General features: G+C 56.0%; 57 protein-coding genes (1 of these 57 cut by a window edge). 29 read left to right on the top strand and 28 right to left on the bottom strand.

Features of this window, described 5'->3' with window-relative positions:
• A protein-coding gene (locus K3729_15185) for a tyrosine-protein phosphatase (protein ID UWQ98747.1) crosses the window boundary here: on the bottom strand, nucleotides 1-102 show its beginning. 555 nt of this gene lie to the left of the window's left edge; only the first 102 of its 657 coding nucleotides appear in the window; its start codon is at nucleotides 100-102; its stop codon lies off the left edge, out of view.
• Nucleotides 103-277: 175 nt separating this feature from the next.
• Here K3729_15185 and K3729_15190 point away from each other — a divergent pair, with 175 nt between their 5' ends.
• From K3729_15190 to K3729_15215, 6 genes are read left to right on the top strand one after another with little or no spacing between them, the layout of a single operon-like run.
• Complete coding sequence (locus tag K3729_15190) at nucleotides 278-1306, top strand: N-acetylneuraminate synthase family protein (protein UWQ98748.1); 1029 nt, start codon at nucleotides 278-280, stop codon at nucleotides 1304-1306.
• 59 nt (nucleotides 1307-1365) lie between these two features.
• The gene (locus tag K3729_15195; GenBank protein ID UWR01084.1) at nucleotides 1366-2073 is read left to right on the top strand and encodes a glycosyltransferase family 25 protein; all 708 of its coding nucleotides are present in this window, start codon (nucleotides 1366-1368) and stop codon (nucleotides 2071-2073) included.
• Nucleotides 2070-2828 carry a hypothetical protein gene (locus tag K3729_15200; protein ID UWQ98749.1) on the top strand — a complete coding sequence of 253 codons (759 nt, stop codon included), beginning with the start codon at nucleotides 2070-2072 and terminating at the stop codon, nucleotides 2826-2828. The genes K3729_15195 and K3729_15200 overlap by 4 nt, the downstream gene beginning before the upstream one ends.
• Complete coding sequence (gene neuC, locus K3729_15205; protein ID UWQ98750.1) at nucleotides 2821-3948, top strand: UDP-N-acetylglucosamine 2-epimerase (hydrolyzing); 1128 nt, start codon at nucleotides 2821-2823, stop codon at nucleotides 3946-3948. Before K3729_15200 ends, neuC begins: the two co-directional genes overlap by 8 nt.
• Nucleotides 3935-5173, top strand: a complete 1239-nt coding sequence (locus K3729_15210) for a 3-deoxy-D-manno-octulosonic acid transferase (GenBank protein ID UWQ98751.1) — start codon at nucleotides 3935-3937, stop codon at nucleotides 5171-5173. Before neuC ends, K3729_15210 begins: the two co-directional genes overlap by 14 nt.
• Complete coding sequence (locus K3729_15215; protein UWQ98752.1) at nucleotides 5166-6452, top strand: 3-deoxy-D-manno-octulosonic acid transferase; 1287 nt, start codon at nucleotides 5166-5168, stop codon at nucleotides 6450-6452. The genes K3729_15210 and K3729_15215 overlap by 8 nt, the downstream gene beginning before the upstream one ends.
• On the opposite strand, the gene rpe is transcribed toward K3729_15215, so the two are convergent.
• Complete coding sequence (rpe, locus tag K3729_15220) at nucleotides 6424-7107, bottom strand: ribulose-phosphate 3-epimerase (protein UWQ98753.1); 684 nt, start codon at nucleotides 7105-7107, stop codon at nucleotides 6424-6426. The genes K3729_15215 and rpe overlap by 29 nt on opposite strands.
• Nucleotides 7108-7230: 123 nt before the next feature.
• Here rpe and K3729_15225 point away from each other — a divergent pair, with 123 nt between their 5' ends.
• The 3 genes from K3729_15225 to K3729_15235 all read left to right on the top strand — a co-directional run bounded on the left by K3729_15225 (nucleotide 7231) and on the right by K3729_15235 (nucleotide 11429).
• A complete protein-coding gene (locus K3729_15225) occupies nucleotides 7231-8058 on the top strand; it encodes an AraC family transcriptional regulator (GenBank protein ID UWQ98754.1) in 828 nt (275 codons plus the stop codon).
• 73 nt (nucleotides 8059-8131) lie between these two features.
• On the top strand, nucleotides 8132-9127 hold the full coding sequence (gene deoC / locus K3729_15230) for a deoxyribose-phosphate aldolase (GenBank protein UWQ98755.1): 996 nt from the start codon (nucleotides 8132-8134) through the stop codon (nucleotides 9125-9127).
• A gap of 4 nt (nucleotides 9128-9131) precedes the next feature.
• Entirely contained in the window at nucleotides 9132-11429 is a 2298-nt protein-coding gene (locus K3729_15235) for an aldehyde dehydrogenase family protein (protein UWQ98756.1), read from the top strand.
• Nucleotides 11430-11521: 92 nt separating this feature from the next.
• Here K3729_15235 and K3729_15240 read toward each other — a convergent pair whose 3' ends face one another.
• From K3729_15240 to K3729_15280, 9 genes are all read right to left on the bottom strand, one after another.
• Nucleotides 11522-12220, bottom strand: a complete 699-nt coding sequence (locus K3729_15240) for a DUF1523 family protein (GenBank protein UWQ98757.1) — start codon at nucleotides 12218-12220, stop codon at nucleotides 11522-11524.
• Between the two features lie 8 nt (nucleotides 12221-12228).
• On the bottom strand, nucleotides 12229-12495 hold the full coding sequence (locus tag K3729_15245) for a hypothetical protein (protein ID UWQ98758.1): 267 nt from the start codon (nucleotides 12493-12495) through the stop codon (nucleotides 12229-12231).
• A 3-nt stretch (nucleotides 12496-12498) separates the two neighbouring features.
• The gene (locus K3729_15250) at nucleotides 12499-13890 is read right to left on the bottom strand and encodes a hypothetical protein (protein ID UWQ98759.1); all 1392 of its coding nucleotides are present in this window, start codon (nucleotides 13888-13890) and stop codon (nucleotides 12499-12501) included.
• Nucleotides 13891-13913: 23 nt separating this feature from the next.
• Nucleotides 13914-14258 (bottom strand): hypothetical protein, encoded by a 345-nt coding sequence (locus tag K3729_15255; protein ID UWQ98760.1) that lies wholly within the window; start codon nucleotides 14256-14258, stop codon nucleotides 13914-13916.
• Nucleotides 14258-16192 (bottom strand): ATP-binding protein, encoded by a 1935-nt coding sequence (locus K3729_15260; GenBank protein ID UWQ98761.1) that lies wholly within the window; start codon nucleotides 16190-16192, stop codon nucleotides 14258-14260. Before K3729_15260 ends, K3729_15255 begins: the two co-directional genes overlap by 1 nt.
• Nucleotides 16193-16219: 27 nt before the next feature.
• Nucleotides 16220-17335: a hypothetical protein gene (locus K3729_15265; protein UWQ98762.1), complete on the bottom strand. Its 1116-nt coding sequence runs from the start codon at nucleotides 17333-17335 to the stop codon at nucleotides 16220-16222.
• A gap of 310 nt (nucleotides 17336-17645) precedes the next feature.
• Nucleotides 17646-18725 (bottom strand): hypothetical protein, encoded by a 1080-nt coding sequence (locus tag K3729_15270; GenBank protein UWQ98763.1) that lies wholly within the window; start codon nucleotides 18723-18725, stop codon nucleotides 17646-17648.
• 119 nt (nucleotides 18726-18844) lie between these two features.
• Nucleotides 18845-19600, bottom strand: a complete 756-nt coding sequence (locus tag K3729_15275; GenBank protein UWR01085.1) for a L,D-transpeptidase — start codon at nucleotides 19598-19600, stop codon at nucleotides 18845-18847.
• Between the two features lie 214 nt (nucleotides 19601-19814).
• A complete protein-coding gene (locus K3729_15280) occupies nucleotides 19815-21035 on the bottom strand; it encodes an aminopeptidase P family protein (GenBank protein ID UWQ98764.1) in 1221 nt (406 codons plus the stop codon).
• A gap of 149 nt (nucleotides 21036-21184) precedes the next feature.
• Between K3729_15280 and K3729_15285 the strand changes: the two genes are divergently transcribed.
• The 5 genes from K3729_15285 to K3729_15305 all read left to right on the top strand — a co-directional run bounded on the left by K3729_15285 (nucleotide 21185) and on the right by K3729_15305 (nucleotide 26436).
• Nucleotides 21185-21640, top strand: coding sequence for a hypothetical protein (locus tag K3729_15285; GenBank protein UWQ98765.1), 456 nt, complete (start codon nucleotides 21185-21187; stop codon nucleotides 21638-21640).
• Nucleotides 21641-21728: 88 nt separating this feature from the next.
• Entirely contained in the window at nucleotides 21729-23207 is a 1479-nt protein-coding gene (locus tag K3729_15290) for an NAD-dependent succinate-semialdehyde dehydrogenase (GenBank protein ID UWQ98766.1), read from the top strand.
• Between the two features lie 113 nt (nucleotides 23208-23320).
• A complete protein-coding gene (locus K3729_15295; protein ID UWQ98767.1) occupies nucleotides 23321-23806 on the top strand; it encodes a hypothetical protein in 486 nt (161 codons plus the stop codon).
• Between the two features lie 60 nt (nucleotides 23807-23866).
• Nucleotides 23867-24403 carry an RNA polymerase sigma factor gene (locus K3729_15300; GenBank protein ID UWQ98768.1) on the top strand — a complete coding sequence of 179 codons (537 nt, stop codon included), beginning with the start codon at nucleotides 23867-23869 and terminating at the stop codon, nucleotides 24401-24403.
• Entirely contained in the window at nucleotides 24400-26436 is a 2037-nt protein-coding gene (locus K3729_15305; protein ID UWQ98769.1) for a VWA domain-containing protein, read from the top strand. The genes K3729_15300 and K3729_15305 overlap by 4 nt, the downstream gene beginning before the upstream one ends.
• A gap of 24 nt (nucleotides 26437-26460) precedes the next feature.
• Here the strand turns inward: K3729_15305 and K3729_15310 are convergent, their stop codons facing one another.
• Both K3729_15310 and K3729_15315 read right to left on the bottom strand, forming a co-directional pair.
• Nucleotides 26461-27213 carry a TIM barrel protein gene (locus K3729_15310; protein UWQ98770.1) on the bottom strand — a complete coding sequence of 251 codons (753 nt, stop codon included), beginning with the start codon at nucleotides 27211-27213 and terminating at the stop codon, nucleotides 26461-26463.
• Nucleotides 27214-27297: 84 nt separating this feature from the next.
• The gene (locus K3729_15315; protein ID UWQ98771.1) at nucleotides 27298-27894 is read right to left on the bottom strand and encodes a DUF1285 domain-containing protein; all 597 of its coding nucleotides are present in this window, start codon (nucleotides 27892-27894) and stop codon (nucleotides 27298-27300) included.
• A gap of 60 nt (nucleotides 27895-27954) precedes the next feature.
• Between K3729_15315 and K3729_15320 the strand changes: the two genes are divergently transcribed.
• From K3729_15320 to K3729_15335, 4 genes are all read left to right on the top strand, one after another.
• Nucleotides 27955-28959 (top strand): MoxR family ATPase, encoded by a 1005-nt coding sequence (locus tag K3729_15320; protein UWQ98772.1) that lies wholly within the window; start codon nucleotides 27955-27957, stop codon nucleotides 28957-28959.
• Nucleotides 28956-29828, top strand: a complete 873-nt coding sequence (locus tag K3729_15325) for a DUF58 domain-containing protein (protein UWQ98773.1) — start codon at nucleotides 28956-28958, stop codon at nucleotides 29826-29828. The genes K3729_15320 and K3729_15325 overlap by 4 nt, the downstream gene beginning before the upstream one ends.
• Nucleotides 29829-29910: 82 nt before the next feature.
• Nucleotides 29911-32673: a DUF4159 domain-containing protein gene (locus K3729_15330; GenBank protein UWQ98774.1), complete on the top strand. Its 2763-nt coding sequence runs from the start codon at nucleotides 29911-29913 to the stop codon at nucleotides 32671-32673.
• Between the two features lie 79 nt (nucleotides 32674-32752).
• Complete coding sequence (locus tag K3729_15335) at nucleotides 32753-34831, top strand: hypothetical protein (GenBank protein ID UWQ98775.1); 2079 nt, start codon at nucleotides 32753-32755, stop codon at nucleotides 34829-34831.
• Between the two features lie 10 nt (nucleotides 34832-34841).
• Here the strand turns inward: K3729_15335 and K3729_15340 are convergent, their stop codons facing one another.
• Nucleotides 34842-35204, bottom strand: a complete 363-nt coding sequence (locus K3729_15340; protein UWQ98776.1) for a hypothetical protein — start codon at nucleotides 35202-35204, stop codon at nucleotides 34842-34844.
• Nucleotides 35201-35899, bottom strand: a complete 699-nt coding sequence (locus tag K3729_15345) for a DUF599 domain-containing protein (GenBank protein ID UWQ98777.1) — start codon at nucleotides 35897-35899, stop codon at nucleotides 35201-35203. Before K3729_15345 ends, K3729_15340 begins: the two co-directional genes overlap by 4 nt.
• Before the next feature lie 105 nt (nucleotides 35900-36004).
• Here K3729_15345 and K3729_15350 point away from each other — a divergent pair, with 105 nt between their 5' ends.
• The 5 genes from K3729_15350 to K3729_15370 all read left to right on the top strand — a co-directional run bounded on the left by K3729_15350 (nucleotide 36005) and on the right by K3729_15370 (nucleotide 41421).
• Nucleotides 36005-37438, top strand: a complete 1434-nt coding sequence (locus tag K3729_15350; protein UWQ98778.1) for an FAD-binding protein — start codon at nucleotides 36005-36007, stop codon at nucleotides 37436-37438.
• 69 nt (nucleotides 37439-37507) lie between these two features.
• On the top strand, nucleotides 37508-38617 hold the full coding sequence (locus K3729_15355; GenBank protein UWQ98779.1) for an FAD-binding protein: 1110 nt from the start codon (nucleotides 37508-37510) through the stop codon (nucleotides 38615-38617).
• On the top strand, nucleotides 38617-39936 hold the full coding sequence (glcF, locus tag K3729_15360; protein UWQ98780.1) for a glycolate oxidase subunit GlcF: 1320 nt from the start codon (nucleotides 38617-38619) through the stop codon (nucleotides 39934-39936). The genes K3729_15355 and glcF overlap by 1 nt, the downstream gene beginning before the upstream one ends.
• A 61-nt stretch (nucleotides 39937-39997) precedes the next feature.
• Nucleotides 39998-40813 (top strand): trypsin-like serine protease, encoded by an 816-nt coding sequence (locus tag K3729_15365; protein UWQ98781.1) that lies wholly within the window; start codon nucleotides 39998-40000, stop codon nucleotides 40811-40813.
• A 140-nt stretch (nucleotides 40814-40953) separates the two neighbouring features.
• Nucleotides 40954-41421 carry an Hsp20 family protein gene (locus tag K3729_15370; GenBank protein UWQ98782.1) on the top strand — a complete coding sequence of 156 codons (468 nt, stop codon included), beginning with the start codon at nucleotides 40954-40956 and terminating at the stop codon, nucleotides 41419-41421.
• Between the two features lie 98 nt (nucleotides 41422-41519).
• On the opposite strand, the gene polA is transcribed toward K3729_15370, so the two are convergent.
• The 3 genes from polA to K3729_15385 form a co-directional block, all read right to left on the bottom strand.
• Nucleotides 41520-44330: a DNA polymerase I gene (gene polA, locus K3729_15375; GenBank protein ID UWQ98783.1), complete on the bottom strand. Its 2811-nt coding sequence runs from the start codon at nucleotides 44328-44330 to the stop codon at nucleotides 41520-41522.
• Between the two features lie 70 nt (nucleotides 44331-44400).
• Nucleotides 44401-45060, bottom strand: coding sequence for a DUF2459 domain-containing protein (locus K3729_15380; protein UWQ98784.1), 660 nt, complete (start codon nucleotides 45058-45060; stop codon nucleotides 44401-44403).
• Nucleotides 45057-45239 (bottom strand): zinc-finger domain-containing protein, encoded by a 183-nt coding sequence (locus K3729_15385; protein ID UWQ98785.1) that lies wholly within the window; start codon nucleotides 45237-45239, stop codon nucleotides 45057-45059. Before K3729_15385 ends, K3729_15380 begins: the two co-directional genes overlap by 4 nt.
• Before the next feature lie 104 nt (nucleotides 45240-45343).
• Between K3729_15385 and K3729_15390 the strand changes: the two genes are divergently transcribed.
• Complete coding sequence (locus K3729_15390; GenBank protein UWQ98786.1) at nucleotides 45344-46273, top strand: ABC transporter ATP-binding protein; 930 nt, start codon at nucleotides 45344-45346, stop codon at nucleotides 46271-46273.
• A 99-nt stretch (nucleotides 46274-46372) separates the two neighbouring features.
• Here K3729_15390 and K3729_15395 read toward each other — a convergent pair whose 3' ends face one another.
• Entirely contained in the window at nucleotides 46373-46735 is a 363-nt protein-coding gene (locus K3729_15395) for an HIT domain-containing protein (GenBank protein ID UWQ98787.1), read from the bottom strand.
• A 9-nt stretch (nucleotides 46736-46744) separates the two neighbouring features.
• Nucleotides 46745-48322, bottom strand: a complete 1578-nt coding sequence (locus tag K3729_15400) for a beta-1,6-N-acetylglucosaminyltransferase (protein UWQ98788.1) — start codon at nucleotides 48320-48322, stop codon at nucleotides 46745-46747.
• 153 nt (nucleotides 48323-48475) lie between these two features.
• Here K3729_15400 and K3729_15405 point away from each other — a divergent pair, with 153 nt between their 5' ends.
• Nucleotides 48476-49294: a sulfotransferase family protein gene (locus K3729_15405; GenBank protein ID UWQ98789.1), complete on the top strand. Its 819-nt coding sequence runs from the start codon at nucleotides 48476-48478 to the stop codon at nucleotides 49292-49294.
• A gap of 158 nt (nucleotides 49295-49452) precedes the next feature.
• Nucleotides 49453-50163 (top strand): hypothetical protein, encoded by a 711-nt coding sequence (locus K3729_15410; protein ID UWQ98790.1) that lies wholly within the window; start codon nucleotides 49453-49455, stop codon nucleotides 50161-50163.
• On the opposite strand, the gene K3729_15415 is transcribed toward K3729_15410, so the two are convergent.
• Both K3729_15415 and nth read right to left on the bottom strand, forming a co-directional pair.
• The gene (locus K3729_15415) at nucleotides 50135-51124 is read right to left on the bottom strand and encodes an adenosine kinase (GenBank protein UWQ98791.1); all 990 of its coding nucleotides are present in this window, start codon (nucleotides 51122-51124) and stop codon (nucleotides 50135-50137) included. The two genes, K3729_15410 and K3729_15415, sit on opposite strands and share 29 nt — an antisense overlap.
• Entirely contained in the window at nucleotides 51121-51765 is a 645-nt protein-coding gene (gene nth, locus K3729_15420; protein ID UWQ98792.1) for an endonuclease III, read from the bottom strand. Before nth ends, K3729_15415 begins: the two co-directional genes overlap by 4 nt.
• Before the next feature lie 79 nt (nucleotides 51766-51844).
• Here nth and K3729_15425 point away from each other — a divergent pair, with 79 nt between their 5' ends.
• The 3 genes from K3729_15425 (at nucleotide 51845) to K3729_15435 (ending at nucleotide 54328) form a co-directional block, all read left to right on the top strand.
• Nucleotides 51845-52687, top strand: coding sequence for a bifunctional helix-turn-helix domain-containing protein/methylated-DNA--[protein]-cysteine S-methyltransferase (locus tag K3729_15425; GenBank protein ID UWR01086.1), 843 nt, complete (start codon nucleotides 51845-51847; stop codon nucleotides 52685-52687).
• Nucleotides 52688-52798: 111 nt separating this feature from the next.
• Complete coding sequence (locus K3729_15430; GenBank protein UWQ98793.1) at nucleotides 52799-53452, top strand: OmpA family protein; 654 nt, start codon at nucleotides 52799-52801, stop codon at nucleotides 53450-53452.
• Nucleotides 53453-53560: 108 nt separating this feature from the next.
• Nucleotides 53561-54328: an FCD domain-containing protein gene (locus tag K3729_15435; protein UWQ98794.1), complete on the top strand. Its 768-nt coding sequence runs from the start codon at nucleotides 53561-53563 to the stop codon at nucleotides 54326-54328.
• A gap of 79 nt (nucleotides 54329-54407) precedes the next feature.
• Here the strand turns inward: K3729_15435 and K3729_15440 are convergent, their stop codons facing one another.
• The 6 genes from K3729_15440 to K3729_15465 all read right to left on the bottom strand — a co-directional run bounded on the left by K3729_15440 (nucleotide 54408) and on the right by K3729_15465 (nucleotide 57499).
• Nucleotides 54408-54785, bottom strand: a complete 378-nt coding sequence (locus K3729_15440; GenBank protein ID UWQ98795.1) for a hypothetical protein — start codon at nucleotides 54783-54785, stop codon at nucleotides 54408-54410.
• A gap of 155 nt (nucleotides 54786-54940) precedes the next feature.
• Entirely contained in the window at nucleotides 54941-55498 is a 558-nt protein-coding gene (locus K3729_15445; protein UWQ98796.1) for a F0F1 ATP synthase subunit B, read from the bottom strand.
• 3 nt (nucleotides 55499-55501) lie between these two features.
• Nucleotides 55502-56050, bottom strand: a complete 549-nt coding sequence (locus K3729_15450) for a F0F1 ATP synthase subunit B' (GenBank protein UWQ98797.1) — start codon at nucleotides 56048-56050, stop codon at nucleotides 55502-55504.
• A gap of 79 nt (nucleotides 56051-56129) precedes the next feature.
• Nucleotides 56130-56354, bottom strand: coding sequence for a F0F1 ATP synthase subunit C (locus tag K3729_15455; protein ID UWQ98798.1), 225 nt, complete (start codon nucleotides 56352-56354; stop codon nucleotides 56130-56132).
• 64 nt (nucleotides 56355-56418) lie between these two features.
• On the bottom strand, nucleotides 56419-57180 hold the full coding sequence (locus K3729_15460; GenBank protein ID UWR01087.1) for a F0F1 ATP synthase subunit A: 762 nt from the start codon (nucleotides 57178-57180) through the stop codon (nucleotides 56419-56421).
• Nucleotides 57161-57499 (bottom strand): AtpZ/AtpI family protein, encoded by a 339-nt coding sequence (locus tag K3729_15465; GenBank protein ID UWQ98799.1) that lies wholly within the window; start codon nucleotides 57497-57499, stop codon nucleotides 57161-57163. The genes K3729_15460 and K3729_15465 overlap by 20 nt, the downstream gene beginning before the upstream one ends.
• Nucleotides 57500-57671: the final 172 nt, after the last annotated feature.

Raw genomic sequence — 57671 nt, forward strand, 5'->3', positions numbered from 1 at the left:
GTGCCACTTCCGACGCAGGACGTCGTGGTCCTGCCAATCGAACTGGCGCAGCGCACGCGCGCGACCTTCTGGGGTATCGATTTCGTGGGGCCGCTTCGCCATGGTACCGTCCTTCGTTCAAGGTCTCGCTGATGCAATATTCCGCGCTCTTTGACAATAAACGCCCTGCTCCTTCTTTTGGTCCCAAATACCTCGGGGGTTTGGGGGCTGGCCCCCAATTGCTCTACCCGCGCAAAACTCGTAGACCAAAGCAAAGCAGGATAAGTGAGAAACACACATGGATATCGCAGGCCGCAAAATCGGACCATCGCACCCACCGCTGGTGATCGCAGAAATCGGGATCAACCACGGTGGCGATCTGGATGTCGCAAAAGAAATGGTGCGCCTTGCTGCGGGTAGCGGATGCGAAATGATCAAGCATCAGACCCACATCGTCAGTGACGAGATGACAGAAGAAGCCAAGCAAATCTTCCCGCCCAATGCGGATGTGTCGATCTGGGACGTGATGGAGCGTTGCGCATTGTCTTTAGAAGACGAAGCAGAGCTAAAGCGCTACACCGAAGAACTGGGTATGATCTGGATTTCGACGCCGTTCTCACGCGCTGCTGCTGACTTTCTCGAGACGCTTGATGTTCCTGCATATAAGATCGGGTCGGGCGAAGCGGACAATCTGCCGCTGATCCGCCACATCGCCGCCAAGGGCAAACCAGTGATCATGTCCACCGGCATGCAAACCATCGAAACAATCCGCGCATCGGTTCAAATTCTTGAAGATGCCGGCATTGAATACGCGCTTCTGGAGTGCACGAACCTTTACCCGTCGCCGCCAGAAATTGTGTCGCTACAAGGTGTCACTGATCTCAAGGACGCATTCCCCGACGCGATTGTCGGCTTTTCGGACCATTCAATCGGGCCGGAAATGGCGCTTGCCTCTGTCGCCCTTGGTGCGTGTATCTTGGAACGCCATTATACAGACAGCCGTTACCGCGCAGGTCCTGACATTATCAATTCCATGGACCCGTCAGAGCTGCGGCACATCATTGACCGGTCTCGCGAAATTCACACGGCCCTCCATAACCCCAAACAACGCACCGATGCCGAAGGTCCGGTTTATGCCTTTGCCCGTGCGTCTGTCGTTGCCGACCGCGATCTGGACGCCGGCCACGTGATCCGCGAATCCGATATCTGGGCACGCCGGCCTGGGTCAGGTGAAATCGCAGGCTATGAATTCGATAAGGTCGTCGGCAAAACCCTGACACGCGCAGTCACCCGCAACACCCAACTTAAGTGGAGCGATCTTTCTTGACCCATACCCGCGCAGATATCGGGGTTTGGGTCATCAATCTGGATCAGGACAGCGACCGCATGTCAGCGATGGCCACCCAGCTTGATGCGATGGGCCTGCCTTTCCAGCGCTTTGCGGCCGTTTACGGGAAAGACCATTACGACACATTGATCCAAAACGCCGATGAAGCCGCTTACCAACGCAATATGGGGTCCAACCTATTGCCCGGAAAGCTGGGCGTTTTTGCAAGCCATACAAAGGTGTGGGAAGATTTCATCGCGTCCGACCACGAGATCGCGCTGATCTTGGAAGACGATGTCGTGTTTCACGATGATTTTCGCGACAGTCTTGATCTGGCTTTAGCGCAATCTGGCAAATGGGACACCCTGCGCTTCAACTGTATCCGTGCAAAAATGCCCGTCGCGCAGGGCAAGATCGGGCCGTACACGCTGAACGCTTATGTCGGCCCATTTACGGGCAACGCGGCTTATCTGATCCACAAATCGGTCGCAGAACGAGTATTGCCGGGCCTTTGGCCGCAAACCCGTGCGTTGGACCATGAACTGAACCGGTTCTTCAAACACAACTTCCGTCAATTCGGGTTAGAGCCCTTCAGCAGTCACGTTGATGATGGCGGCACCAGTTCCATCACCGGCACAGCACATGGGTTGCGCCGGAAACTTCCGCCATTGCAGCGGCTTCCCCATTACAGGTTGAAGGCCGCGAACTATTTCCGCCGTTTCTTTTGGCTTGCGAAGAATGGCTACATCTTGGGACGCAAGTCATGAAGCTGCATTTTCAACACTTGCGCGAGACCGTCAATATCGGGGATCGGTCCTGTTCCCCTTTTGATTATTTCGATTGGGGCGATGCGACTGTTTCAGATGTGCGCAACGACGACACGCCTGCCTACGATGTAGGGATCTATGGTGGCGGTAAAATCTTTGGCGGTCTGTCAAAATACGCTGGTGTCCGGCGCGACAAGGGGTCAGTGAATATCGCGTGGGGCGTGGGCACCGTGCAATCGTTCCCGCTGTCTTGGCGGTACATGAAATCGCGTCGATCCATGGATCTAATCGGGAGCCGCGACTTCGGTGACAAACGGTACACCTATGCGCCCTGCCCCAGCTGTATGGCCCATCAATTTGACGCTCCCGACGCACCAGTACACGACGTCGTCTTCTACGCGCACGGCGGTAAGACCGCGAAGATGGGGTTGGACATTCCGGAACACATCCCTGTGATGACGAACGAATGCAAAGACTTGGACTCCGCCCTGCGTTTTATAAGCAGTGGCGCGACAGTTATCTCGAATTCGTATCACGGAGTTTATTGGGGGCTATTGATGGGCCGCAAGACGCTGTGCGTCCCGTTTTCGAACAAGTTCGGCGGATATCGGCAATCACCGCATTACGCCACGCCAGCGAACTGGCAAAGCGAGATTAAAAACGCCATCGCCCGCCCCGAGATGCGTGATATCGTGCGTGACGCGACACATGCCTTTAAAGCAAAAGTAGATGCACGGATTGCTGAACATGTCTGACCCTAAATCAATCCTGTTTGTCACCGGAACCCGCGCTGATTTTGGTAAGCTCGAACCGCTCGCCATTGCTGCGCGGGATGCAGGTCTGTCCGTTTCTTTGTTTGCCACGGGGATGCACATGCTGTCCCGCTACGGTTTGACCAAGCTGGAAGTGCAACGCGTACCGGGCGTGACGGTGCACGAATACCTCAATCAAAGGGAAGGCGATCCGCAGGACATTATTCTTGCGAAAACCGTCACGGGCTTTTCCGACTTCGTCCGCGAGGCGAAACCCGATCTTGTGGTCATTCATGGCGATAGGGTCGAAGCTTTGGCCTGTGCGTTGGTTTGCGCCACAAATTACATCCGGTCTGCCCATATTGAGGGCGGCGAAGTCTCTGGCACGATTGACGAAATTTACCGCCATTGTAATTCGAAACTGGCCAGCCACCACTTCGTCAGTTCCGAGGACGCCGCGCGACGCGTGAAAGCACTGGGCGAAGATACAGGTGCGATTCATGTGATCGGATCACCAGAGCTTGATTTTCACGCGGGGCCTTCGGGTGTGTCGTTGGACGAGGTCAAAGATCGCTACGCCATCCCGTTCGATGAATTTGGTATCTGCGTGTTCCACCCCGTCACATCCGAAGCGGATACAATGGCCGCCCAAGCCCGCGACATGTTCGGCGCATTGGACGCGTCGGGGCGTAATTTCGTCGTGATTGCACCGAACAACGACCCTGGCAGCACGGGCATTTTCGACGCAATCGCGGCACTGCCAACTGACCGTTTCCGCGTTCTGCCATCCATGCGGTTCGCCTATTTTTCGGAACTGATGAAGCACGCGGCATGTATGGTCGGCAATTCGTCAGCGGGGGTGCGTGAAGCGCCATTCCTGGGGCTGCCGTCGCTCGACATCGGCACCCGCCAAACCGACCGGGCCAAGGCCGCATCGGTGCATTTTGCCAATGCGAACGAGACGCAAAAGATCGCGGATTTCTTGCAAGATCATTGGGGCGAACGCCACCCGCGTGATGAAGGGTTCGGCGCAGGATCAGCCGCTGCGCGGTTCGCCGATATTCTGCAATCAGACGCGTTCTGGTCTGGCGATCTGCAAAAGCGGTTCCATGACGGCGACTAAAATGCCCCTAAGTCTGCGGGCCTATCTGGGCGCGGCGCGGGTTGTGCCCTTGATCGCGAAACGGCACCTTAAACGACGGGTCGCGCGCGGTAAAGAACACCCGACCCGATGGACCGAAAAACGCGGGGAACCCAGCATCGCGCGACCACGTGGCACCCTGATTTGGCTGCATGCTGTGGGTTTGGGCGAAGTCCTATCGCTGCGCGGATTGATCACCGAAATGGCACAAAACTGCGATGCACATTTCCTTGTGACGTCCAGTACGCGGGCAGGCGCGCAAGCATTTGCCGACAATGCCCCCCCCCGCACGATCCACCAATTCCTGCCGTTGGATGCGCCCACTTACCGACGTCGTTTTTTGGACCATTGGCAACCTGATCTCTGCATCTGGGCGGAACAGGACATCTGGCCCGGTTTTGTCGTTGATCTAGCGCAGCGCGGCATCCCGCAATGTCTGATTGCGGCACGGATGGACGCCAAAAGCTATGCAAAACACGCGCGATCACAAACGACATTTACGTTTATTTACAATCAGATGCGGAAGATCACGGCGCAAGATGCCCAAACGGCCGATCATTTGGCGAAACTAGGTGCGAAAGCTGTGACGGTCACGGGATCATTGAAATCAAGCGCACCGCCACTGCAATGCGATACGGCAGAATTTGAACAGCTTCGCGAGATCACGGCAGGTCGTTTCATTTGGGCGACCGCGCCTGCACATCCCGCGGATGTGGCGCTCGCGCTGGCCGCACACACTGACCTGATGCAGACAAGGCCCGACGCGTTACTGATTATCGCGCCGCGCTTTCCAAATGAACCCATCGACATCGCATTGCCGCACACCAATCGCGCGGCAGGTGAAGGGCCAACCGCTGCCGTTTGGGTAATGGATACCTTTGGGGAATTGGGATTGGTGTACCGCTTTGCCCAAGCGGCCCTGATCGGTGGCACACATGACGACACCGAAGGGCACAATCCATGGGAAGCCGTAGCGCTAGACACCGCGATCTTGCATGGCCCGCGCACCGCGAATTTCGCGTCCGATTTCAACGCGCTGGACGCGAATGGCGCGATCGGCGTTAGCTCCGCCCGTGAAATTGTCGATGCGTTGAATAGTGACCTTCCCGCACTGGCCGCCGCATCGAATGATCTGCGCAAAACACTAGCAGACCAGACAAAAACCTTGTCGTATGCGCTTACGGAAATGGTGCCTGATCATGTCTGATTTCCGAACACCTGCGCTACGCCGCTTCTTCGTCCTCTACAAATTGCTTTGGATTGTTGGGCTACCGTTCGCGATTGCCTATCTGTTTTGGCGCGGTCGCCGCGATCCGGACTACCGACGGCATATTGCGGAACGCTTCGGTTTCTACCGCAAGAGCCTTGATAGCCCTGTTTGGGTGCATGCCGTTTCATTGGGCGAATTGCGGTCCGCCGTCCCGCTGATTCAACGGTTGCTGGATAAAGGCAACACAATCGTCACGACGCATTTCACGCCCGCAGGCAGACGCGAAGCCGAACGGGTTTTCGCAACCGAAATTGCGGAGGGACGCGTGCAGGTGATCTGGGTTCCGCTTGAGTTCAAATGGACCTTTCGCCGTTTCTTTTCCGCCTTCCGCCCCCGTTACGGGTTGGTCATGGAAATCGAAATCTGGCCAGAAATGATCCGTAGTGCTGCAGAAAACAACATCGCCCTTTTCGCATGCAATGCACAATATCCGCTTAAATCCTTCACCAGAGATCGTGAAAAATCAAAATGGCGTTTCGACCTACACAGCGGTTTTGCTGGTGCTTTCGTGAAATCCGATCTGCAAGCTGACCGCTTTGCGCAGGCGGGTTGCCCGCACATTCATATCACCGGAGAGCTGCGTTTTGATCAACCGATCCCTGCGGATCACGTTTCAAAAGGTGTAACGATCAAAGCGGACATCAATCGCCCCACCGTGACCATTACGAGTGTCGTGAAAGGCGAAGACGACACTTACATCCGGGCCATCAAAGCAAACAAAGACCGCTTGTATATCTATGTTCCCCGCGCGCCCGAGCGCTTTGACGAAACCTACGACATGCTGACCGAAGCGGGCCTGAAAGTCGCGCGCCGCTCTGACCTATTTGATGATAATCTAACGCTTATCGGCGATCCGAATGTCGATGTCATTCTGGGCGACAGCATGGGAGAGATGTATTTCTACCTTGCCCTGTGTGACGCCGCGATCATCGGCGGCAGCTTTGTGACGAAGGGTGCGCACAACATTTCGGAACCCTTGGCGCTTGGCAAACCCGTCATTGTCGGGCCGCACACATGGACGATTGAATTCCCGATTGTCGAAGCGCTTGCCGCGGATGTCGCAGTTCAGGTTACCGATTCAGAGGCTTTGATTGCACTGTTGCGGTCAGACGCCATTCCCACGTCGCAGGCCGCAACCGCCTTTTTTGCCAGCCAAAAGGGTGCAGTCGCCCGCACCCTTGCCGCGATCAAGACTGAGACGCAGCAGCCCGAATAGCGCGAATATTTTCGCCGTATGGGGCCGGATCAGCGACTGATCCACCACGGAACACCGCAGACCCTGCAACCAAAACATCGGCCCCAGCTGCGGCCACCAAAGGTGCAGTTGTCGGGTCAACGCCGCCGTCAATTTCGATGTGAATCGGACGGTCGCCAATCATCGCCCGTAGTTTTGCGATTTTTGTGGTCATATCGATGAACTTTTGCCCGCCAAAACCGGGGTTTACGGTCATCACGCAGACCAAATCGACCATGTCTAACAAATCGGCGACAGCTTCTGCCGGGGTGCCGGGGTTCAGGGCGACGCCCGCTTTGCAGCCCAAGGCCCGAATGTTCTGCAATGTGCGGTGGATATGAGGCCCCGCTTCGACATGGGCAGTGATCACATCGGCCCCCGCTTGCGCAAATCCTTCGAGGTAGGCGTCAACAGGTGAAATCATCAGATGCACGTCCATCACGGTTTTAATGTGCGGGCGCAATGCCTTACAGGTCTGCGCGCCAAAGGTGATCGCAGGGACGAAATGCCCGTCCATCACATCAACGTGGATCCAATCCGCGCCTTGTGCCTCGACCGCTTCGCATTCCGCACCGAAGTTGGCGAAATCGGCGGCAAGGATCGAAGGGGCAATCTTGATGGAGCGATCAAAAGTCATGGCAATGTCCGGTCTGTGTCAGGTTCGCCCTGCCATAAACTGCGGCGTTTGAAATGTCATCGGTTCCGTTTGCGCAAACATCAATGGGCTTTGCGTTTTACAGTGATCTGCTAGGTTTACCTTATGACACATACCATGCGCCAAAAATCGATTCTCGCAGATGGACAAGCCGTTCATTTGACACGTGCAACTGTCCTACCACGCCGCCCGAAATCTTTGCATACACACGATTATGTCGAAATGTTTTGGGTGCAAAACGGGATCATCCGGCATCATGCGGAAGACGGCGTCGACACGCTTTCCGAAGGCACGCTTGTCGTCGTGCCAAAAGGGCAAACGCATGCACTGCAAGGCAAAGGTGAACATGCCATGGTCGTCATGCTATGTTTGTCGACGAAGCTGACCAACGGCATCGTGAAACGCCATGCCCCCTGCGCGAACATTTTACAGGTCCCGACGATCCGCACATTTTCGCGCGATACCCGCCAGTTGGCGGCGCTCAATCAAGCAGCCATGCGCCTTGAACGCAGTCCTTGCGATGCGTTTGCTGCAGAGGCATTTTTGCTACCTTTGCTCGTTGATCTGTTGGATGCGCCAGAATTCACGGATGCACCAGCGTGGCTAACGAAAGCCTACACCGATGCCCAAGATCCCGACGTTTTCCGGCAAGGGGCAGCGGGGTTTGTCGCACTGACAGGAAAGGCGCATCCGCACGTCAGCCGGACGATGAAGCACTTCAGCGGTTTGACACCAGTGCAATATATCAACGACTTACGTATGAAGCACGCGGCACGGTCTTTGACGGGGTCAAGCGATCCACTGTCAGAAATTGCATCAGAAATTGGTTTGCCGAACCTGTCGCATTTCCACAAATTGTTCCGCGCAAAATACGGTGTAACGCCCGCCCAATATCGGGCAGACAAGCAACGTCACGTCGTCCAACCAGAATAGCATTTGACCAAAAGGTCAAAACTTGCCAAGACAGGACCTTCATGCAACGCTCGCATGACGTATCGGAGGCACTATGCAAACGCTTAGCCAAACACACACGACGCCCGATCAGCTCCCTCAGGTTCACGAACCCCGTAACGACGGTATTCCGTTGGATTTGGAATGGGTGAAATCTGTTCAGGCAAACACGTCCGCCATTGAACGCCGCGCAGCAACGTTGCCGGGTCGGCGGTCCGTCAAAAAAGATTATCAGGCCGCGTGGCTGTGCAAAGCGATCAGCGTCATGGACCTGACCACGTTGTCCGGTGACGACACCGAGAACCGCGTGAAGCGCTTATGCGCGAAGGCCAAACAGCCCGTGTCCCCTGCCCTGCTGGAAAAGCTGGGAATGGAAGGCCTGACGACGGGTGCCGTTTGCGTTTACCACGATATGGTTGAAACCGCTGTGAAAGCGCTCGATGGCACGTCCATTCCTGTGGCTGCTGTGTCGACGGGTTTCCCTGCCGGTCTGTCCCCATTCCACCTACGTATTCAAGAAATCCGCGAAAGCGTTGCTGCCGGTGCCGAAGAAATCGACATCGTGATCAGCCGCCGTCATGTTCTGAACGGAAACTGGCAGGCGTTATACGATGAAATGGCCGAAATGCGCGAAGCCTGCGGAGAAGCACATGTAAAGGCGATCCTTGCAACGGGCGAGCTTGGCACGCTGCGCAATGTCGCCCGTGCCAGCCACGTTTGCATGATGGCCGGAGCCGATTTCATCAAAACATCAACGGGTAAAGAACCCGTCAACGCGACCTTGCCAGTGACATTAACTATGATCCGCGCGATCCGCGCTTACCAAGAACGGACGGGCATCAAGGTCGGCTACAAACCCGCGGGCGGTATTTCCAAGGCGAAAGATGCTTTGGTCTACCTTGCGATGATCAAGGACGAACTTGGTGATCTTTGGCTCCAGCCTGATCTGTTCCGCTTTGGCGCGTCGTCCCTGCTGGGCGATATCGAACGCCAACTCGAACACCACGTGACCGGCGCATATTCCGCCCAATACCGCCACCCGATTGGATAAGCCGATGACCATCAAAGAAATTTTCGACACCATGGACTACGGCCCAGCCCCTGAATCCTCAGCCGAGGCTTTGCAATGGCTGTCCGACAAAGGCGGCATCGCTGGACACTACATCAACGGGAAATGGGGCGCGTTGCGTGATGATTTCGCGTCGACGAACCCCGCGACGGGTGAACGTCTTGCTGGTGTGACCAAAGGCACCGCCGACGAAGTCGCCGAAGCCGTCAAAGCGGCGCGCAAAGCCCAGCCCGCATGGGCGAAGGACGGCCACAAACGTGCGCGCGTTCTATACGCCATCGCCCGTTTGATGCAGAAACATTCCCGTCTTTTGGCGGTGATGGAAGTGCTCGACAACGGCAAACCGATCCGCGAAGCCCGCGACATCGACGTGCCGCAAGCGATCCGCCATTTCTACCACCACGCAGGATTCGCCCAGTTGATGGACGACGAATTGCCCGACCGCGAAGCGCTCGGTGTTTGCGGCCAGATCATCCCATGGAATTTCCCGCTGCTGATGCTCGCGTGGAAAATCGCGCCTGCGCTGGCGATGGGCAACACGGTTGTGTTGAAACCTGCCGAATATACGTCGCTATCGGCGATGGTTTTCGCCGACATCTGCACCCAAGCGGGTGTGCCGGCGGGCGTCGTGAACATCGTGACTGGTGACGGCGACACGGGTGCCGCATTGGTGAACGCCGACGTTGATAAGATCGCATTCACAGGCTCCACCGCCGTGGGCCGGATCATTCGCGAACAAACGGCTGGCAGCGGCAAAGCACTGTCACTCGAACTGGGGGGCAAATCGCCCTATATCGTCTTTGACGACGCGGATATCGATTCTGCCGTCGAAGGATTGGTTGACGCGATCTGGTTTAACCAAGGTCAGGTTTGCTGTGCAGGCTCACGGCTTTTGGTGCAAGAAACTATCGCCGACGCGTTCTACGCCAAGCTGAAAGCCCGCATGCAAGGCCTGCGCATTGGCGACCCGTTGGACAAATGCATCGACGTGGGCGCAATTGTGGACCCGATCCAGTTGCAGCAGATCACCAAAATGGTCAGTGACAACACCGACGGCGAAACGTTCCAGATTGGGGCACCTGAGGGCTGTTTCTACCCACCAACCCTGATCACAGGTCTGTCGCCCGCGTCCACCTTGATGCAGGAAGAAATCTTTGGTCCGGTCCTCGCGGCAACAACATTCCGCACGCCATCCGAAGCGATCGAAATTGCGAACAACACCCGCTACGGGCTGGCCGCGTCGGTCTGGTCTGAAAACATCAATCTGGCGCTTGACATGGCCCCCAAACTGGCCGCAGGCATCGTCTGGATCAACGGCACCAACATGATGGACGCCGCAGCAGGTTTTGGCGGCGTGCGCGAAAGCGGCTTTGGCCGTGAAGGAGGTTGGGAAGGCCTGAGCGGCTACACAAAGCCGAAAACAATCGCGAAGCCGGTCAAAGCGATTGCTGCGTTTACTGGCGACGATGCACCTGCTGATCCGCTCGACCGGACTGCAAAACTGTACATCGGTGGCAAACAAGCACGTCCCGATGGCGGCTACAGCCAAGCGGTCTTTGCACCAAAAGGGGCGCGTCTGGGTGATGTGTCGCTTGCGAACCGCAAAGACTTGCGCAACGCGGTTGAAGCCATGAATGCGGCCAAAGGCTGGTCCAAGACGACGGGCCATCTGCGGGCGCAAATCCTTTACTACATCGCCGAAAACCTGTCCGCGCGGGCCGACGAATTTGCAAACCGGATCAAAGCCATGACAGGCAAATCCGGCACGGCAGAGGTCGAAGCATCCATTCAAACGCTGTTCACAGCTGCGGCTTGGGCGGACAAATACGACGGTCAGGTGCACGGAGTGCCTGTGCGTGGCGTGGCCATCGCCATGAAAGAACCGGTCGGCAAAATCGCAGCACTTTGCGACGACACTCCGCTATTGGGCCTGATCCAAGCGATGGCACCTGCAATCGCGATGGGCAACCGGATCACGCTTGTGGCCAGCGGCCCATTCCCGCTCGCGGCAACGGATTTCTACCAGATCCTGGAGACGTCCGATGTGCCAGCTGGTGTGGTAAATATCATCACGGGCGACCATGCCGAACTGGCACCGCATATGGGTAAACATATGGACATCGACGCGGTTTGGTCGTTCTCACCGCAGGACCTTGCGGCGACGATCGAAGCGGGCAGTGCGACCAACCTGAAACGGACATGGATCACGCAGGCACCAACGACCAAAGAGGCGCTGATGCAGGCGACAGAGGTCAAAAACGTCTGGGTGCCTTACGGCGAATAAAGCACGCAGACTTCGCGAGACAAAAAAGGGTGGGAGGCTGTAAAGCCCCCCACCCTTTTTCAATTATGTCGTAGGCGCAGCCTACATTTGGATCAACGCTGGTTGTCTTTGGACCGCCATGTGTTCATCCAGCGTTTCACCCCGCTTTGACGCTTGGCAACACCAGCTTGGACCTCGTCCAACCGATGACCCGCGCTATCCAGCAGCGGATCGACTGACCGTTCGCGCAATTGCATCCACATCGCCCGCACAAAGAAAAAGCCGATGATCAACGCGATGAAGAAGAAGATGTTAAACCACGGGATGACCTGATGATCCGGCCCTGTCGCGGGCTTTACACTGACTGCGTTCGGGAAAATCGACAGGAACGGAATACGCCAGCCATAATGCGTGACAACCGACCAATTCCCGTTCTCTGAAGATGCATCCCTACGCGCAAGGCTCGCCGCCTCAGCCTGCAGGTTAGAGCTGTCGAACTTGAAATACGGCGGCCAAATCCAGCCCGTATCTTCGTTCCGGTAGACGCTTACCCCGATGGAATCACGTTGGACGAGACCAAAGAGAAACGTCTTCTTGCGATCTGCGTAAATGTAGAAAATATCGCGGTTTTCCAGCACGGCACTGCCGATGTCGGCTTGCGAATAGAACCATTTGTTAAAGCCACCAAAGTCGGTCCGCTTGGTTTCCACTTGCGTGATTTGCACCACGTCATGTTGCGGCAGCACGTAGTGGAAAAATGATCCAAGGAACACGAATAGAAGGACACGAAAGATGATACGGAAACGGCGCATATTGGACCTCAATTCGCGTTTGTTAAGTAAATGATTGTCGCCACGACAAGCGGCGGGATCACAAAGACCAGAGCAATCAGTTTTGGCCGAAAGCTGTTGTTGTAGGCTTGAACGCCTTTATCGACAAATTCCTTGCGCGTCATATCCGCAATCGGGTTTTCGTCATATTCATTTTCGAGCTTTTCGCGGCGTACTGACCGTGAATAGACTGAAATAGAAAGATAAATAACGCCAAGCGCGATAAATCCAAAAACGACTAGCCTGACCAATCCCATTGTCTATTTCCTTCCCACACGGCCCCACGGGCCTACGCGTTCTATCACGTCGTGGCGGATTTCATACCCACCCTTGTTTGTCCATGGTCCCGCAGGTCGTGCGGGTGCAGCCTTCGGTTCTTCCATCGGTGCCTCGTGTCCGAATAGTGCTTCGCGCGTTCCGGCCTTATCGACCTGATATTCACGAACCAGAAAGTCGACGACGTAGGCCCGTTTTTTGTCCGACCACGTAGCATAGGTTTGATAGAACGCCTCTTTGTGGCAGATGAATAATTGCCGGATATCCAGTGGCGATAGTTCGGCAAGCAGCATGTTCACCAGATCGGCGTCTGCATGATCTTTGGCCCGCAGCGTGTAGAAATAGGCCGGATGATCCGCCGTTATCTTAGGCCAAGGGCCGTCTTCTTCGGCCCAACGCGCAAGTGCGGCAAGCCCCTGCCACGCCTCCGGCAACAGTTTCGCATAGCGTCGGCCTAAATTGCGCAAATCGCGGCGGGTCGCACCTGTCAGGTCTTCCTCCATGGTCGCTGCAACTTCGGCTACCATGAAATCCATCTTCTGGTGGAGGATCGCAGCCGCATCCACGCCGCGTGCTTTCACGATGGGTTCCACCAGATCATTCAGTTCTAGAAACTTCGCGATCCCGCGCCGTTCGTCGAAATCAAATTCAAACGCGATGGGGAGATCTTTTAGCGCCGTCTTGTCACCGTGAATGATCGCGGCTGGATGTTCGACGCCGCGGAAAATGTACATCCCGCCGAAATGCGCTGTCCAAAAGTTGTCCTGCCCAAATTCAGCAGAGGCCAGCGTGACCGGATTCCGCGTCACATCGCCTGTTTCCTTGGCCAAGCTGATCATCCGACCAATCAGAACATCATCAAACCAAGCGTCTTGTTTGGTCTTAAAGTCGTCGATCATCTCGCGCAGCTTATGCGCCGTTGCCACTGTCCCTTGGGTCGTATCCGCTTCGACAGTGACTTTGCGAATATCGAACAAGCGCGCAGGTTGTTCGACGTGGTAAACTGAATTCACCAACTCGCCTGCGACCGCGTCCCGTGTCGTCAGGGCAAACAACTGGCTTTCGTTATCCAAAATGAATTGCTTGAGAATACCGCGCGACGTCGAAAACTTCGCATTCAGCAACGGCGCCGTTTTCTGTTCAGTGGTCAGCAATATGAACTGACGGTTCACACCTGCGTGGTTCAGATATTGGTCATCACCCAATTCATCCCCGATCTCGGGCGAATAGCCGGATATGTCGATGTGAAAGTCGGTCAACGTCGTCTCGAACCGTGTCAGATGCTTCAGCGCACGATTATACCGTTCTACCAAAATCGGGCTATCCACCCGGATCAGGTTGCCAAACATCAGGCCATTTTCGATAAGTCTATGCATTGCTTAGTAATTCTCGTTGCACGTTACCATTCCACCGATGTCCATGTTCGCGGCAGTCCCGCAATCGACAGCACCATGATCGGTGCCCAGATGATGCCCGCCGAGACGGATAGACGGACAAAAAACAACAGTGTTTGCCCGATGCCGCCCACTGTCAGCGCAGCCAGTGATGCCCCTTGGATCATGTAGAGCAGCAGGAATAGCCCGCTTGTCAGCGCCAGCATGATGACGAACGACAGCAAGGATAAGATGACCAAGGGCTTCACCCCTTCGGCCATAACCGTCGATAGCAATTTCGGCACGAGCCATCCCATCAACGCCAAGAATAGCGCGGGGAATAGAAGACTGGAGCCGAATGCCTCTGCCATTATCCTTTGTCTTTCAGGTAACGCCGCTTGGCTTCTTCTTGGCGACCAAAGTCGCGCACCATGTTCTCAATCGCCACTTCGTCCGATTTGTCCGCGTAGCGGAATTCACTGTCGGCGTACCGGTTGATTTCTTGCAGCACCATATCCGTCGTAATGGGCTGACGTAGGTCCGCGATCATCGCCTTTTTGGCATCGTAATCTTTGAACAGGAACAGTTCTGGATTTTCCATCCATTCGTCCGGCAGTTCAAAGTCCATCGCGCGGACTTTCACAGCGTCGGTGATGTTCTTGATCGCACGACCGGTAAAGCGTTCGTCCGCTTCTTGAATACCCTTCAGATAGGTCCCCATCTTGGCAATCGTATCAAGTTCACCGACCTGATCGCGCACACGGTCGAACACCCGCATCAGGCCTTCTTCGTGCGGCTTTGCGTGGCCTTCGAATGACGCCGCAACCGCTTTTTTGATCTCTTGTGCGCTGAACACGTCGTGGTCGCCCACAGGAATGTCGTGGTTCTTGCCCATCAGCAGATAAAGAATATCGATGTAGTCGTCCCGCGTCTGCGGTCCGTCCACAAGGAAACGTGCCCCTGCCCGCTGGCGCAGCGCGTCATCGACGTTTTCAGGATAGTTCGAAAACATCCCGAACGTACAATTCCCGCGCACGACGGTATTGGCCCCCGCGAAGCTTTCCATCAGGACAGCTGTAATTTCGAGCTGACCCGCAGATGACTGCCGATCCCCGCGTTTACCGGCAAGCTGGTCGATATCGTCAATTGTGCCAAAGCCGATCGCATTCGGATCCAGCACGTTGTTGATAAACGCCTTCGCGTTCTGCCCCGATTTACCTTGATAGCTGTCGATATTATCAGTGCTCAGGTTCTGGTAACGGAACGGATAACCCGCGACCTGACAGTAGTCATTGATCAAACCGGCCATCATTTGGATCAGCGTTGTTTTACCCGTCCCCGGCTTACCGTCGCCCATAAAGGTAAAGATGAAACCGCCCAATTCGGCAAACGGGTTCAGTTTGCGTTCGAAATCATAGGCCATCACCATCTTGGCCAGCTTCATCGCCTGATATTTAGCGATGTGGTTACCAACGACTTCGTTCGGTTTTTTGAACTGCATCGTCAGTTTGGTGCCCTTCGCCTTTGTGGCGGGGCTGAAACCGTCGACGGTGAAATCATCGGCTTCGACATGCCAGGACGCCGCGATGAACGGCTCTAATCGCGTGGCGGTGCTGGCGCGTGCAGCGACCTTGTCCATCAGCGCCTCTGCGAAGGCGAGGATCGTGGCGACGAGTTTCGGTTCGGACGTCGCGTGGATCGCGATGTCTTGGTCTAACTCCCAAAGGACACCATGCAGCGCAAGCTGGCCGTTGTCGGTGAGAACTTCATCGACTTCGCCGACCTCTACGGTGTCTTCGGTCGCGCGAGATGCCAGAAGGAACGCGGTTGCGGAGCCGAAGACATAGAGCGTGACCAAGGCTTCCGCCGTCAGCAATTCGGAAAATTCAGCGCGGTTCGCGTCAGACAAACCACCTTCCAAATTCGCGCGCTTCAGGTCCTTTAACGCAGTGCGTTCTGCGAACTGATCAGCGACGCCCAGCGCAATCGCGATCGCGCGGCGCAGGCTCTGTAAGACGGTGGCCTGCAGCGGAGATGTCAGGCCATCGCCCCCTTCAACCGCTTCAATGCGTGTGGTCAGTTGGATACCTTCGGCGCGCACGGTGCGGCGTGTGGCCAGCCCCGGTGTGGTGGAACGGAAACGCCTGCGCGTGCCAACGCCGGAAGACCGTTCAACAGGTGCGTCAGCCGTTGCCGTCGCGATACGCGGCGCATGATCGAACCCGTCAATCAGGTCGAGTGCGGCGGCATAATGGCTGCGAATATCATCTTCGCGTAATTCCATCTGATCACTGGTTTGGCTCATCGGTCAAATACTCACTTTATCAAAATCTTAGCGGTGGCTCAGCACGCGACCGCGGTCGCTGACCACAAATTTACGCACATCACGAAACCCCGGTGGGTTGCGTTCGGCAAGCGCCTGATAGGGCCGTTCGGGCATAATCAACGACCGTTCCATCCGCGTCGCCCCCGTATCAGCACCCTGTCCCGCAAATGGATCAAGCGCGAAAATCTGGCGCTCAACCGTGCCGAACCAACCGGATTTCACCCGTTCCACGCGATCCGCGACCAGTTCTTCTTCGGTCCAGACCAGCGCCCAATCTTCACCAACAGGGCTGTTCGCGGCGGCAAGGACTTCACGCAATGGGCCCGTTTGCCGCGTGAACGCGTTCGAATACATCGGCCCGATATGAAAACGGCGCAACCGCACGGGATGCAGATCGTCAAAATCTTCGTCAAAGCCTTTGGCAATCGTCAGCAATTTTAGATGCGCGACAGACTGCGCCATCAGATGCGCCTGCACTTCGGGCCAACGCCGTTCGTCTTTGGGCAAGCCGGTGCGCCCGCTGTCTTCGACATCCATCAGATAGATCGTCGGCAGGTTCACTTGGCTATCATAGACCGCCCAATGGATTTGGAACGTCCGCCTGTCGCCGTCGTTGCCGATCCAAACAGCTTGTGGATCGTTGCGCGCCCAGAACTGATGTCCTTTGAGCAGTTCTTCGTAATACAGCCGCTGCGAAAGCGCATATTGCAGCTTTGTCGGGATCTTCTGTTCGCCAACAATCGTGCGGACCATCTGGTCTTTCAGGTCTTCTGCAGAGGGCATGGTCGCCAAATGCCGTTCGGCCTGTAGCGCATCATTCGCCATCTCAAGCAGCTCTTGATACACCGGAAAGCCGCTTTCGACCCGGTCAAAGGTCAGCTGCCCCGCGTGGGAAAACCGACCAGAGAAATGGTATTTATGCGCGAGCGACCGAAACGTGATGTTCAATCCCACAAGGTAGCGGGCCACGGCATCAATATCGCGTTTAGACAAACTGCGTTCAGCCTGCATCGTCGCCGCGACCTTGTTAAGGTACTGCGTGATCCGTTCAAACTTGCCGAAGTAGCGCCGCGTGACGCGGGTGTCCTCGAGTTTGAAGTGGTCGTCGGAGAGGTCAGTCAATTTATTAAGTTCCCGTCCCGATCAATACCTGAAAACCAAATTAAAAAGTGCCCCGAAGGACCGTCGCAGCGATCTTGCCATCTATCCAAATAGAATTCGTTTTCTTTGAACTTCATGATGCTCCAAGCTCCGCGGTTCACCCAAGGCCCAAAACCTACAAAAAAGATCAATATGAATCCAACTCCCGCAAGCAGTCCACCGAACGGGTTTTCGATTGGACCCGGGTTGATTGCGTTGGGCTCAATCCATACCCCCCAAGTGGTGAAAGCGGCCCCAAGCGCCATGAAAAACGAACATCGCAGGTAAAAGATCACTCAGCCCCATACTCATTGCTATCGTGCTTCTCTACGATCTTCGCAAAGCGCCGCACGAACCGTTCGTCCGCCTTCGCCTTCTGCTCTAGCACCTCACGCGCGAACACCATGTGATCTTCGTGGGCTTCCAGCATATCGGCCATCCGGTTGTTTGTCGCGGCGCCAATTGCGGCCATCGCTGTCTGGGCCTCTTGGTCCGTCTTCACGCCGATCTCGTTGATCTGGTGGGCAACGTCCTGCTGTTGGGCGGTCTTCAACGACTTCGACAGCGCATCATACAGCACAACCCGCTGCTTCGTGTCCGTCTCAAGTTTGTTGATCAGCACCATCTGGGTCGCGGCTTGGTTCTGTAGCGAGTCGATCCAGGTTTTGCCCTTCTCGATATAGCGTTCCAACGTCTGGGATTTGGCAACCAAAACCTGTTCGGCCTGCACCAATTCATTATATTTCTGGTTTGCAGCGGCCAATTCACTTTCCAGCTTCGTACGGGCGGCGGCGTCTTGTTCTACGGAAATCTTGTTCTCAAGCGCGATGATATCCGGGTCCATCGCCAGGATATCGGCGCGGGCGGCTTCGAGTTCGCCAACCGTCACTTCACGTTCATCAAGCGTACCAGTCAGGTTGTTTTCAACGCTGACCTTCTGTTCGTTCAATTCGGCCAACTGCGTTTGCAGCAACTTCGTGATCACGTCGGATTTGGAAATCAGGTCTTGCAATTTGTCATCGACGGACGCTGTGCGCATCCGTTCCTGACGCATGCTGTCTGCCTTCGCCTTCGAGAAAATCCCGATGAAGGTTTCCATGCCCGTCTTGTTGCGCATTTCGTCAAAGTCTTTGGAAAAGGCAGACGTCACATCATCCAAACCCATGATCAGTTCGGCGATGTTGGCGTTCATCAGTTCGGTATGCGCGTGAACTTCGTCCAGCGACGCGTTTTCGATGTCGACGGAAATGTCTGTTCCTGCCGCCATTTTCTGACGTGCAGTTTCAATCCGGCTGGTCAAAGCGGCAATCTTGTTTTGGGCCTCTGCGACCTGTTCTTGTGATTGTTGAATTTGCGCGTCGAAATCGGCCATCTGAAAATTCCCTGAGGTTAGTCTTGTTACAACTAACCTAGGAAATGCAGGACCGATTTACAAATGCAGATCACACGCTTGGCGCGATTTTGGGGGAATACCTTACCCCAAAAATCGGGTCAGCTGTCGATGAACAGTTCCACATCGTCCGCGTTCGGTTCTTCGGTGCCGAATAATTCCTCACGGGACAGGATTTTCGGCGGAAGTTCGACACCACGTTCGTAGTTTTCCGGATCAACCCGCAGAGATTCTTCGCGGCTACGAATGTGGACTTTTGTCGGCACATCCACTTCTTCGTATAGATGGATGATGTCGTGGTTGAACATGCGGATACAGCCCGCAGATCCGGAATTACCGATTGATTCCAGATCGTTGGTCCCGTGGATGCGGTAATACGTGTCACGCCCGCCACGATACAGATACAACGCGCGGCTTCCCAAGGGGCTGCTTAGACCACCGGGCACGCCGCTTGCGAAAGGACCATAAACTTCGGGTTCGGTGCGCAGCATGTTTTGCGTTGGCGTCCAACCGGGCCATTCGCGCTTCAGCTTGATGGTCGCACCACCGTTGATGGATCGACCTTGGCGGCCAACACCAACCGGATACCGCACGGCGGATCCATCGGATTTAATGTTGTACAAAAACTTGGCGTAAGGATCGACATCGATCGTGCCTGGGCCTTGTTCACCAAGATATTGCCCGACCATCCGGCGGTTAATCCCTTGTGTGTACGTATCGGGGATGCCCGGCAGGTTATATTCACCGTCTTGGATCGGGCCGTAGCCTTCCATGAAATTGATCTGCGGCTCAAAATCCTCGGCTGCATTCGATGCTGGAATGCGTGGACCGCAGGCAGCCGTCGAAGCAAGAAGCATGGCGCCAAAAGTGCGTCGATTGAAAATAAAAGAATCGGGCATGGCAGCACCTTTTAGAATTAATTCAAGCGGTCTAGCACAATCACCGGTTAGCGTGAAATCACCATAATGTGGGCCGGTAAGAGTGGTGTGCGAACGCAACAGTCCCAGTCAGAACCAACTCCAAGGCGGAAAGTTCCCCCATAAGAATGGGGAAACCCGTGATGTTGGTGCGTCAGCCGATCACGTTGTGGTCAGGCCCATAGGGGAAGCCGGTGATGTTTTCTGCCCCGTTTTCGCTGATGATCAGGATATCATGTTCGCGATATCCGCCTGCGCCTGCCTGACCTTCAGGAATTGTCAGCATGGGTTCCATGCTGATCACCATCCCCGGTTCGAGCACCGTATCGATATCTTCACGCAGTTCTAATCCCGCTTCGCGCCCGTAATAATGGGATAGAACGCCAAAGGAATGCCCGTAGCCAAAGGTCCGGTATTGCAGAAGATCGCGTTCCGCAAAGAAGTCGTTAATCTTATGCGTCACCTCGGCACAGCTTACGCCGGGTTTTAGTAACGACATGCCATATTCATGCGCCCCGACGTTGGCTTCCCAAATGCGGCGGCTTTCATCGTCCACATCGCCAACGAACAACGTCCGTTCTAGCGCGGTGTAGTAGCCGGAAATCATCGGAAACGTGTTCAGTGACAGGATATCACCATGTTCCAATTGGCGCGATGTCACCGGATTATGCGCCCCGTCTGTGTTGATCCCTGACTGGAACCACACCCACGTATCCCTGTATTCGGCATTGGGGAAGCGCCGCGCGATTTCGATCTCCATCGCATCGCGGCCCGCCATTGCGACGTCAATTTCGCGGATACCGGGTTTGATGGCGTCACGGATAGCGTAGCCGCCAACGTCCGCGACCGCTGCACCCTGCCGGATCAGGTCCAACTCTGCGGTGGATTTGTGCATACGTTGCCGCATTGTATCCAACGACACATCCAGCAACGCAGCCGGTGCGAGAAAGGCCGACAGTTTTTCAGATTGTAGAATTGTCAGATGGTCCATTTCGTAACCAACGACTTTGCCCATGCCTGTGACCGACAAAATGGCGCGCCAGTAATTGTCGCGTTCCCAATCCGTATAGACAATATTATCGCCAAATCCGCGTCGCCATGGTTGCGCGGCATCAATGCCAGCACTGATCGTGACGACCTGTGTTTTGGTCACAACCAGCGCGTAAGGACGGCCAAACGCGCAATACAGAAAACCGGAATAATAGCCGATATTGTGCATTGATGTCAGAACGCAGGCATCGATGCCCTTGATCGCCATTGTCTCGCGCAGGTTTGCGAGGCGGGCTTCGTATTCTGCATCACCAAAGGGAAGCGTGCGTTCGCCTTGCTGAAATCTGTGAAATTGAGTGCGGGTAGTCATCGTTTTAGACCTCATAACATAAGGTCCCGGCGTTCAGGACTTGTGGGTGTTATTGACCGCGACGCCATCGCGATCCCCATGGTCAAATCTTTAGGCGGCACGGCTGCGTTTTGGCAAACGAAATTCACGTGACACGATGTTCTTTCCGCGGCAGACTATCCGGCATGTCTTTGTTTCGTCGCCTTCTTCCTGTTGTCTTTTCTGGTGCGGGTTTGCCCTTTGGCCTCGGTTTTCTGCGCCGCAGTCGGTCGCGCCAGCCGAAACTTGGCAAGCCCCTGCCCGCAGATAAAACGCGCGTCCACTTTTTCGCGGGAAACTTCGCTAGCAAAGATGCCGCGCGGCATTATTGCTTTCACAGCGAACGCAATGTCCCCGAAGATCTGACCCGCGAATTGCCTGATGCCTTCATCGACATTGCACATGTCGAAATCGTGTTTGGCGAACATCGCGAACGTCTATCTGACTTTTTGGACGTGGACGGGGTCGAGACATTGTTGCGCAAAATCGATCACAAAAACACGCTTGTCATGATCGCAGAACAGGCCTTTGGCGGTTTTCCCTACGCATTAAATGACACGTCCGTTCTGCACTACATTGGCGATAAGGTGGTCGACGTTTAGCCTGCATCGATAGGCCCAGTTCACTTTTGTCCTTTACCTACCCCACCATCAGCCCCAGATATGAGGCAACACGAATGGGGAGATCGCTATGCTTGACCAAACAACTGACCTCGCAGGGCGCCTGTCCCGCCCTGACCTGATTTGCACAAAGGCCTATGTGGGCGGCGAATGGGTCGACGCGGAAGACGGGAAAACCTTCGACGTCATCAATCCGGCCCGCGGCGATGTAATTGCTAAGGTCACCGATTTGTCACGCGAAGACGTCGCAGGTGCGATCAAGCTGGCCGAAGCCGCTCAAAAAGGCTGGGCCGCGTTGGCCGCCAAAGAGCGTTCCAAAGTCCTGCGCAAATGGTTCGACCTGATGATGGCCAACCAAGAAGACCTTGCCCAGATCATGACTGCAGAACAGGGCAAACCGCTGACGGAAGCACGTGGCGAAGTCGCCTATGGCGCGTCTTTTGTAGAATGGTTTGGCGAAGAAGCAAAACGCGTGTACGGCCAGACGATCCCCGGCCATATGGCCGACAAACGTATCCAAGTGATCAAACAGCCAATCGGTGTGGCCGCCGGCATCACGCCGTGGAATTTCCCCAACGCGATGATTGCTCGCAAAGTGGCACCGGCACTGGCGGCAGGCTGTGCTTTTGTTGTGCGTCCCGCGTCGCTGACACCGCTGTCTGCTCTTGCCATGGCGAAACTGGGCGAAGAAGCGGGTATTCCTGCTGGCCTGTTTTCCGTTGTGACATCTGATGACGCATCGGGCGTCGGCAAGGAATTCTGCGAAAATCCGATTGTGCGCAAATTGACCTTCACAGGCTCAACCCCCGTTGGGCGCATCTTGCTGAAACAAGCCGCTGATCAGGTGATGAAGTGTTCTATGGAACTTGGCGGCAATGCCCCGTTCATCGTGTTTGATGACGCTGATCTGGACGCGGCTGTCGAAGGCGCGATTGCCTGCAAATTCCGGAACAACGGGCAAACATGTGTCTGTGCCAACCGGATTTACGTGCAGGCGGGTGTCTATGATGCATTTGCTGAAAAGCTGAAAGTTGCGGTCGAAAAACTGGCCGTTGGTGACGGGCTGGAAGACGGCACAGCACTTGGTCCGCTGATCGAACCGAAAGCAGTCACAAAGGTCGAAGAGCACCTGAAAGACGCGTTATCCAAAGGTGCTACTGTTCTGACCGGTGGCAAGCCGCATGAATTGGGCGGGCTGTTCTTTGAACCGACCGTCGTCACAGGCGCGACCAAAGACATGCAGGTCGCAACTGACGAAACCTTCGGCCCATTCGCGCCGTTGTTCAAATTCGAAGATACGGATGACGTGATTGCGCAAGCCAACGACACGATCTTTGGGCTCGCATCCTATTTCTACGCCAATGACCTCAGCCGCGTGACCAAGGTCGCAGAAGCGCTGGAATACGGCATTGTGGGTGTGAACACGGGTATCATCTCAACCGAGGTTGCGCCGTTTGGCGGTGTCAAACAATCCGGTTTGGGCCGTGAAGGATCCAGCCATGGCATGGATGACTACATGGAAATGAAATACATCTGTACGTCTGTATGATTTGCACGGGCGGGTGCACGTGCCCGCCCTTCACCAATCTGTGATGCGCCATTGCTCCCCTTTGCTGATTGCGCCCGTTAAGCTGTCAGAAAACACCACGGCGGACCCAATTCATGTCAAAATCTCGTAAAGCGACCCAGCGCCGCAAGGCAAAACAGGCCGCAGCCCCCGCACCCAAAACGCGTCGTTCGTTCTTGGCGATGACCCCTTACATCATTGGCGGGATCATCGTCGCCGGTGGCATCGGATATATGGGGATCAGCACCGTCAGGGCCGATTTGGCAGAACAGGACCTAAGCGATATCGGCAATGGTATCCCGACGATTGTACAGGTCCACGATCCGGCCTGTGGGTCGTGTATCATTCTGGAAAAAGAAACACGTGCGGCGTTTTCGGACATCGACGAAGATGATTTGGCATACCGCATTGCCAGCCTGACCTCTGATGTCGGCAGTGAATTTGCAGCAAAACATACCGCAGGTTTCGCGACTTTGTTGTTCTTCGACGCGGACGGCGTTTTGACCGATCGGATACATGGCGAAACCGACCGCGCGGTACTGAAGACCGCGTTTCAGACGCATATCGAAGAAAATAGCTAAAAAAATTTCCAAGCTCGCCAAGGATTGACCATTCGCATCCGTCCTATAACCGTGATGCGTATGACAACTAGCGACGAAGACTTGGCTTTAGCGGCCGCAAATGGGGACGGACAGGCGTTTGCGAGCCTGCTCGACCGTCATTACGACCGCCTGTTTGCCTATTGTTTTCGCATGACCGGACAGCGGTCCGAGGCAGAGGATCTGACGCAAGACATCTGTGCCGCCCTGCCCGCCAAATTGGCCAGCTATCAACGCAGGGCCAAGGTCACGACATGGCTATATAAGGTCGCGATGAATGCGGCCCACGACCGGCGGCGCAAACAGGCGACCTATGCCAAGGCAAGCGACGGCTGGGGCGATTGGGAAACCGCCCGCACGGCGGCCAATGTTGATGCGGCAGAGCAAATCGACTGGCTGACCCAAGCAATGCGCCAACTGGTGCCCGACCTGCGCGACACGCTAGCCCTCGTGCTCGACGACATGACCCACGGGCAGGCGTCCGAGATTATGGGCGTGTCGGAAGGCACGATCAGCTGGCGCATATCAGAAGCCAAAAAGGCGCTCAAAGCATTGAAAGAAAAGGAGGACGCCGCATGACTGACGATCTAGACGACCTCAAGTCCATGATGACGACGCCTAAGCCTGATCCGACCAAACGGGCCGCTGATTTGGCGTTAGCGCAAAAAAATTTCGAAAGCCTCCAAGGATCACGCGATGCGACGCGTCCTACCCCTGTAACCGGCCTGAATGGCCTCTGGACAGGAGTAACGACTATGCTTTCATCAATGACATCCAAGGGCGGGCTGACCGCGACAACCGCGATTGTGGCCTGCGGGTTCTTGTTTTTGACGCCTACAGGGCAGGACATGTGGCGCACAGATGTGAAGGGGCTGACAAGCAACGAACACCTGATCGACCCACTGCCAGAAGACATCGGGACGGTCGACGTTCCTACACCTGAGCTTGATAAAGCGCTAGCTGAAGCGCCCGAGAATTTCACGACGCCCGCGCCAGCGGACCAGCAAGACTTCGATTTCGAAGTCGATGACAGTGTCTTAGCCGCAGCACCAGAGGCACGCGGGCGGGTGATTGACGCCCCCTTCGCAATGGATACTGTCGACGAAGCCCCCGTAGCGTCGCTTGCCGCACCAACCGTCAGGTCAAATGCGGTTAGAATAGCCACCGAGGAATCGTTCGTAACAGGCGGCCCCGAAATGGCCCCAGTTCTTGCGCCTGATACGGAAACCTTCGCCAACGCAGCTGTAAACCCGCTGAAGGTCACGTCCGAAGACCCCGTTTCGACCTTTTCCATCGATGTGGATACGGCGTCCTACGCACTGGTCCGCAATACCATCATGCGCGGCCAGCTGCCTCTCCCGGATTCAGTACGTGTCGAGGAAATGATCAACTATTTCCCTTACGACTACCTCGCCCCCGAAGCAGGCGGCGATCCGTTCGAACCAACCGTCAGCGTCATGCCAACGCCGTGGAACGTGGACACGCAGTTGGTACACATCGCGCTGCAAGGCGAAATGCCGGTTGTTGACGCGCGCCCGCCGCTGAACCTTGTGTTCCTCATCGACACATCCGGTTCAATGGCAGACGCGTCAAAGCTGCCGCTACTCAAGCAATCGTTCATGTTGATGCTCGACCAACTGCGCCCCGAAGACGAAGTGGCAATTGTCGAATATGCAGGCTCTGCTGGACAGGTGCTTGCGCCCACGCCCGCTGGCGAACGCGCCAAAATTCGCGCGGCTTTGAATGGTCTCGGCGCAGGCGGTTCAACCAATGGTCAAGGCGGGCTGGAACAGGCCTATACCGTGGCTGAAAGCATGGCAAAGGATGGTGAGGTCAGCCGTGTGTTGCTTGCCACCGATGGCGATTTCAACGTCGGCCTCAGCGATCCGTCTGGATTGGAGAACTACATCGCCAAGAAACGGGACACCGGCACGTTCCTGTCTGTTTTGGGCTTTGGTCGTGGCAATCTGAACGATCAGACGATGCAAACGCTTGCGCAAAACGGCAACGGCACGGCGGCCTATATCGACACGCTATCCGAGGCGCAAAAAGTGTTGGTCGATCAATTGACTGGGGCTTTGTTCCCGATTGCCAGCGACGTGAAAGTGCAGGTCGAATTTGACCCGACACAGATCGCCGAATACCGCCTCATCGGGTACGAAACGCGCGCATTGAACCGAGAGGATTTCAACAACGACAAGGTCGACGCAGGTGATTTGGGCGCGGGCCATACGGTGACGGCACTGTACGAAGTCACACCTGTCGGCAGCGCCGCCCGCATGACTGATCCGCTGCGTTACGGTGCGGCGCAGGTGGTCGAACCGCGCGACGAAATTGGATTTCTGAAACTGCGCTACAAAGAACCGGGTGCAGAGACATCGCAACTGATCGAAACGCCCATTCTACGCGACGCCGACGCGGGCGAAGAAGCGTCATTTGCGGCAGCAATTGCAGGTTTTGGCCAGATTTTACGTGGGTCAAATTCCTTGGGCGCATGGTCCATGGGCGACGCAATCGCACTGGCATCCGAAAGCAAAGGTGCCGATGAATACGGATACCGCGCAGAAGCGATCCAACTGATGCGCCTCGCACAAAGCCTTGGCGCGGAGTAACGGAAAACTAGGGGCTTGGCTTGGTTAACTAAGCCAAGCCAGACTGCTGCCAGTCAGCCCGTCAGGCGTATATTCGCCTGATATCCATCCCTTGTAGCCGTCTTTTTTGATTTGCTTCACAAAGGCCGCCATATCGATATCACCAGCTTCATCGGGGCTTTTGCGCCCCGGTGATTGGGCAAGCTGGACGTGGGTCACATGGTCTTTCACCTGTGCCCAGACAGACATCAGATCGCCATGGATTTGCTGAACGTGACAGGTGTCGAATTGCAACCCAAGCTGCGGCACATTGACTTCTTTCACGATTTCAACCGCTTGAATGCAGTCGTTCAGGAAATATCCGGGAACAAGCGATCCAGCCATCGGTTCAATCGTCAGGCTTTGATCAGGCGCAAATTCCGCAGCCCAGCGCAGGTTTGCGACAAAGGTTTCCAGCGCATCGGGACCTGATGCGACCCCCGCCATAATATGGATATGTTTTGCACCAAGCGCCTTCGCATACCGATGTGTTCGACGAAAATCTTGTTGAAACCGCGGACGACGCGTCGGCACAGCCGCGAAACCACGATCACCGCCGGTATAATTTGGCGGCGGGCATGTGATCATTGCAAGCGACAATTCGTTGCGCCCCAACATATCCAGCATTTCAGGCACGGGATGATCGTAAGGGAACAGAACTTCGACCGCGTCAAATCCGGCCGACCGCGCCGCGCCAAACCGTTCCAAGAACGGGAACTCTGGAAACAACGTCGACAGATTGGCGCAGTATTTTGCCATTCGCTGGCCCCCTCATACAACCTTAAGCGGCATTAAGGGCGAAACCTGCTAGAAAATGCAACTCTTTATATGCGGGTCCGTACTTTAGCTTAATTCTGCGGCGGGGATGATTGGAAAGAACACATCATGCGACCGCACACCGAACCAGATCACGCCATCGACAAGGTCTTCTTCGCCCAGATCAACAAGCCGATAGAACGATTTCCTGTCGATCAGCGCCTCCAGATTGGCGCGGATCAATACGTAGGGCGACGGCTCACCCGTTTCAGGGTCACGCACCACCCGGATCGGATGATCCGGACCTGCCACAACTTCATCGCCCACGTTGGTCAGGAAATGTAAACCTGTGTCCGTCTTATCGAAATCGATGGCCACAAATGGAGCGTCATCCACCGTGATCCCGACTTTTTCAACAGGCGTGACGAGAAAATAATCATCCCCATCCCGCCGGATAATCGTCGAAAACAGGTTCACCAGCTCTTTACGACCAATGGGGGTGCCCATGTAGAACCACGTCCCATCGCGCGCGATCCGCATATCGATGTCACCACAGAACGGAGGGTTCCACAAATGGACCGGCGGTAGCCCCTTTTTGCCTTCTTTTGCTGCCGCACGCGCCGAAGATGCGAGACTTTCCGCCGAAGGGGTCACGATGATTTGTTCTGGGGTGCTTTTTGCCATTGGGGTTCTTTGGGTTATCTGCTGTTATACCCTTGATATAGCAAGCCCCGAGGAAAAGTCATGACCAATGCCACCGATCTAGTTGCAGATATCGAAACCCTTGGCGGTAAGCTGGCAGATGCACGCGCCTCTATCGCGAAACGTTTTATCGGGCAGGACACTGTGGTTGATCTGACATTAACCGCGCTGATCTGCGGCGGACATGCGGTCTTGGTCGGCCTGCCTGGCCTCGGCAAAACTCGACTTGTCGATACGCTGTCCACCGTGATGGGCCTGAATGGGAACCGCATCCAGTTTACGCCTGACCTGATGCCAGCCGATATCTTGGGGTCCGAGGTGTTGGATCAAGCCGCCGATGGCACCCGTGCGTTCCGGTTCATCGAAGGGCCAGTGTTCTGCCAGCTTCTGATGGCCGACGAAATCAACCGCGCGTCGCCGCGGACCCAGTCCGCACTCTTGCAGGCGATGCAGGAAAAAGAGGTCACCATCGCAGGCGAACACCGTCCCCTTGGAACGCCCTTCCATGTGCTCGCGACCCAAAACCCGATTGAACAAGAAGGCACCTATCCTTTGCCCGAAGCCCAACTTGACCGCTTCCTCGTGCAAATCGACGTGCCGTATCCGGACCGCGACGCCGAACGTGATATCCTACTAGCAACGACAGGCACCGCCGACGAAGCCGTCAACGCCGTGTTCAGCGCCCAAGAATTGCTTGATGCGCAGACCTTGCTGCGCCGGATGCCTGTGGGCGAAAATATCGTTGAAATGATTCTCGATCTGGTGCGGTCATGTCGCCCTGACGCCGATGCGCCCGACATCATCCGTCAAAACGTCGGCTGGGGTCCGGGGCCACGTGCAGCACAGGCCTTGATGCTGACCGTGCGGGCATCCGCCTTGCTCGATGGACGCCTAGCGCCTTCTGCAGAAGACGTGCGCCGCATGGCGATTCCCGTGCTGGAACACCGCATGGCGCTGACATTCGCAGCGCGTGCGCGCGGCGAAACGATCCAGAACGTCATCAATACAGCCGCCACATTGATCACAAAGGTTGAGGCGGCAGCGTGATCACACCACTCGCCCTCCGGTCCGAGGCGGAAAGCCTTTCCAGCGCCCTACCGCCGCTTTTGGCAGAGGCGGAACAGCTGGCTGCGACCGTTCTGCTGGGCGATCACGGACGCAGACGGGCGGGCACTGGCGACACGTTTTGGCAATACCGGCCCGCGCAGGACACGGACGAGGCCCGTAGCATCGACTGGCGGCGGTCCGCGCGATCCGACACAAATTTTGTGCAGGATAAAGAATGGCAGATCGCACAATCGATTTTGCTGTGGGTCGATCAAACTGCGGCGATGTCGTTTACCTCTGACAAGAACCTCGCCAGCAAAGGACACCGCGCACGCACCATCGCACTTGCGACCGCGATTTTGCTAATCCGAGGCGGCGAACGTGTCGGGCTGACAGGACTGCGGTTGCCGCCCAAGCGCGGCGAACAGCAACTGGCGCAGATGGCCGCATTGTTGACCGAAGACAGCGATAAAGATTTTGGCGCACCCGAAGCGCAAGGCATGTTGCCCCATTCACGTGCCCTGTTCATCAGCGATTTTCTCGGCGACATCGAACCCACCCGCGACGCTTTGCTCAAAGCGGCTGATCGCGGCGTGCGCGGCGCGCTATTGCAAATCCTTGACCCTCAGGAAGAAGCGTTCCCCTTTGATGGCCGGACCATTTTCCAATCCATGTCGGGCACGATGCAGCACGAAACGTTGAAAGCAGGCGATTTGAAATCCCGCTATCTTGATCGACTGGCCCAGCGCAAAGAAGACCTGCAATCGCTCGCGCGTCTGACCGGCTGGCAGTTCCAGACGCACCACACCAATACGGCCCCCAATACGGCCTTGATGTGGATTTACGGCGCGTTGGAGCGGCACATATGACCCGACCGCCCCTTCTTTTGGTCTTAAATATCTCGGGGTTTGGGGCAGCGCCCCAACAGGCTCCGTCAGGAGACTTCGTAGCATGATGACTATTGGCCCACTCGCGTTTACAACGCCTTGGCTGCTTCTTGGACTGCTGGCCTTGCCGATATTGTGGCTGGTTCTCAGAGCGGTCCCGCCCGCACCGATCAAACGCCGTTTTCCGGGCGTCGCGCTGTTGTTGGGGCTGCAAGACACCGAAAGCCAATCGGACCGGACGCCGTGGTGGTTGCTTTTGCTGCGCCTTCTGGCCGTCGCTGCTGTGATCATCGGCTTTGCAGGTCCCGTCCTGAACCCGCAGACAAAGGCGACCGGCACAGGTCCACTGCTGATCATCGCAGATGGCACATGGGCTGACGCCCGCGATTGGCCTGCCCGCGTGGACCGGATGGATGCGCTTTTGGCCGAAGCCGCCCGTCAAGGTCGCACCGCCGCCGTCACGACACTGACTAGCCTTTCTGCGGATGGCGTGACATTTCAGGCGGCCGATGTCGTGGCACAAACGCTGCCCAATCTGACACCCGCCCCGTGGGAACCGCAATCAGACACACTGACCGACTTTGCCGCGACATTTGACGGCGGTTTTGAAACCTACTGGCTGTCGGACGGGTTGGCGCGGGACAATCGCGCTGATCTGCTTGACGCCCTCGAAGCCCAAGGTGCAGTTACTGTTTTCCAATCACCACGCCAGATCTACGGCGTCCGCCCGCCACGGTTGAACGATGGCGAAATCATCGTTTCTGCCACGCGCACGCCCGTAGGCCAGCCCGCGACGACCGACTTGACCGCCATCGGCTTTGATCCATCTGGCGTAGAACGGCAGCTGGCAACCGTGCCGCTGGACTTCGCCGCCGGTGAAGCCGTCGCAGAAACCGCGCTCGCCCTGCCGCCTGAATTGCGCAACCGCGTCACCCGTTTTGAGATCACAGGCGCACGGTCCGCAGCGGCGGTCAGCCTGACAGATGACAGCCTGAAACGCCGCGAAGTCGCCCTGATCGCCGGGCGCGACGACCGCGAAGGGCTGGAACTGTTGTCCCCCCTTTATTACCTGCGCGAAGCGTTGGAGCCGACCGCAGACCTGATCGACGGGACCTTGGACGATATTCTATTGGCCAATCCGGACGTTATTGTTCTGGCTGATGTCGCCACGCTCGCAGGCACTGAATCGGCAGATGTTTTGCAATGGGTTGAAAACGGCGGGTTGCTGTTGCGCTTCGCAGGCCCCCGCCTTGCCGCATCCGACACAGGCCGCGCCGAACAAGACCCCTTACTGCCGGTCCGCCTGCGGTCGGGTGGTCGCAGTGTGGGCGGGGCTATGTCGTGGGGCGAACCCAAAGCGCTGGCACCGTTCAGTGAGACATCCCCTTTCTTCGGCCTGCCCGTACCCGATGACGTCACTGTCACCGCACAGGTCATGGCCCAACCCGATCCGACGCTCGCGGACCGCGTGATTGCCCAACTGGCGGACGGCACGCCATTGGTCACGCGTGCAACGGCTGGTGAAGGGCAAATCGTTCTGGTTCATGTGACTGCCAACGCCGAATGGTCGTCGCTACCATTGTCAGGCCTGTTCGTACAAATGTTGGAACGGCTTGCGATTTCCACCAGTACACAGGCACCCAATGCGGATGACCTTGCTGGTAGCACGTGGTTGCCGAACAGAGTTCTGGACGCAACTGGACGCCTTGAAGACGGCAGCACATTGCCGGGTGTCGCGGGCGAAACGCTCGCCACTGCGGAAACGGGCCCTGACCTACGACCCGGCCTTTACACAGGCGACAACCGCCAGATTGCGGTTAACGTCATGCAAGCCGATAGCACGCTTGGGCCTGCCGCATGGCCTGCACGCATCGTCGTCGAAGGAATGAACGTCGCCCGCGAAACCGCCCTAAAAGGCTGGCTTTTGACGCTGGCGATTGGATTGCTTCTGATTGACGTGGTTGCATCACTGGCCATCGGGGGCCGTCTACGCGGGCCGCGCGCGGATGCGATGGCGGCTGTTGTGCTCGCACTACTCACGATGGGCGCACCCGCAGAGGCCCAACAGGACGACGCATTTGCGTTGCGCGCTACGTCCGAGGTTGTTCTGGGCCATGTCCTAACCGGCGATGCAGACCTCGACGCGGTTGCAAACGCAGGGCTGTTGGGGCTGTCCCAAACGCTGTTTCGGCGGACATCGATAGAACCCGCCGATCCGCTCGGTGTGAACATCGAAACCGATGAATTGGCGTTCTTCCCATTCCTTTATTGGCCCATCACCGCAAACCAAGCCCTGCCATCACGCGAAGCTTATGCCAAACTGAACCGCTATCTGCGGGGCGGCGGCATGATCCTGTTCGACACGCGCGATGCTGACACCGCAGGCTTTGGCACCGGATCACCCGAGGGGCGTAAATTACAGGCGATTGCGCGATCTCTCGACATTCCGTCGATTGAACCGATCCCTGAAGATCATGTTCTGACCCGCACCTTTTACCTGCTACAAGATTTCCCCGGTCGTTACGCGTCACGCGACATTTGGGTCGAAGCGGCCCCGTTGGTGACCGAACAGGCCGAAGGCGTACCGTTTCGCAACCTGAATGACGGCGTCACCCCCGTTGTCATTGGCGGCAACGACTGGGCGCGCGCATGGGCCGTGAACGAATACGGTGATCGGATGTTCCCCGTCGGGCGCGGTCAAGCTGGCGAACGGCAACGCGAAATTGCTTATCGTTTCGGCGTAAACCTGATCATGCACGTTCTGACAGGCAACTATAAGTCGGATCAGGTGCATGTCCCTGCCCTGCTGGATCGGTTGGGGCAATAACCATGAGCCATTTCCAGACGGCACTGTCGGAGCCTCCGGCGGAGATATTTAAGACCAAAAGAAGCTGGGGGCAGCGCCTATGACTGCGATTGTTGTGCTTGATCCGCTGGTGCCGATGTTAGCGCTTTGGGGTGCGGCCGCGTTATGTGCTGTCGCCGTCGCACTTGCGCTATGGCGGCGATTGCCCGGGTGGTGGTTTCGTGGATTGGCGGGGCTTGCCCTGCTGGCCGCACTGGCGAACCCGTCGCTGCAAAGTGAAGATCGCGACCCGCTGGCCGACATCATCGTGCTCGTTGTGGATGAAAGCGCAAGCCAACGCATTTCGGATCGCCCTGATCAGATTGCTGATTCGATTGCCAATGTGCGCGCCGAAGTCGCCCGCCTAACCAACACTGAATTGCGCATTGTCCCGATTGGTGACAGCGCGATTGAAGGCGACAGCGGGACACTGCTGATGACTGGCCTGTCGGAAGCGCTTGCTGAAGAACCACAAGGGCGGATCGCGGGTGTGATCCTGTTGACAGACGGACGGCTGCACGATGTGACCCGTGCGCCCGCATTGCCCGCACCACTACATACGCTTTTGACCGGACAGCCTGACGACTGGGATCGCCGCCTTGTCGTCGCAAACGCCCCTGCCTTTGCCATTCTGGGCGAGCCCGTGACCCTGACTTTACGCGTAGAAGATCAAGGGGCAGCCCCTGCGGACACCGCGTTTGTACCCCTGACCATCGCGATTGATGGCGACGACCCTCTACCCTTTGAGATCCCCGTTGGGCGCGACGTGGAACTGCCGATCAATCTGCCGCATGGCGGGATGAACGTTTTACAGTTCGAGATTCCGACCGCAGAAGGCGAACTGACAGACCGCAACAACAGCGCAGTCATCCAGATCAACGGCGTCCGCGACCGTTTGCGTGTGTTGTTAGTATCGGGTGAACCCCATCCGGGCGAACGCACGTGGCGGAATTTGTTGAAATCAGATGCGTCGGTTGATCTGGTTCACTTCACCATTCTACGCCCCCCTGCCAAACAAGATGGCGTGCCGGTGAACGAACTTTCACTGATCGCATTTCCGACCCGTGAATTGTTCCTCGAAAAGATCGACGAATTCGACCTGATCATTTTCGACCGCTATTCGCGGCGCGGTATTCTGCCGAATGAATACCTCGATAATATTCGCCAATACGTGGAAAATGGTGGTGCGGTGCTGGTGTCTTCCGGCCCCGAATACGGATCAGCCGAAAGCATTTACCGGTCCCCATTGGGCGCGGTCTTGCCCGGTGCGCCAACTGCGCGGGTGTTTGAAGAAGGCTACACGCCGCAGATCACCGACATCGGCAACCGCCATCCTGTGACCGAAGGGCTTGCCGCCTTTTCCCCGCCTGCGGACGATGGCGACGGTCCCGGTTGGGGACGTTGGTTCCGGTTGGTCGATGTAATTGCCGCACCTAATGCCACCACAGTGATGAGCGGTCTGGATGATCGCCCGCTTCTAACGCTCGAACGGATCGGATTGGGACGTGTGGCGTTGATTGCATCAGATCAGTCTTGGTTGTGGGATCGTGGGTACGAAGGCGGCGGGCCGCAGTTGGAACTGCTACGCCGCTTGGCCCATTGGATGATGCAGGAACCTGAGCTGGAAGAAGAATCGCTTTGGGCAGACCCGACGGGTCAAACGATGCGGATCATTCGTCGTACGCTTGAGACTGAAACAGACGACGTGACCGTGACCCATCCGGACGGCACGGAGACCGTTCTGACGCTGGAAGAGGTATCACCGGGCCGGTTCGAGACCCTGTGGGAAGCCCCTGAAATCGGTTTGTACCGCCTATCGGACGGCACATTGGATGCGGTGATTGCATTGGGACCAGCCGCGCCGCGTGAATTTGAACAGACGATTGCGACGGGTGAGCTGCTAGAGCCGCTTGTGAACAGCACGCGAGGTGGCATTCTGCGCGTATCAGACGGCGAAATTGACCTGCGTGAAGTCCGCGCAGGCCGCCCTGCTGCCGGGCGTGGATGGTTCGGGATCACACCGCGCGAGGCCTATCAAACTGCCGATATTTCTATCGCGCCATTGCTGCCAGCATGGGCATTCCTGCTGCTGGCGTCACTACTGATCATCGGGGCCTGGGTCCGCGAAGGACGTCAATAAAGACGCGAGCCTAGCGCGGCAGTTCAACCAATGTGCGGTCGTCGAACCAGCCGTCCACATTGTCACGTGTGCGGATGTAGACTTCGGTCACGCCCTCTGGAATGACGATGCCGCCTTGCGACCGCGTGAACGGTTGTTCGTTCACATGCGGATGGGCCAAGGGCCGCAAACCAAGTTGGTTGCCGTCCGCGTCAATGACTTCCCAGCCATCTGCGTAATGATCCCAACCGGTATCGGGATGCAGAATAGCGACGTCAAAACGCCACGTGTCCCCTGTGCGGGTTACAGTGACATCGACGACCTCTGGGGCATCGGCAAACGCAGCGCCAGACATCAGGGCAAAAGCAATGGATAGGGTTTTCAGTTTTTTCATGGGTACTTGCCTAACAAGATATCACGCGGAAGCGATGCAAATTCTCGTGACCAGACAAGCCAGATCACTGCAAGCGTGGCCAAGATGAAGGCGGTTGACCCGACCAGCCACGCCAATCCACCCAAAGCAAAGTACATCGACCGCAGCCCGCGATTAAAGTTGATCGCAGCGCGGATATTCAATTCCGCGGCCTGCATAGCACGTCCCATCGCATCAGGATGATTTGGATCGTTTGGAACAGCTGCCATCATGACCGAACAATAGCCGAAAATCCGGTTGGCCCAGACGAATTTCAGGAAGCCGTTGGTGAGCATAAGGGCCACAAGACCCAGCTTTACCTGCCAGACAACAATCGGGATGTCGTCAGTCGAAATTTCTGCGGCGACCCCCTGCAATGGGTCCGTATTCGCGATCAGAGCAAAAACGCCACCAATGGCGAAAATGCAGGTCGATGCAAAGAACGCAGTGCCCTGCCGCAAGCTGCCCATGATCTGACTGTCGAAGATTCGCGGCTCTCTGCCGATAAAAACCCGCAGCCATTCGCGCCGGTTATCGGACATGATTTTCGTCACGGACGGTCGCGATTTCGGCGGATGTTCGATCATCCAACCCAATATAAAATAAGCAAAACCTAGGAATGCAGCAGCGACGGCATCCCAATAGGTCAACAAGGCAAGGTGTTCGATCATTTGCATGGTCAAACACTACGCCGAACCGGTTTTACTTGCCATGCCTGAAAATTGGTTATATTTCCTTACCAATCGTGCAAATGCCCGTCAGCCACCGAACAGGAGCCCACCATGCAAATGCCCACACCAAGTGCCGCCGTCATCGCACGCAAATCGCAAATCGTTGACCGCTTGCGTCAGGTGCTACCTGCGGATGCTGTGATCGACGATGTTGCGGAAACGCGGGCCTATGAATGCGATGGATTGTCGGCGTATCGGTGCCCGCCTTTGTGTGCTGTACTGCCTGCATCGACCGAAGAAGTCTCGGCAGTTCTGAAAATCTGCTCTGAAATGGGTGTGCCAGTGGTCCCGCGCGGATCGGGCACGTCGTTGGCCGGTGGGGCGATGCCAACAGCGGATTCGGTGATCTTGGGCGTGGCAAAGCTGAACGATGTGCTGGAAACGAACTACGACGACCGGATCATTCGGGTGCAAACAGGCCGGACGAACCTGTCCGTGACAGGTGCCGTTGAAACTGATGGCTTTTTCTACGCCCCCGACCCGTCCAGCCAGTTGGCCTGCGCCATTGCGGGCAATATCGCGATGAATTCTGGCGGGGCGCATTGCCTGAAATACGGGGTGACGACCAACAATCTGCTGGGCGTCACCATGGTAATGATGGACGGCACAATCGTCGAAATCGGCGGCGGGCATCTGGACGCAAGCGGGCTTGATCTGCTGGGCGTGATTTGCGGATCCGAAGGCCAGTTGGGCGTCGTCACAGAAGCGACGCTGCGCATCTTGCACAAACCCGAAGGGGCGCGGCCCGTGCTAATGGGCTTTGACAGTTCTGAAGTGGCTGGTGCCTGTGTGTCCGACATCATCAAGGCGGGCGTTCTGCCCGTAGCAATTGAATTCATGGATCGTCCCTGCATCGAAGTTTGCGAAGCCTTCGCAAAGGCGGGCTACCCGATGTGCGAGGCCCTGTTGATCGTCGAAGTCGAAGGATCAGACGCGGAAATCGACGAACAGCTCGAGAAAATCATGGCGATTGCCAAGACGCACAATCCGGTTGAACTGCGCGAAGCGAAGAACGCGGATGAAGCAGGCCGCATTTGGTTGGGCCGTAAATCGGCCTTTGGCGCGATGGGTCAGGTCAATGATTACATGTGCCTCGACGGGACCATTCCTGTGTCAGCCCTGCCCGAAGTGCTGCGCCGCATTCAAGAACTGTCAAAAGAGTTCGGGCTTGATGTAGGCAACGTTTTCCACGCAGGCGACGGCAATATGCACCCGCTGATCCTGTATAACGCGAACAAACCGGGTGATCTCGAACTTTGCGAAGCGATGGGTGCGGAAATCCTGAAGGTCTGCGTCGAAGTTGGCGGATGCCTGACCGGCGAACACGGCGTTGGGATCGAAAAACGCGATCTGATGAATGTTCAGTTCGATCCGGTTGATTTGGAACTGCAAATGGCGGTGAAGGATGTGTTTGATCCGCAATGGTTGCTGAACCCTGCCAAAGTATTTCCGCTCGCCACGTCAGAAGCCCGCCGCGCGGCGTAGCGTTTGCGGCTCATGACAGATTGGGGGCCAGCCCCCAAACCCCCGAGATATTTAGGACCAAAAGAAGCTATGCCAGACCAAGCCAAGACAGTGACAAACGAGACAGAGCTATCCGGCGCAATTGCTGATGCCACGGGGCCGCTGCGCATTGTCGGCGGCGGGACCCGCCCTATCGGGACACCTGCGGAGGGCGCGTTTCTGTCGACTGCGGCGCTAAGCGGGATCACATTGTACGAACCGGGTGCGCTGACCCTTGTGGCACAGGCGGGCACCCCGATTGCCGAGATCGAGGCGGCATTGGACGCCGAAAACCAACGGTTGGCGTTTGAACCAATGGATCACCGCGCGCTTTTGGGGACCAACGGGACGCCGACGATTGGCGGCGTTGTTGCGGCCAACGTGTCAGGCCCACGCCGCATCGCCGTCGGGGCATGCCGCGACTTTATGTTGGGCGTACGTTTTGTGGACGGCGCTGGTCAGATCGTGAAAAACGGTGGCCGCGTGATGAAAAACGTCACCGGATATGATCTGGTGAAGTTGCTGACCGGATCCTACGGCACGTTGGGTGTTTTGACCGAAGTTTCGTTGAAGGTTCTTCCAAAGCCGGAAACATCAGCGACTTTGTCTATCTCTGGCCAAGACATCACACAGGCTGTCGCTGCGATGTCTTCTGCACTTGGGTCGCCTTTTGAAATCACAGGTGCCGCCTATCGGTCTGATAATGAAGGCCAAACGCTGTTGCGGATCGAAGGTTTTGAGAAATCAATCGCGTACCGGACAGAGCAACTGAAGGATCGGTTGAAGTCCTTTGGAGACATTGACGTCGTCACCGAAGACCCGTGGTCCGACATCGCGAACGTGACTGCATTTGCGGGCACCGACGCAGATGTCTGGCGGATATCGGTACGGCCAAGCGATGCGCCCGCAGTCGCCGCGTCTTTGCCCAGTCAAAGCCAGATCATGTTGGACTGGGGCGGAGGCCTGATTTGGGCAGCCGTGCCCGCGGGGTCCGAAGTCCGTTCAGGTCTCGGGGCGATCAAGGGGCACGCAACGCTGATCCGCGGTATAGCAGATGTACCAACTTTCCAGTCGGAACCAGCACCGCTTGCTGCAATCAGCGCGGGGCTGCGCGCAAAATTTGACCCTCGCGGGATATTGAACACGGGGATGATGGCCTGATGCAAACGACTTTTACACCAGAACAGCTGACTGATCCGGGCACACAGCGGGCCAACGAAATTCTGCGGGCCTGCGTGCATTGCGGGTTCTGCACTGCCACATGTCCAACGTATCAGGTTCTTGGCGATGAACTGGATAGCCCGCGTGGTCGGATTTACCTGATCAAGGACATGCTTGAAAACGAACGGGTGCCGGATGAGAAAACGGTCAAACACATCGACCGTTGCCTATCCTGTCTGGCTTGCATGACGACCTGCCCGTCTGGGGTTCACTATATGCACCTGATCGACCATGCGCGTGCGTATATTGAGGAAAACTATAATCGTCCGCTGTCTGAACGCGCCCTACGATGGGTGTTGGCGCGGATTTTGCCGTACCCGACGCGGTTCCGCGTGGCGTTGCTTGGCGCAAAGATTGCACGACCCTTCGTACGGTTCCTGCCTGATCCGCGCCTGCGAGCAATGATCGCGATGGCCCCCAAACAGGTCCCGCCTGTCAGCAAGAACGACGACCCGCAAACCTTTGCGGTGGCAGAACCCAAGATGCGCGTGGCACTGATGACGGGCTGTGCGCAGCGGGCCTTAAACACAGACATCAACGACGCGACTATCCGGCTACTGACCCGTCATGGCGCCGAGGTGGTGATCCCCGATGGCCAAGGCTGCTGCGGAGCATTGACTCACCACATGGGCAAAGAAACCGAAAGCCACGCGACCGCTGCCAAGAATATCAAGGCATGGGTCAAACAAATGGATGCAGGCGGGTTGGACGCTATCGTGATCAACACATCCGGCTGTGGCACGACCGTCAAAGACTATGGTCATATGTTCCGCAACGACCCGCTCGCCGCAGATGCAGCACGCGTGTCCGCGATTGCGATGGACGTGTCCGAGGTGCTGATGGAACTGGATCTGCCGAAGGGCGACGCGAAAGGCACGAAGGTCGCCTATCACGCTGCATGTTCGCTGCAGCACGGCCAGCAGATCAAAACCTTCCCCAAAGACCTGCTCAAGAACGCGGGTTTCACGGTGCTCGAACCTAAAGACAGCCACCTGTGCTGCGGGTCTGCGGGCACCTATAACCTAATGCAGCCAGAGATTTCTGGGCAGTTGAAGGAACGGAAGGTACAGACGCTCGAAGCATTAACACCGGACATCATTGCGGCAGGCAACATTGGTTGCATGATGCAGATCGGCAGCGCGACAGATGTGCCAATTGTCCACACCGTGGAACTGTTGGATTGGGCCACAGGCGGACCGCAGCCCCCTGCCCTGACGGCTGATAAAAACGCCACACCTGCCGTGCCAATGCTACGCTGACGCCTTATTATCGCCGTACGGATCAATCACATTACGACGAACCTCCAGATAGGGCCGTGTTATGATCCGTTCTCTTGTTTTGATCGCTGCAACCATTGTGGGTGGCTCTGTCGCCACTGCGCAAACCAACGCGGGGTCTGCGCTGGTCACGCTTGAGACGCGGCAAGACAGCCAAGGCTGGGAAGCTGTCGGTCGGCTTGATGTCATCGACAAGGGCTTTTGCACGGCAGCTTTGATCAGGGACAAACTGCTGCTGACTGCGGCGCATTGTGTTTACGATGACGATGATCAGCTGATTTCGGCAGATGAATTTATCTTTCAATCCGGACTGAAAAACGGACGTGCAGAGGCCACGCGCGGGATAAGCCGGCTTGTGGTACACCCCGATTACGATCCGACCGGCGATGGTGCGCGCGTGAACAACGTCGCACATGACATTGCTGTGCTTGAGTTGGACCAACCAATTCGCAGAACGCGCATCCAACCCTTTCCGATTGCAGCCAGACCAACGGCTGGGGATCAGATTTCTATTGTGTCTTACGGGAAAGATCGGTCCGAAGCACCAAGCCTGCAAGAAAGCTGTTCGGTGTTGGGTCGCCAAAACGGGGCGATTGTCATGAATTGCGAGGCAGAGTTCGGATCAAGCGGATCACCCGTGTTTCGGGTGCAAAACGGACGCGCACAGATCGTATCCGTTGTGTCGGCCATCGCACAAGCGGGTGGAAAACAAGTGTCGCTTGGCACGTCGCTGCAAGACCCGCTGCAAGAATTGTTAGCGCATTTCGCGAGCGTCGGTCCGGCCCAAGCCGGTGGCAGCCAACGTTTGATCACCTTGGGTGAACGCAACACAACAGGCGCAAAATTTGTGCGCCCCTAGGCGATACTGCGCCCCTTGAAATCCATTTTCGACGTCACCACATCTTTATCACGAGGCCGCCGATGATGGGGCCTTTGCCAAACCGCCTGTCCCCTATGGGAAGGCATCACATTGTTATCGCTTGATAAAGGATGACCCAAATGCGTCGACTTGATTTGACACCCCTGTACCGTGCCACTGTTGGCTTTGACCAAATTGCCGATCTGATGGATCGCGCGCTTGCCAATGACGTGAGCCAGAACAGCTACCCCCCTTATAACATCGAGAAGATCGAAGAAGACGGTTGGCGGATTGCCATCGCTGTGGCCGGATTTTCTGACAACGACTTGTCGATCGAAGTGCGCGACCGCGCGCTTGTTGTGACAGCCCGTAAAGCGGACGACGAGGCCGAAAAGACATACCTGCATCGTGGTATCGCGACCCGTGCTTTTGAACGTCGCTTTACGCTTGCCGACCACGTCCGTGTGACCGGCGCGTCCCATGTGGACGGCATGCTGAACATTGATCTTGTGCGCGAAGTGCCAGAGGCCCTGAAACCGCGCCAGATTGAAATCAGCAAAGCGCCGAAAAGCGATGCGAACCTCGTTGAGGCAAATGCTGTAAACTAATCAGATTGCGACGGGTGATGACCCGTCGCGCCACTGGAGGGGGCCAGCCCCCTCCAGACCTCCCCCGAGATATTTATGACCAAAAGAAGGGCGAAGACCTAGTGCGCCTCGGCCCAGTTCGCACCTTTGCCAGCGTCCACGGCGAGTTTCACATCAAGCTTGACCGCAGGGTCGCTTGCGTTTTCCATCACATCGCGGGCCACACCGATCAGGTCATCAGCGGCGTTTTCATCGACCTCAAAGATCAATTCATCGTGGACCTGCAACAGCATTTTCGCGGGCATGTCCTTGATCGCTTCGGGCATGCGCACCATCGCACGGCGGATCACATCAGCCGCTGTCCCTTGGATCGGTGCGTTGATCGCGCCCCGTTTGGCAAAGCCCGCGCCCGGACCTTTTGCGTTGATTTCCGGTGTATGGATTTTTCGGCCAAACAAGGTTTGCACGTATTGATGATCTTTCGCGAATTGGACGGTTTCGTCCATGTAAGCCCGGATGCCCGGGAACCGTTCGAAGTAGCGGTCGATGAACCCCTGCGCTTCGCCGCGCGGGATACGCAGGTTACGCGCAAGCCCGAAACCTGAAATCCCGTAGATCACACCAAAGTTGATCGCTTTCGCCTGACGCCGGATGTCCGGTGTCATCTCATCCATCGGCACGTCGAACATTTCGGACGCTGTCATCGCGTGGATGTCTTGCCCGTCTTTGAACGCTTGTTTCAACGCATCGATGCCCGCGATATGCGCCAAGATGCGCAGTTCGATCTGGGAATAATCGAGCGCCACCAGTACCTTGCCTTCATCCGCGACGAAAGCCTCGCGAATCCTCCGCCCTTCTTCAGACCGGATAGGAATGTTCTGAAGGTTCGGATCAGTGGACGCCAGACGACCCGTATTTGCACCGGCGATAGAGTAGGACGTATGAACCCGGCCCGTGTCCGCATTGATATGATCCTGCAACGCGTCGGTGTAAGTCGATTTCAGTTTCGACAGCTGACGCCAATCCAAAATCAGGCGCGGCACATCATGCTCGGTCGCAAGGTCTTCGAGCACTTCCACACCCGTTGAATAAGCCCCCGTCTTGCCTTTCTTGGGCGCTTTGCCCCCAGGCATTTCCAACTTCAGCTCGTCAAACAGGACTTCGCCCAATTGTTTCGGCGAGCCGACATTGAAACTGCGACCAGCCTTTTCTTGGATTTCGTCCTCAAGCCCAGCCATCTTCTGCGCGAAGCCATTGGACATCCGACTAAGCGTATCTTGATCCACCTTCACACCATGCCGTTCCATCTGCGCGAGCACAGGAACCAGTGGACGCTCCAACGTCTCGTACACCGTCGTCACACCAACCGTATGCAGTTTCGGCTTGAACATCTGCCACAGGCGGAGCGTCACATCCGCGTCTTCAGCTGCATAAGGCACCGCATCGGCGACAGGCACGCGGTCAAAGGTGATCGCGGATTTTCCGCTACCAAGCAAAGGCTTAATCGGGATGGGCGTGTGCCCAAGGTATTTCTCTGACAGCAAATCCATGCCGTGATTATGCATCCCGCCATGCATCGCGTAGGACATCAGCATCGTGTCGTCGATGGGGGCAACCATGATCCCGAGGTTCGCGAAAATCTTGCTGTCGTATTTCATGTTCTGACCGATTTTCACAATCGACGGGTCGGTCAACATTGGCGTCAAAGCCTTTAGGCATTCCTCGAACCCAATTTGCCCTTCGGCGAGGTCATCGTTGCCGAACAAATCGTCGGCTTGGCCGCCCTTATGTGTCAACGGAATGTAACACGCCTGCCCTGCTTCGACGCACAGCGATATGCCTACCAACTGCGCGCGCATTTCGTTCAGAGACGTGGTTTCTGTATCAATTGCCACATAGCCGCGCGCGTAGATGCGGTCGATCCAGACCTGCAACGCGGCCAGATCGGACACACATTCGTATTTGGTCGCATCAAACGGCACGGCTTCGGGGGCTGCGGCCTCGACTGGTGCTGCGTCAGCGACGACGGGCGCTTCGACGCCCATTTTGTCAGCGATCCGTTTCAGAACGGTCCGGAATTCCATTTCCTGAAGGAACCCCATTAGCGTATCCGCATCTGGGTCCTTGATCTCGAGCGAATCCAGATCAAACGGCAGGTCCATTTCGCAGTCCAGTTGGACAAGCCGTTTTGACAGTTCGATCTGCGCCCGATGATCAATCAACGTCTGGCGGCGTTTGGGTTGTTTGATTTCCTCGGCACGGTCGAGCAGGCTTTCCAGATCGCCATATTCGTTGATTAGCAAGGCGGCGGTCTTAATCCCAATCCCCGGCGCCCCCGGCACGTTATCGACGCTATCGCCAGCAAGTGCTTGCACATCAACCACTCGGTTCGGACCAACACCAAATTTCTCGTGCACGCCTTCATCGTCGATACGCTTATTCTTCATCGGGTCGAGCATTTCAACGCCGCCACCAACAAGCTGCATCAGGTCCTTATCAGAAGACACAATCGTCACACGGCCCCCCGCATCACGCGCCTGATGTGACAGGGTCGCGATGATATCGTCAGCCTCGAACCCTTCGATTTCTTCGCAGGCAATGTTGAACGCACGCGTCGCGTCGCGTGTGAGCGGCATCTGCGGGCGCAAATCTTCGGGCATCGCATCGCGGTTCGCTTTGTACTGGTCGTACATCTCGTTCCGGAACGTATGGCTACCTTTATCGAAGATCACAGCAACATGGGTCGCGGCATCGGGGCCTGAATTGCCTTCGATATACCGCTGCAGCATGTTCACAAAGCCGGATACCGCCCCAATCGGCAACCCGTCCGATTTGCGCGTCAGCGGCGGCAGCGCGTGATAGGCGCGGAAGATGAACGCCGATCCGTCAATCAGATGCAAATGACAGCCTTTGCCGAACTGCTGGCTCATGTGAAATCTCCCGATGTGCTTTGGATCGGTTTTGCCATGTTACGGGCCGATGGGCCAGCGCGTTTGCGGCTTAACCGAACCACCAACGTGACAGAGTCACAGCGTAAGGTGTTGGGGTCCAGATTCCCATCTTAACGCCCGCACCGCGCAAAACCTGTCCAATCCAGACATTGCAGGTCCGCAGGATCGAGAAATGCCCCTGTGCTTCTAGAAATACGTCCGTCGCCGTGAAACCGTCAGTCCCGATAGGGATAGGCCCGCCCAGATCATCGTGGTTCAAGTCTTGCAAAATCTGGCCACGCAATAGCGCCATTTGTTCATGGCTCAACGAAATGGTGGGCCCCAGCCCTGACAAATCGCCATAAGCGGCATCAAATCGCATCACTGCACTGTCACCAGTCACGGCCTGAAGCACCGGTCCAATCGCCAAATCCTGATAGGTCCCCGTCGCCGTGTAAAACGCGCGACTTCCCCACCCGACAACGATCCAGTCAGCACCCTCCACAGGCACGCCAAAGTCAGTCAGGAAACCAAATGCCTGACGCGTGTCTGGATCAGCGGGAATCAACAGATCGTAATGGATCGGGCCAGCGGCCAGCACGACAGATGTCTGCGCACCTTGCGCGACCTTGGCCGTAGGTCCGGGCACCAACGCCCCAACAACGGCGGCAAACAGATACAGCCCGATCGCAGTCAACAGCCCAGCAAAAAGCCGGGCTAACCGCTTCACTTTACAGTATCTTTGAAATCTTCGTGGATGATTTTCGCATCGCAATACCCGCATTCGACAAAGCCGGTATCATGCGGAATGGACAACCACACACGTGGGTGACCCAACGCGCCATCGCCACCATCACATGACACGCGCCATTCAGATACAATACGGGTCTCGGGGGCGGGTGTGGTCATGTCAAAGGCCTGCTTGATTGCTGGTGGGTTGCGACTATCTGATCGTCTTGATAGCCCAGCACTACGCCTATGGCCAGAGCCCACAAACACATTGGAAGACGGACATGACCCAGAACGCCATCGAAATTGCAGGGCTGACGAAAACCTACGCCGCGACGGGCAAAACCGAAGCCAAAGACGCGCTCAAAGGCATTGATCTGAACATTCCACGCGGGTCGGTTTTCGGGCTGCTGGGCCCGAACGGTGCAGGCAAATCGACCCTGATCAATATTCTTGCGGGACTGGTGACCAAAACCACCGGAACCGTGAAAATCTGGGGCTTTGACCAAGACACGAACCCGCGCCAGTCCCGTGCATCTATCGGGATCATGCCGCAGGAACCGCATCTTGATGCATTCTTCACGCCGCGCGGGTCACTTGATGTGCAAGCGGGTCTTTACGGGGTGCCCAAATCGAAACGCAAAACCGATGAAATCCTTGATTTCATTGGCTTGACGGACAAAGCAGACGCCTATGCGCGGTCCCTGTCTGGCGGAATGCGGCGCAGGCTGTTGATGGGAAAAGCCCTCGTGCATACCCCCCATATTCTTGTGCTGGATGAACCAACCGCGGGCGTCGATATTGAACTACGCAACATGCTTTGGGCCAACGTGCGCAAGCTGAACGAACAAGGCACGACGATCATTCTGACCACGCATTATCTCGAAGAAGCGCAGGAAATGTGTGATGAAATCGCGATTATTAATCACGGCGACATGATTGTGCGGGACACAACAGAAAACCTGCTCGGACGGCTTGATAGCAAAACGCTCGTCGTGCGCCCTGCAACCGACGCGTCCCTACCTGCCTTACCGGACACAATCACCGGGCAAACGCGGCCAGACGGGACGTTGGCGTTCAGCTACCACACGGCAAAGACCAGCGCCGACCAAATTCTCGACATTCTGCGCACCGCAGGTATCCAGATCGCCGATATCAGCACAGAACAATCCGACCTCGAAGACGTGTTCCTTGCGCTGACATCAAGCCGCTAGGCTCCGTTGTCAGGTCCAGAAGCAGCCTATCACCGCGCACAAACGCAAAAGTGACACGTCACCGTGCCCCCTGCTGAAATCAGAAATGTGCGGAAGCACTCATTTTGGCAACATCCGCCCCAAGGGCTTGCCGCCGATGATGTGCATATGGAAATGCGGCACCTCTTGCACGCCGTCATCACGCGAATTCGCAATCGCACGGAAACCGGCATCGACACCGGTGATTTGGCAAACTTCGGACACGGCAGCCATGAACCCGACCTGTTCTTCCACAGACGCATCGCGGGCAAAATGATCAAGGCTCATATACGGCCCTTTAGGGATCACGAGCACATGCACAGGCGCCTGCGGATATAGATCGTTGAACGCCAGCGCATGATCGTTCTCATAGACGGTGTTGTTCGGGATTTCGCCACGCAAAATCTTCGCAAAGATGTTCTGGTCGTCATAGTTAAAGTCCATCGGACACCTCTAATCTACAAATAAGTAAGGGGTTTCAGCCAAGGCCCGCGCCGTTTCGGCATCCACATTCAAGAACCGCGAAAGCACGTCGGTCTGTTTTGCAAGATCAGCCGTTTCGCGCAAGCGGTCGAAATGCGCAAAGTCTGCATCGCGCAGCCTTTCGCTTTCGAAATTCACATCGTTGCGGATCGTGGGGATCAGACGGGCAATCGTATCGGCAGGGCTATGTTCTGTCGCCAATCGCACCCGTTTGGCGTGGCCTTCCAGATAGGCATCGCTAAATTCGCAGTTGATCTCTAGCAGGCGCACCTTGGCTTTATCGCTGACGAAATCCTCGATCAGGTCAAAGTTTCCAGGATCAAGACAGATGACCATCCGGTTCTTCCCGTGATGATCAAACAACATCCGGATCAAGGCACGCCTGTGACGCGCCCGTTTTTCGACCGAATTCTCCAGCCCGCCTAGATCAGGCATGTCGCTGCCATCTTCGTTGAACAGAAACTCCATCGCAGGAATCTCGGTCTTTTCCTTGATCGCAGCCACCAAGCGTTTGGCGACATGCCACTTTTTACAAGCGATGATCATCAACTCATGATCACGCCCCAGCGTCGCCTCGCGTTCCCAGAACCGCATACCAAAACGACGCCCAACGCGGCCACGCCCCGTTAGAAATCCGTAAAGGTTGCGCCCTTCGTCAGAGATATCGAAATCCGTTCGGCCCGACACGAACAATTCGCCTAACCGTTCTTTCAGTTCATAGGCCTCTGGGCTGATCTTACGCGCGAAAAGCGCGTCCTGCCCCAACAAAAGATCGTAATGGTCGTTATAAAACGTCACCGGCATCCCGTAATCGGTAAACATCAAGAACGTCAGTGTGCGCGACTTGATCTGCGTCCCGGGCACCAGATGACGCACAAGCGTCTGGAAAAACGTCTCGTCCGGAATCCAAGTCGTCTTGAAAAACCGCATCACATCGCGCCGTTTGGCCACAAAATCGAGCAACGCTTCGATTGTCCGCCTACGCAGACACCACCACTGGCTGCCGATCATCATCTGAATATCCGCAGGGACATCGCGGGTGATGTTAAAACGGCGTTGCAGATTAAAGCTGGTATAGAACAGCCATTTCTGGGTCCGTTCGTTGAACCAATGGCGATAGATCAGGCGTTCTTCGCGGAAACCCGTCTTGATCCAGTCGCTTTCAAAGTAGTCAAAGCTTTCGACGTAATCGACATCGTCGTGATCCAGAAAATCGTGCAGATGGTCCGCCGATTTCACTGGCATGCAATCGCCCGAGACCATGTAAAAATGGGACGCATGCGGGAATGCATCAACGGCGGCTTCAACCGCGTTCAACGTCGCCTGCACCAGCGACCATTCACCCCAGCCACATTTGATGCGTTTTTTGGCAAAGGTCACCGACGGATTTGATGCAAATGCGTCCCGCATCTTGTCATATGCGGCCTGTGGAGCACGCGCATCAAAGTGGATGGCAAGGCAATCACCCGCCGCAGTCAACTGCGTCGCTTGCCGAATTATGGCATCCGGGTCTTTGTGACATAACAATATGAACGCAATTTTTGCCATTTGGTGATCTTATATCGCCACAGTAAAGTGTTTGTTGCCAAGACATACATGCAATGGACATTGAAATTACAGACCTTCTTTGCTTTTTAGCATGCACAGATTAAGCAGTTGACGAAGTCGCGGCATTTTCGCCGCATTGTGGAGTGATACTTTATGGGATTTCCTGGCGTCTGGATGACCGAAAGCGAAAGCGTTGTGTATCGGGTTGTGCCCAAATGCGCCTGTTCGACTATTGGCCAGATCATGTATTACTCCGACCAAGGCAAATTCTTTGACGGCGATATCCATGATGCCAAAGACGGCATGCACAAATGGGCGCTAGATCACAGCCATCAGCCGATTACCGACAACGTGCAAGCGCACAAAAGCTACGCCTTCACGTGCGTGCGCAATCCTTACACCCGCATCCTGTCGTCCTTCTTTGATAAAATCTGCGGTATCCAGCGGAACGGTAAATACTACCGTGGCAACCTTGTCCCCCTTCTGGTGCAGAAATACGGGATCGAAGTCGGCAGCCCCGACGATGGTTTCCAGTTCGACCAAATCCAGTCGTTCCGCCGTTTTCTTTTGTTTGCGCGCGACACCATCCGTTGGCGTCGCCCGATGGAACCTGACATTCACTGGTCGGCAATGTCCGGTCACGTGTCTACCTTCATCGTGAATGGCGGCCGCTACGACAAAATCATCTGGACCGAAAAGTTCAACGACGGCATGCAAGAAGTCCTGGATCACATCGACACCCCGACCCCTGTCGACATCAACGCGATCCCGCGCTTCAACGAAAGCGAAGGACACGGACCGAAACGCGCGCATCCCGTCGAAGATTACTTCGACGACCTCTCGATGCATTTGGTCTATGAAATCTACAAAAAAGACTTCGAACTCTTCAAATACGATTTCCACGATCCGTCCAACAAAATGCCGATCGGCGAAATCGACCTGCACGAAGTACACGCCAAACTCGGCGATTAAGCCCCGCGACGCTCCGTCTATACACACCGGCTGAATTTCGCACGACGTCCGCGCTTCTTTGACGTTCTCTATATCCCCGCCGGAGGCTCCTATGCCTTCCGCGCGCGCTGGACTGTGTGTTCACGTGGCCTAAGTTGGCAAAGACAAAGGGGTAATTCATGAACACAGTTCTTATTCTCGGCAGCGGGCCAAACGTTGTGAAAGCCCGCGACTGGCCCAAGCAGCATTTCGACCTGATCCTTACGATCAATAATGCATGGGCGGTCCGGCCCGATTGGGATCTACTGATCCATCCCGACGATTTTCCGCCCGAACGACGCCCAGTGGACATGCATGACGGCCAGCGCATCGTGACCTCCACCGATTACGTTCCGGTCCAAAACACCTTTGGTGGTTTTGTCTATGCAGGTGGGACGATGGCGTTTACCGCGGCCTATTGGGCACTCGGGGCCCTGAAGCCGTCTGTCATCACAATGATGGGCTGCGACATGACGTATGATGCGACCAAAACGCATTTCTACGGAACCGGTACTGCCGATCCTTTGCGTGCCGACATCAGCCTCCGCAGTCTCGAAGCGAAATCGGCCCGCCTACAGGTCCTCGCCGCGCAATCGGGCTGCGCGATGGTGAACCTGTCATCTGATCCTAGCCGTCTGACGTTTCCACGTACGACCCCTGAATTAGCCGCCGCAAGCCTGCCGGTGCCACACAGTCCAACAGCCGCAGCGGCGGCCCTCGCAGAGGAAGACCGCCTTGGCTATGTCGTGCCATCCGGCAAGTATTGGAAAGAAGAAAGCCGCTTTGATACCGCAGCCATCGACGCACTTGATCAGATGTGGCTCAAAGCAGCCCGGCTTGTTTCAGCATAGCACCGATGTTCGCTTTCGGGCGTGGCCCCACGTGACCAATCACTTCGCTTGCTGCGAGAACGCCCATCGCGCCACAGATATCCAACGGACGTCCTGACGCCAAACCAAACAGGAAACCAGCAGCGAATTGATCGCCCGCGCCCGTCGCATCAACCGGCGTGACGGGGGTGACGGGAATCTCGAAACACTTAGCACCTTCGCGCACGACAACCGGATCACCGGACCGCGTACAGACAACGATGTCACACACGGCGGCCGCTTGATCGAGCGCGGCATCAAGGTCTTCAGTCTCATAAAGCGTCAGCCATTCCGCGTCGTTCCCAATCGCAAAATCCATGCTTTCAGTGATCAGACGTTTAAAGTCTTCGCGATGACGATCCGCGCAAAATGGATCAGACAAGGTAATACCGGTACGCCCGCCCGCAGCTTTCATCTGTGCTGCCGCTTCGGCGAAAGCTGTTTTACCTTCGTCTTTGTCGAACAGGTATCCCTCAAGGAAAAGGATTTTACCGCCGTCGAACACAGCTGCATCCACGTCTGCGCTACCGATATCTGCGCCCGCGCCCAGATAGGTATTCATCGACCGTTCCCCATCCGGAGAGACAAAAATCATCGACCGCGACGTTGGTGCATCTGCACCCGCGACCGGATCGTTCGGAAACGCCGTACCTGCATCAGCCATACCTTTGGCATAGAACTGGCCAAGCGCGTCGTCTTTCACTTTACCGATAAATGCGGTCGACAGGCCCAACGCCCCGATTCCCGCAATCGTGTTCGCGACCGACCCGCCCGGCGTTTGCGTGCGTTCTGACATCGCGGCATACAGCACCTCTGCACGATCCTTTTCGATCAGCTGCATAATGCCTTTCTCGATGCCCATGTGATCCAGAAAGGTATCCTCAGCCGGAGCAATGACGTCAACAATCGCATTGCCAATCCCGATCACATCGTAAGAACTCATAGGTTTTTATCCTCAAACATACATAGATCGCGGATCAGACATGCCGCGCATTTTGGTTTTCTCGCGACGCATGTATAGCGCCCGTGCAAAATTAGCCAGTGGTGCGCATGCAGTTGGAAATCGGCCGGAATATGGTCCTCGATTGCACGCTCAACGGCATCCACATCTTTGCCCGGCGCGATGCCAGATCGGTTGCCGACGCGGAAAATATGGGTATCCACTGCCTGTGCAGGTTGTCCCCACCACATGTTAAGAACGACGTTGGCCGTCTTGCGCCCCACACCGGGCAGCGATTGCAACGCAGCACGCGAATTTGGCACCTCTCCGTCGAATTCATCCACCAACATCTGGCTCATCTTGATGACGTTCTTGGCCTTGTTCCGGTAAAGCCCAATCGTCTTGATATGTTCTGTGACGCCTTCTAGCCCGAGATCGAGCATCTTTTGTGGCGTATCCGCGATCGCGAACAGTTTGCGCGTCGCTTTATTCACGCCAGCATCGGTCGCTTGGGCCGACAATGCGACGGCAACGACAAGCGTATACACATTCACATGTTCCAGCTCGCCTTTCGGTTCAGCCTCTGCGTCGTGAAAACGCGTGAAAATCTCGCGGATGGTTTTGTAATCAAGTTGCTTTGCCATGCAATCCGTATGCCGCCCCGCCGCACAAACCGCAACAATCGGGTCGCATTGGGGCGGTGAAAACCGCTACGGTCCGCACATGACACAGAACTCTTATCATTACGGCGTCATGGCCCGCGCAATCGACGTGATTGATACGGCTGATGCGCCGCTTTCATTAGACGCGCTCGCGGGCCAAATGGACATGTCGCCTGCGCATTTCCAACGCCTGTTTTCGCAATGGGTCGGCGTGTCGCCCAAACGTTACCAGCAATATCTCGCGCTCGGCCACGCAAAAACACTTCTGCGGGAACGTTTCACAACCTTGGCCACCGCTGACGCTGTCGGCCTGTCCGGCTCTGGCCGTCTGCACGATATGTTCCTGACATGGGAAGCCATGAGCCCCGGCGATTTCGCCAAAGGCGGCGCAGGTCTGACAATCTATTCAGGATGGTTCGACAGCCCCTTTGGCCCCACCTTGGTCATGGGTACGGACAAAGGCATCTGTGGCGCGGCCTTCGCCGAAACCATGGGCGATGCGGCAGCCGTGCAAGACTTGCAGTCGCGCTGGCCCAACGCCACCTTCATCGAAAATCCGGCACATCTGACCCCATGGGTGCACACCGCCTTCGCGCTAAGCGATCACGCCACACCGCTCCACCTAATCGGGGCACCGTTCCAAATCAAAGTCTGGGAAGCACTCCTGCAAGTTCCCACCGGCACAGTCACCACCTATTCCGAAATCGCGACGGCCATCGGATCACCAAAGGCCGTGCGCGCCGTAGGTACGGCCGTGGGGCGCAATCCGGTATCTTGGTTGATTCCGTGCCATCGCGCTTTGCGGAAATCAGGTGAACTGGGCGGCTACCACTGGGGCTTAAACCGTAAACGTGCGATGTTGGCATGGGAAACCGCCCGACACGATGCTGCAACAGCGCCTTAGAAAACAGGCGGACATCCGCTATCATACGCTTCGTTATTGGATAACGCGCTGGGTTCCGGCATAGATTGTGCAGCAATAGCACTGCGGTGCGCTTTTAACTGGACTGAACACATGACCTTTACAAAACTCCCAATGATTTTCGCGGCCACTTCCCTGATCGCTGTCACAGCATGTTCCGGCACAGGCGGGCCAAACGACAACATCCAAACCCGTAACGGTGCAGCGATCGGCGCGATCGGTGGTGCAATCTTGGGTGCGGCCACAGCTGACAGCCGCAGCGAACGCGGCCAGCGCGCTGTTGTTGGTGCGTTGCTCGGCGGCACGGCAGGCGGCGGTATCGGTTCTGTTCTGGACCGTCAGGAAGAAGAACTGCGCCAATCGCTCGGCAACAACGTGGGTATCGTGAACAACGGCAACAACCTGACCGTGACCCTGCCGAACAACATCCTGTTCGCAACAGACAGCGCGTCAGTATCCGGCACAGCGCAAAATGATTTGTTCGCAGTGGCGCGGTCCTTGAACAACAACCCGTCTTCCACAATCAACGTAATCGGTCACACCGACAACGTCGGCGACGCGTCCTACAACTTTGATCTGTCCCAGCGTCGCGCACAGGCGGTGTCATCGGTCCTGATCAACGCGGGCGTTTCCCCAACACGGCTGCGGTCCGTAGGGCGCGGTGAGGATGCACCAGTTGCATCAAACCTGAATGCCAACGGTCGCGCGCAGAACCGCCGCGTTGAAATCGTGATCACACCAAACTAAGCACATCTGCTAACCATCGCAGAATAAGGGCCATCCAGACGGGTGGCCCTTTTTTGTTTGTGATCATACTCCGCTGGTCATATAATTTGACCAATATCGGGGGACATAATGCCGTTTGAACCTATTCAGCAGGAAAAACTATCCAAGGGCGTCGTGCGCCAAGTCGAAGGTCTGATCCTGCGCGGTATCTTACGCCCCGGCGAACGATTGCCGTCAGAGCGTGAATTATCCGAACGCATGAACGTGTCCCGGCCATCCTTGCGCGAAGCCTTTGCAGAACTGCAGGAACAAGGGCTGCTGGTGTCCAAAGCGGGCGCAGGGGTCTTTGTCGCCGACGTGCTCGGGTCCGCCTTTGCCCCTGCCCTTGTGACCCTGTTTGCGACACATGATGAGGCGGTGTTCGACTACATCAGCTTCCGGCGCGATATGGAAGGGCTTGCCGCCGAACGCGCCGCCCATCTTGGGTCCGACACCGATCTGGCCGTAATCGACAGTATCTTCAAAAAGATGGAAGTGGCGCACCAAAAACGGAACCCATCCGATGAAGCGCAGCTGGACGCTGATTTCCACCTCGCGATCATCGAGGCGAGCCATAACATCGTCATGCTCCACATGATGCGGTCGATGTATGAATTGCTACGCGAAGGCGTGTTCTACAACCGCTCCGTGATGTTCAAACAGCGCATGACACGCGATCACTTACTGGGACAACATCGGGCGATTAACGTGGCCCTACAAGCGCGGGATCGGGACGGTGCAAGAGCAGCCGTGGCAGCACACCTCGATTACGTCGAAGGGGCGCTGAAGGACCAACAAAAGGCGGATCGAAACGAAGCGTTCGCGAAGAAACGATTTGAGCATGAGGCGGGGCGGTAGGGCAAAGGCTGCAATCGGGACGAAGCGAACGTTGTTAGTTGCGAACGGAACGGCTGCTTTCGATCGATCAGAGTGATATTCAACGGATCTCTAAAATTCGCCTAAGATCGTTCAGCATGAAATACGTTATTACCTTTGGAGCATCGCCGACAGGGTAGCTTTCCACGTAGTGACTACGCTTCCGTTTTATCGGCACAATCCCAATGAACCTTGCGTCAGCTTCATAGTGAAGGTGGAAGAACATATTGTGATCGTCGTAAGGGCATAGATGGAGGATATTGCCACCCAGATTGATTCCAAAACCTGGCGGACAATTTGTATTGGGATCATCTTCGCTATTCTTAGAACGCTCTGCCCGCCAATCCACACTGTCGAACGCAACCAACATTTCTGCTCTCGACATGTTCCCCAGTTCTTTAGACGAAAAATCATGCATTTGAAGCCAAGCAGTTGCCATTTCTCTGTTCCTACAATGGATATAGCCGACATTGGCTGTATCACAGCATTCTTGCAATATGGGCTCAATGCGGACATCCCTGACCTCTATAAACCCAACAAAAAACCCGACCGCTCTTCAGCAATCGGGTTTTTCAAATTCAACTAAATCGCAGCTTAGTGCAGTTTCGCACCGACCTGGGCAATTGCGTCGTCGATCAAGGCTGCTGTGCTTTTCGCATCAGCTTGCTTTGCGATGATGTCTTGCGCAGCACCAACGGCAACTGTCACAGCTTGGTTGCGGATGTCTTTCACAGCCGCAGCTTGCGCCGCTTCGATTTGCTCTTCGGCGCTTGCCAGACGACGGGCAACGGATGCCACGATGTCGTCTTTCGCAGTTGCCGCAGCTTTCGCAGCTTCGTCCTTTGCAGATGCGACGATACGGTCGGCCTGCTCTTGGACTTCTTTCTGCTTACGCTCGTAGGATGCCAACAACGCCTTAGCTTCGTCGCGCAATGCGCGGGCTTCGTCCAGTTCAGACTTGATGCCAGTCGCACGGGCGTCCAGCATTTCGCCGACTTTGCCTGGAACCTTGAAGTAAACCAAGATGCCAACAAACACGAGGAACGCGATCAGAACAACAAAGTCTGTGTTCTTCAGCGATACAAACGGGCCGCTCGCAGCAAATGCAGGGGACGCCATCACAGCCAAAAGAGCAGTCATAAGTAGTTTCATAGCTTACCCTTTCATCCGTGCAGTGACCGCAGCAGTGACGGTTTTGGCATCAGCCTTACCACCCAGTGCAGCAACGATTTCGCCAGCTGTATCTTTGGCAACCGCAGTGACGCTTTTGACAGCACCAGCGCGAATTTCCGCAATCGCAGCTTCGCTTTCAGCAGTCTTGGCTGAAATCTGCGTATCGGCTTTTGCCAATTCCGCGTCCAGTTCAGACTGAATTTCTGCCTTCGCTTCGGCTACAATCTTTGCAGCTTCAGAACGGGCGTCTGCCAGCGCTTGGTTATATGCAGCTTCGGCCTCTTGGGCTTTCAGCTTCAATTCTTCAGCGGCAGCAATGTCATTCGTAATTGTACCTGACCGCTCTGCGAGCACGGATGCGATCCGCGGCAATGCAATGCGTGACAGTACAAAGAAGATCACAACAAGTGTGACCAACAGCCAGAAAATCTGGTTCGGGATCCAATCAGCACAAAGCTGTGGCATCCCAATGGCGCTGCCCGACGGGCCAACACATGCGCCAACTGCGTGTTCAACTGTTTCTGTTGCCATTTTGGCCCCCGAAGTCCTGTTAAGTTACCGGCTGGCGCGACGTATCACGCCAGCCAGCCGTAAGGATAGATCGGTTGTCTTAGACAGCAAACATCAGCAGCAAGGACACGAGGAATGCAAAGATACCAAGTGCTTCTGCGAATGCGAGACCGATGAACAGTGTAGCAGTCTGCGATGCAGCTGCGGATGGGTTACGCAGTGCGCCTGCGAGGTAGTTGCCAGCAACGTTACCAACACCGATAGCGGCAGCGCCGGAACCGATTGCAGCCAGGCCAGCGCCGATGTGTGCGAGTTCGCCTTCCATGATATTTCTCCTTACGATGGAATTTTGAATTTGTGTCGTTAGTGGTCGGACAAGTGTGGTGGTCTTAGTGATGCGGGCTAAGCGCGTCTTTCAGATACACACAGGTCAGAATGGTGAATACGTAGGCTTGGATACCGGCCACGAGGACTTCCAGTCCGTAGATGGCGGCGATGCCTGCGATGGATACAGGGCTGATGATGCCGATAGCGGCAAAGCCTGCGAAAACTTTGATAACTGCGTGGCCAGCCATCACGTTACCCGCAAGACGGATAGAGTGGCTTACCGGACGCACGAAGTACGAGATAACTTCGATGATCGCGATGATCGGACGCAACACTGCTGGTGCGTCTTTCATCCAGAACATGCCCAAGAAGGATGCGCCGTTCAGAACAAAACCCAGTACAGTCACGGCGATAAAGACGCCGAAACCAAGGATCGCAGTCACAGCGATGTGGGATGTTGTAGAGAAGGACATCGGCAGCAGGGCCAAATAGTTTGCGAACAAGATGAACACAAACAATGTCATGATATATGGGAAGTACTTGATGCCATCTTTGCCGGTGACATCTTCAACCATTTTGTAGACGAAGGAATACATCAGCTCTGCAATCGACTGTACCCGTGTCGGGACAATCGCGCGGCCTTTGGACCCCATCACGAAAACCGCGATGATCGCGAGAACGGCGATGGCCATCCAAAGCGTTGCGTTTGTGATTGTGAACAGGCCTACTTCGCCGTCGCCAAACAGCGGCTTGACGATAAACTGATCGAGGGGGTGAAAGACAAGACCTTCTTCGGAATGTGCATCAGTCGCCACGTTGATCATCCTCTTCATTCGCAGCATTCAGCTGCTTGTTCTGCATCTCTTTGGCTGACCGCATCATGGTGTTCACACCTGCCGCGAAGCCCAAGAATATAAATATCACCAGAAAGATCGGGGTTGTCCCGAACAGGCTATCCAGCCCGTATCCGATGCCGAAACCGATCCCAAGACCGGCTACTAATTCGATCACCATCCGCCATGCCATCTGGGCTTGGGAATAATGTTCCTCTGAATGGTCCTTGATTTCTGGACCTGCTTTCAGCGCATCGATTTTGGCCTCTAGGGCTTTCAGTCGTTCCGCGTGATCAGGTTCATTGGACAAGGAATTGCCCCCTCAGATGTTGCGCATGGTTTAGGTGCAGGGCCAAACAGAGTCAACAGAATGTGACCGCCAATATAATCAAACAAAAACAACCTACTAGACAACACTCCGCATCAGTCGACACCACAAAACAGACTCAATTCAGGCCAATCAGACATTCAACCATTTGGTT

The sequence above is a fragment of the Rhodobacteraceae bacterium S2214 genome (genome assembly GCA_025141675.1).
Taxonomy (GTDB): Bacteria; Pseudomonadota; Alphaproteobacteria; order Rhodobacterales; family Rhodobacteraceae; genus Yoonia.

Excerpts from the sequence above, each read along its gene's own strand:
- K3729_15190 (UWQ98748.1), top strand. The coding sequence starts at position 278 with ATGGATATCGCAGGCCGCAAAATCGGACCATCGCACCCACCGCTGGTG.
- K3729_15195 (UWR01084.1), top strand. The coding sequence starts at position 1,366 with ATGTCAGCGATGGCCACCCAGCTTGATGCGATGGGCCTGCCTTTCCAG.
- K3729_15200 (UWQ98749.1), top strand. The coding sequence starts at position 2,070 with ATGAAGCTGCATTTTCAACACTTGCGCGAGACCGTCAATATCGGGGAT.
- neuC (UWQ98750.1), top strand. The coding sequence starts at position 2,821 with ATGTCTGACCCTAAATCAATCCTGTTTGTCACCGGAACCCGCGCTGAT.
- K3729_15210 (UWQ98751.1), top strand. The coding sequence starts at position 3,935 with ATGACGGCGACTAAAATGCCCCTAAGTCTGCGGGCCTATCTGGGCGCG.
- K3729_15215 (UWQ98752.1), top strand. The coding sequence starts at position 5,166 with ATGTCTGATTTCCGAACACCTGCGCTACGCCGCTTCTTCGTCCTCTAC.
- rpe (UWQ98753.1), bottom strand. The coding sequence starts at position 7,107 with ATGACTTTTGATCGCTCCATCAAGATTGCCCCTTCGATCCTTGCCGCC.
- K3729_15225 (UWQ98754.1), top strand. The coding sequence starts at position 7,231 with ATGACACATACCATGCGCCAAAAATCGATTCTCGCAGATGGACAAGCC.
- deoC (UWQ98755.1), top strand. The coding sequence starts at position 8,132 with ATGCAAACGCTTAGCCAAACACACACGACGCCCGATCAGCTCCCTCAG.
- K3729_15235 (UWQ98756.1), top strand. The coding sequence starts at position 9,132 with ATGACCATCAAAGAAATTTTCGACACCATGGACTACGGCCCAGCCCCT.
- K3729_15240 (UWQ98757.1), bottom strand. The coding sequence starts at position 12,220 with ATGCGCCGTTTCCGTATCATCTTTCGTGTCCTTCTATTCGTGTTCCTT.
- K3729_15245 (UWQ98758.1), bottom strand. The coding sequence starts at position 12,495 with ATGGGATTGGTCAGGCTAGTCGTTTTTGGATTTATCGCGCTTGGCGTT.
- K3729_15250 (UWQ98759.1), bottom strand. The coding sequence starts at position 13,890 with ATGCATAGACTTATCGAAAATGGCCTGATGTTTGGCAACCTGATCCGG.
- K3729_15255 (UWQ98760.1), bottom strand. The coding sequence starts at position 14,258 with ATGGCAGAGGCATTCGGCTCCAGTCTTCTATTCCCCGCGCTATTCTTG.
- K3729_15260 (UWQ98761.1), bottom strand. The coding sequence starts at position 16,192 with ATGAGCCAAACCAGTGATCAGATGGAATTACGCGAAGATGATATTCGC.
- K3729_15270 (UWQ98763.1), bottom strand. The coding sequence starts at position 18,725 with ATGGCCGATTTCGACGCGCAAATTCAACAATCACAAGAACAGGTCGCA.
- K3729_15275 (UWR01085.1), bottom strand. The coding sequence starts at position 19,600 with ATGCTTCTTGCTTCGACGGCTGCCTGCGGTCCACGCATTCCAGCATCG.
- K3729_15280 (UWQ98764.1), bottom strand. The coding sequence starts at position 21,035 with ATGAGGTCTAAAACGATGACTACCCGCACTCAATTTCACAGATTTCAG.
- K3729_15285 (UWQ98765.1), top strand. The coding sequence starts at position 21,185 with ATGTCTTTGTTTCGTCGCCTTCTTCCTGTTGTCTTTTCTGGTGCGGGT.
- K3729_15290 (UWQ98766.1), top strand. The coding sequence starts at position 21,729 with ATGCTTGACCAAACAACTGACCTCGCAGGGCGCCTGTCCCGCCCTGAC.
- K3729_15295 (UWQ98767.1), top strand. The coding sequence starts at position 23,321 with ATGTCAAAATCTCGTAAAGCGACCCAGCGCCGCAAGGCAAAACAGGCC.
- K3729_15300 (UWQ98768.1), top strand. The coding sequence starts at position 23,867 with ATGACAACTAGCGACGAAGACTTGGCTTTAGCGGCCGCAAATGGGGAC.
- K3729_15305 (UWQ98769.1), top strand. The coding sequence starts at position 24,400 with ATGACTGACGATCTAGACGACCTCAAGTCCATGATGACGACGCCTAAG.
- K3729_15310 (UWQ98770.1), bottom strand. The coding sequence starts at position 27,213 with ATGGCAAAATACTGCGCCAATCTGTCGACGTTGTTTCCAGAGTTCCCG.
- K3729_15315 (UWQ98771.1), bottom strand. The coding sequence starts at position 27,894 with ATGGCAAAAAGCACCCCAGAACAAATCATCGTGACCCCTTCGGCGGAA.
- K3729_15320 (UWQ98772.1), top strand. The coding sequence starts at position 27,955 with ATGACCAATGCCACCGATCTAGTTGCAGATATCGAAACCCTTGGCGGT.
- K3729_15330 (UWQ98774.1), top strand. The coding sequence starts at position 29,911 with ATGATGACTATTGGCCCACTCGCGTTTACAACGCCTTGGCTGCTTCTT.
- K3729_15335 (UWQ98775.1), top strand. The coding sequence starts at position 32,753 with ATGACTGCGATTGTTGTGCTTGATCCGCTGGTGCCGATGTTAGCGCTT.
- K3729_15340 (UWQ98776.1), bottom strand. The coding sequence starts at position 35,204 with ATGAAAAAACTGAAAACCCTATCCATTGCTTTTGCCCTGATGTCTGGC.
- K3729_15345 (UWQ98777.1), bottom strand. The coding sequence starts at position 35,899 with ATGCAAATGATCGAACACCTTGCCTTGTTGACCTATTGGGATGCCGTC.
- K3729_15350 (UWQ98778.1), top strand. The coding sequence starts at position 36,005 with ATGCAAATGCCCACACCAAGTGCCGCCGTCATCGCACGCAAATCGCAA.
- K3729_15355 (UWQ98779.1), top strand. The coding sequence starts at position 37,508 with ATGCCAGACCAAGCCAAGACAGTGACAAACGAGACAGAGCTATCCGGC.
- glcF (UWQ98780.1), top strand. The coding sequence starts at position 38,617 with ATGCAAACGACTTTTACACCAGAACAGCTGACTGATCCGGGCACACAG.
- K3729_15365 (UWQ98781.1), top strand. The coding sequence starts at position 39,998 with ATGATCCGTTCTCTTGTTTTGATCGCTGCAACCATTGTGGGTGGCTCT.
- K3729_15370 (UWQ98782.1), top strand. The coding sequence starts at position 40,954 with ATGCGTCGACTTGATTTGACACCCCTGTACCGTGCCACTGTTGGCTTT.
- polA (UWQ98783.1), bottom strand. The coding sequence starts at position 44,330 with ATGAGCCAGCAGTTCGGCAAAGGCTGTCATTTGCATCTGATTGACGGA.
- K3729_15385 (UWQ98785.1), bottom strand. The coding sequence starts at position 45,239 with ATGACCACACCCGCCCCCGAGACCCGTATTGTATCTGAATGGCGCGTG.
- K3729_15390 (UWQ98786.1), top strand. The coding sequence starts at position 45,344 with ATGACCCAGAACGCCATCGAAATTGCAGGGCTGACGAAAACCTACGCC.
- K3729_15395 (UWQ98787.1), bottom strand. The coding sequence starts at position 46,735 with ATGGACTTTAACTATGACGACCAGAACATCTTTGCGAAGATTTTGCGT.
- K3729_15400 (UWQ98788.1), bottom strand. The coding sequence starts at position 48,322 with ATGGCAAAAATTGCGTTCATATTGTTATGTCACAAAGACCCGGATGCC.
- K3729_15405 (UWQ98789.1), top strand. The coding sequence starts at position 48,476 with ATGGGATTTCCTGGCGTCTGGATGACCGAAAGCGAAAGCGTTGTGTAT.
- K3729_15410 (UWQ98790.1), top strand. The coding sequence starts at position 49,453 with ATGAACACAGTTCTTATTCTCGGCAGCGGGCCAAACGTTGTGAAAGCC.
- K3729_15415 (UWQ98791.1), bottom strand. The coding sequence starts at position 51,124 with ATGAGTTCTTACGATGTGATCGGGATTGGCAATGCGATTGTTGACGTC.
- nth (UWQ98792.1), bottom strand. The coding sequence starts at position 51,765 with ATGGCAAAGCAACTTGATTACAAAACCATCCGCGAGATTTTCACGCGT.
- K3729_15425 (UWR01086.1), top strand. The coding sequence starts at position 51,845 with ATGACACAGAACTCTTATCATTACGGCGTCATGGCCCGCGCAATCGAC.
- K3729_15430 (UWQ98793.1), top strand. The coding sequence starts at position 52,799 with ATGACCTTTACAAAACTCCCAATGATTTTCGCGGCCACTTCCCTGATC.
- K3729_15435 (UWQ98794.1), top strand. The coding sequence starts at position 53,561 with ATGCCGTTTGAACCTATTCAGCAGGAAAAACTATCCAAGGGCGTCGTG.
- K3729_15440 (UWQ98795.1), bottom strand. The coding sequence starts at position 54,785 with ATGGCAACTGCTTGGCTTCAAATGCATGATTTTTCGTCTAAAGAACTG.
- K3729_15445 (UWQ98796.1), bottom strand. The coding sequence starts at position 55,498 with ATGAAACTACTTATGACTGCTCTTTTGGCTGTGATGGCGTCCCCTGCA.
- K3729_15450 (UWQ98797.1), bottom strand. The coding sequence starts at position 56,050 with ATGGCAACAGAAACAGTTGAACACGCAGTTGGCGCATGTGTTGGCCCG.
- K3729_15455 (UWQ98798.1), bottom strand. The coding sequence starts at position 56,354 with ATGGAAGGCGAACTCGCACACATCGGCGCTGGCCTGGCTGCAATCGGT.
- K3729_15460 (UWR01087.1), bottom strand. The coding sequence starts at position 57,180 with ATGATCAACGTGGCGACTGATGCACATTCCGAAGAAGGTCTTGTCTTT.